This window comes from Mobiluncus porci (assembly GCF_009695935.1).
Taxonomy (GTDB): domain Bacteria; phylum Actinomycetota; class Actinomycetes; order Actinomycetales; family Actinomycetaceae; genus Mobiluncus; species Mobiluncus porci.
On record NZ_VUMY01000010.1, the window covers coordinates 1 to 57,671 of the forward strand.

Genomic DNA, 57,671 nt, shown 5'->3' on the forward strand with positions numbered 1-57,671 from the left:
CCAAAACCCCCCCACCTACTAAACCACCACCGTTGGGGGGTCTTTCTTTTTCCAATATTTTGTGTTTGCAAAACCCCAAAAACCCCACGTCCCCATGACTCATTTTTTGGCTCTCTGGACAATATTGCGACTGATTCCCGTCAGTCGTGAAATTTGGTTTACAGGTACATGTGCGGCTTTTATCTCTGAAAGTATCTTGTCTCGCTGAGATCTTGAGATGCCTTGAAGGCCGGTTGTGGATTCCACCTTCAATATTTGCGTGATTACTTCGGTTGCTTGAGCATCGGTGAATCTGTTGTTGATATTGAATTCCACGTGGTTTTTAGTCCGGGACGGGTTTGCCACAGCTGCGGCTAGCTTTGCTGGTCCGCCATAGATCTTCAGCATGAAGTCCGTGTCAGTGACATCGCTTGGTGAGTCAGGAATGTGCGCTGAGGACACATATTCGCCGTAACTACTCCAGCGGTATTGGTCGTGCCTGGCGATATTGGCATCCTCTGGATTGCGCAGAATATAGGGGAAAACCTCGTATAAATACCCCTCGGTGTCAACCGGCTTGCTCTTGAAACGCCCCTGGAAAACATAACCAACACAATCATTCTTTTTGTTGAAATAGTGGGCAAAATTCTCTTCTATCTGCTTCATAAATTTGCTCACAAGAAACTTCTTGTCTCTAATCATCAGGTGAAAATGGTTGTCCATGAGGCAGTATGCCAAGACCTCCACCTCGTTTGTTGCCTTGCTCTCGCGTAAAAGTTTGAGGAAGTAGTATCTGTCCTTATCTTCAGTGAACAGGTATTGCTTGCCGTGACCACGCGCGTATACGTGGTAAATGCTCGATTCGCCACGTCTTCTTTTTCTACGTGCCATGTCTACCTCATAGATGTCGTTTGAACTATTTTAGATGAATTTATCAAACCACACTAAACTTGTCAAAAGCGTGCGGAATTAAAGAAATGTCTCAAACGCCTTCAAATAAGGGCAGATATTGTGTTCACAACCTTGCGGGGTACGTGGGAATCGAGTTGGCCGAAAACCGAGATTGTCACCCCGGCTTCTTGTTTAAAGAGTGCAATACGTGGTAAGCAAGACGCTAGAGGATTAGACTGAATTTTGGGTTACTTTGGAGAACTGCATGATTGAGTAGCTGCTCCGTTTAGTGGGGACGTGCTGTTGGCGGTCTTTCGTAGGCGAAAAATGAGTCAAAAAGCACGTCCCCATGACTCATTTTGATTAGCCAGTAGTGAACAAGGCGGGCGTTCTGGAGGAGGGTGGCTTAAAGTTATTAAAGAGTAGAAAAACAAGGAGTGTCCATGTTCGAAAGATTTACTGACCGAGCCCGTCGCGTCGTGGTGTTGGCGCAAGATGAGGCGCGCCGGCTAAACCAAAACTACATCGGAACCGAGCATCTCCTGCTCGGTCTCATTCACGAGGGAGACGGCATTGCGGCCCGCGCCCTAGAAACTATGGGGATTTCCCTCGAGGCAGTTCGCGCCCAAGTCATCGAGATTATTGGGGAAGGGGAACAGCCCACGACCGGACATATTCCTTTCACCCCGCGCGCCCGCAAGGTGCTGGAGTACTCGATGCGGGAAGCCCTGCAATTGGGTCACAACTACATCGGCACGGAACACATCTTGCTGGGTCTGCTTCGCGAGGGCGACGGTGTGGCGGCGCAGGTGCTGGTGAACCTGGGAGCGGATCTCAATACGGTGCGACAAACCGTGATTGAGCTTCTCTCCGGCTACCAAGGAGGCAACCCTCAGCAGGGCGGCCGTGAGGCCGTCGGGGTTGGCGGCGGTCGCCCCGATAATCCTCGTGGCGGCAACTCTGCGCTCTTGGACCAGTTCGGGCGCAACCTCACCCAGGCTGCCAGCGAAAACAAACTGGATCCGGTGATTGGGCGGACTAAAGAGATGGAGCGCGTCATGCAGATTCTCTCTCGCCGCACCAAGAACAATCCGGTTTTGGTAGGCGAACCCGGGGTTGGAAAGACGGCAGTTGTCGAGGGCTTGGCGCAAGCGATTGTCCGCGGGGATGTCCCGGAAACCCTGAAAGACAAACAACTGTATTCCCTAGATATGGGAGCGCTCGTCGCCGGTTCCCGCTACCGCGGTGACTTCGAGGAACGCTTGAAGAAAGTCTTGAAAGAAATCCGGACTCGCGGGGATATTATCCTGTTTATTGATGAAATCCACACCCTCGTTGGGGCCGGTGCGGCTGAGGGAGCGATTGATGCTGCCTCCATTCTGAAACCGATGCTGGCTCGCGGTGAGCTCCAGACGATTGGCGCGACGACCCTTGATGAATACCGTAAATACATCGAGAAAGACTCTGCGCTAGAACGCCGTTTCCAACCCGTGAAAGTGGAAGAACCGAGCGTGGAAGAAACCGTGGCTATCCTCAAAGGCCTGCGGGACCGCTACGAGGCTCACCACCGCGTCATGATTACCGACGCGGCGGTGGCGGCCGCGGCGCAACTCGCGGATCGCTATATTTCGGATCGGTTCCTCCCTGATAAGGCCATTGACCTCATTGACGAAGCGGGGGCGCGTTTGCGCATTAAGCGAATGACCGCGCCACCAGAGCTTAAAGAAGTGGACGACAAGATCGCGAAAACCCGTCGTGAGAAGGAAGCCGCGATTGACGCCCAGGACTTCGAAAAGGCTGCGAATCTTCGCGATGAGGAAAAGACCCTCACAGAAGAGCGCGCTGCGAAGGAATCCGAGTGGCGTCAGGGCGAGGACAAGTCCCAATCCGTAGTGGACTCCGAACAAATTGCTGAAGTCCTCGCGATGGCTACCGGAATTCCGGTCTTCAAACTGACCCAAGCGGAGTCCTCGAAGTTGCTCCGGATGGAAGAGGAGCTTCACAAGCGCATTATTGGTCAAGACGAGGCCGTCAACGCTGTGGCGCAGTCGATTCGCCGTACCCGAGCGGGCTTGAAAGATCCGAAGCGTCCCGGTGGCTCCTTCATCTTTGCTGGCCCGACCGGTGTGGGTAAGACTGAGCTCGCAAAGGCCCTGGCAGAGTTCCTCTTTGGGGATGAGGATGCGCTCATTCAGCTTGACATGTCTGAGTTCTCCGAGAAACACACCGCCTCGCGTTTGTTCGGTTCCCCTCCGGGATATGTCGGCTACGACGAGGGCGGGCAGTTGACCGAAAAGGTGCGCCGCAAGCCCTTCAGTGTCGTACTGTTTGATGAGGTTGAAAAGGCCCATCCGGATATCTTCAACAGCCTTCTGCAGGTGTTGGAGGAGGGCCACTTGACGGACTCACAGGGACGACTGGTCGACTTCAAGAACACCATCATCATCATGACGACGAACCTCGGGACTCGCGAAATCAACAAGGGTGTCTTGACTGGTTTCCAGGCTTCGGGCGAACTCGCCACGGACTACCAGCGGATGAAGGGCAAAGTCCAAGAGGAGCTGAAACAGCACTTCCGTCCCGAGTTCTTGAACCGTGTGGATGAAGTCGTGGTCTTCCCGCAGCTCCAGAAGGACGAGATTCTGAAGATTGTTGACCTCATGGTGGCGAAGCTCGATGACCGGATGCTCGAACAGGGCATGGCCATCAAGTTGACTCCGCAAGCGCGGGCTTTGCTGGCTCACAAGGGCTTTGACCAGACGCTGGGTGCGCGCCCCTTGCGCCGCGCGGTGCAGCGTGAGATTGAGGACGTGCTGTCGGAGAAGATTCTGTTTAGCGAGCTTCATGAAGGGCAAACTGTCACGGTGGACGTCGAACCGATTTACATCAAGCATGAGTCGGAAGATAAAGTCAACGGCACCGATTGGGAGTTTGATGAGGGCGCGGTCTTCAAGTTCACCGGAGAGGAAGGCCTCCCCGAGGGGCGCGCCTCGAAGCGGCATCGGCTGGAAGACGTGACCGCCGCGACAATTCGGGAGGCGGAACTCGCCGCCCAAGAGGAAGCGGAAAAAGCCGGGCAGTCCTCTGGCAGTTAACAAATGAGTCATGGGGACGTGCTTTTTGACTCATTTTATTGAGGAAAATGAGTCAAAAAGTACGTCCCCATGACTCATTTTTAAGAAGATATTTGCTCGCGGGGTATATTCTTAGAAGACACTTTTGACAACGAACGTCTAAAGGAGACTGCTAACATGTCCGCCGCTGCCCACGATGAACAGTGGTTTGAGCGGATTTTCGCTGCGCATGGGACGGCGATTGTCCGTTTCCTCCATCGTCGCGGCGCCTATGCGGAAGCCGAAGACTTGGCTGCGGAGACTTTCACAGTGATGTGGAGAAAGAAAGACGAGGTTCCTGACGGTGCGGAACTGCCCTGGCTCTATAAGACGGCCGGTTTGACTTTGGCAAACTGGTTCCGCAAGAAGAAATCTCTTCCCATGGGTGATTCTCAAGAAACTCTGGATTCTCTGGATTCCAACGATCCGGCAACGCTTGTAGTCAAAGATCACGGGATGCAAGCCGCGCTTGCGGAACTATCTGAACGCGACCGCGACATTATCCTCGCCGTGGCTTGGGAGGGACTTACCGGACAAAGCTTGGCCGATTACCTGGGGATTTCACGCAATGCAGCCGATGCGGCACTGTCTCGGACTCGAAAACGTTTGGAGGAAGCCATTGCGAAAAATACTTAGAAACCTCGCCTGTAAGAAATGCCCGACTCGTTACAGATAACTAGTGCAAGGTCGAAATCGCGCCGGGTCTGAGGACGGTTTCGACCTCCCAAAACTTAGTCAAAAATATTGGTAGCGCCTTCAAAGCGAGAGTTTTGAAAGCAGAAGAAAGGACAGGATCGTGGAAAACCGCGAGCGCAACGTGAACGGGCTAGATGCCCTGCGCGCGCTCGATCCTGCCCAGAATCTGGAAGTTGACCTCAGCGCGATGCGGGCCAAGGTGGCTGCCTTGATGAGCGCCGAAGGACTTGCCTTTGATGCGGAAGTGCCCGCCGTCGTGGAACCTCTTGATTCTCCAGAGATTCCAGCGGACGCCAAGTCGGACAACGTCATCTCTCTTGAGGCCCATCGTCAAGCAAATCCGCTACGCCGCAACTGGCTGATTGGTTTGAGCGCCGCCGCGGCCGCGGCAGTTGTCGGTTTCACCGGTTGGGCCACCTTGTTCCCCCAATCCGATGGCGAGGGACCGGTGACTCCCGGAACTACCGGCCCGGGAAGCTCCCAGCCGCGGTTACAAGCCTCAGGCGCGAGTTTGGCAGTCCCCGGAGCCGAGGAGCGCCTCTCCGAAGTCGGTGCAGTGGACTTTGTGGCCGCGAAAGAATTCTCTTCTCAAGCCACTAAGGCTCCGGCTTACCGCGTCACCAAGGGGAAGGCCGTTTCTTCCGGCGAGGTCCAAAAAGTAGCCCAATCATTGGGAATGAGGGGACCGGTTCAAAAGAGCGGCTCTGGATACACCGTGAAGGATTCTTCCGGTGCGACGTTGACTGTTACGGTTGGGGAGCTGACCTCCTTGTCGTTCAATAATCCCTCAGCCGTTCACATGGTGTGTGTGCCGGTGAATCCCGGTGACGGCAATGTGGCTTTGCCGAATCCGAACCAGACGAAGACCCCGTCTCCAGCGACGTCTTCTCCGAGCACCGCGCCAAGCGCCACTCCGAGCCCGGCCCCGTCTGAAGCACCGAGCCAAATCGAGCTCCCGCCTAGCGACCCGACTCCGACTACTAAGCCTCCGGTGGCGACCCCCACCGAGACTCCCACGGAATCGGTGCCTCCGGCGGTTCGTCCCGGGGTTCCTTCTCCCCGCACGACTCCTACCGAGACTGCCGGAGAAATGAGCGTGCCCAGCGAACCGCAGGTCTATAACTATTCTCCCGCGGAGTCTCAGTCTGGTTCGGTAGTGGAGATTGGCGAACTTCACGTCTGGGTGTATTCCGCAACGGTGAATTCGGATTCCACTTCTGGTTCAACGAATTCTGCCGGTGAAACTCCAGAGCCGACTGTGAGTGACAAAGTGGAAGTGCAATCCACCCAGTCTCCCTCTCCGAAACCGACGGACTGCGTCATGAAAGTGGCCGGAGAAGCACCTTCCACCGAGAAAGCGTTGGCAGAGGTCGCTAAGGTGGCGAGTTCTCTCGGAGCCACAGTGGTGAGTTCCCAGGCGGGGGTGTCTCAGAAAGACGGTCTGACAACCGTTGACGTTCCGGTGAAGATGCCAGGTCAAGCCCAGGCTCAAACCTGGAGAGCGGTGGTTTCTTCGCAAGGGCTGGCTTCGATTCGGGCCAATCTTGGAAAGGAAACCAAGCTTGGCGACTACCAGGTCATCTCCGAAAAGGAAGCCGTGAATCGCCTAAACAATCCGGCTTACGGTCCGTTGGATGTGTTCGATCCTTCCGGCAAGGCCACCGTGAAGATTACGGGGAAGATTGAGCTTGTTGATGCCAAACTGACCAATGCTCCGGTGAAACAGAAGGACGGCGCGATTGTTTCGATGCCCGTGTACCAACTGACAGACACACAAGGTAAAATCTGGACGGTGCTGGCGGTCGCGGATTCAAAGTAGCGTTCCTTTTGATATCGTGGCTGATGAGGGTTGGTTCATAACTCTCGCTCGATACGAGACTACAGATAATTCCGATAGTTCAATAGAATTTGACAACTTAGGTTAGCCTAACCTAAGTTAATTTCATGATAAAAAAGACTAGAAAAAAAGCTTTATCCGTCCTCGCCGTGTCCTTGGCGGTGCTAGCACTGGCGGCCTGCACCGGAGCAAACGGGGGTAACGAAAACAAGAGCACCTCTGCTGCATCCAAGGGAGAAAAGCCGGTGGTCCTCACCACCTTCACCGTGCTGCAGGACATGGCGCAAGAAGTCGCTGGTGATCACCTGGAAGTGCGTTCCATCACCAAAATTGGTGCAGAAATCCATGACTACCAGCCTACGCCGTCAGACATTAAATCCGCTCAAGGGGCGAAACTAATTCTCAATAATGGCCTGGGACTGGAGAGATGGTTTGAGAAATTCTCCGCGGAGCTGGATGCTAAACCGATTACGGTTTCCGCGGGAGTCGAACCTATAGATATCCAAGAGGGCGACTATCGGGGAAAGCCCAATCCTCACGCCTGGATGAGCCCTAAAAACGGTTCAATTTACGTCAAAAATATGGCAAAAGCCTTCTGTGAACTAGATGCGGAGAACTGTCAAGATTACAAGGCTAATGCGGATAGCTATGCCCAGAAAATCACCGAGATTGGCGATAAAATTTCCGAGGAACTCCGCACGCTCCCGGAAGCTAAGCGCACCTTGGTTACCTGCGAAGGAGCTTTTTCCTACTTAACTCGCGATTACGGACTCAATGAGCTCTATCTTTGGGCTGTGAATGCCGAAGGTGCGCTTACTCCGTCACGGATGGCGAAAGTCGAGCAATACGTTAGTGAAAACCAAGTCCCGGCTGTCTTCTGTGAATCCACAGTGGGAGATAAGATGCAGCCGGTAGTGGAGTCCACCGGGGTTAAATATGGTGGGGAGCTTTTTGTTGACTCCTTGTCCGAACCGGATGGCCCCGTGCCTAGCTATCTGGAACTGCTCCAATACGATGCCAATCTCATCACCACGGGTCTGACTGGGGAAGCTGCCAAATGAGCGGTGTTGAACCCCGGGAAACTGAACACAAAAATTCCGTAAAAGGACTGTCCTCGGACGACGAGTCTTCAGATAATTGCGAGAAATCAAAACCGGACCAGCGGCAAAGGCTCAGCTCGCAGTCAGAGGCAGAGAACGACCTTCCCGTTTTGAAGATTCATAATTTGAATGTCAGTTACGGAACCAACCGTGCCCTGCAAGATGCGAACCTGTGTGTCAAGGCATCGCGGATTTGCGGGCTGGTTGGTATGAACGGAGCGGGGAAATCCACTTTGTTCAAAGCCATTACTCGCGGTCTGCCGCAGCAATCTGGAACAATTGAGATTCTGGGAAAGCAAGCTGCTTTAGCCCGAAAGGCAGGCCTTATTGGTTATGTTCCGCAAAGCCAGGAAATAGATTGGGATTTCCCCATTAGTGTCCAAGACGTTGTCATGATGGGACGCTATGGTCATATGGGGTCGAGCAGACGAGTCGCGGCCGAGGATCGCGCAGCGGTTGAAACTGCGCTGGAACTCATGGAAATCACCGATTTGAAACAGCGTCAAATTGGGCAGCTGTCGGGAGGTCAGCGTAAACGTGTCTTTATTGCCCGTGCGCTGGCACAGGGAGCTCGGGTGCTGCTGCTGGACGAACCTTTTGCGGGAGTAGATAAGGTTTCGGAAAAAGCCATTATGAGTCTCTTGCGAGAGTTGGCGCATCCAACTGCGGGAACGTCTGACTACGGGTTCATCAAAACGAATACAATTGTTGTTTCTACTCACGATCTTTCCTCGCTGGAATATTTTTGCGATGAAGTGGCCTTGTTGAATCGGCGCGTGCTTTTCCACGGTGGAGTAAAGGAATCCCTGGAACCGCTGCGGCTGGCAGAAGCCTTTGGTGCCCGGGTGGAGATGGGAAGTGAAACGAAATGATAGAAATATACTCGCGTCCCGAATTGTTTTCCGGTTCTTGCTACGACATTTTTGTCGAAATGTGGACTCAAAGTTTTATGGTGCGAGGTATCCTGGTTACCGGTGTGGCTGCTATCGTCTGCGCGGTGCTGTCCTGTTGGATGATTCTCATCGGCTGGTCGCTGTTGGGAGATGCGCTTTCTCATGCGGTATTGCCCGGGATTGTCATAGCCTATCTCGTGGGAGCTCCGTTTTCGATTGGTGCATTAGTAGCAGCATTGACGATGGCCGGTTTGATCTGGTTCATGCGCGGGAAAGGGAAGATTAAAGAAGATACTGCCATCGGCGTGGCTTTCACGACCCTGTTCTCAATCGGTGTGGTTCTCATCAGCCTCTTTCCGAGTCAAATCGACTTGCACCACATCCTTTTTGGCGACATGCTGGGGATTACCCGCTTCGACATGATGCAAGTTTTCCTCATCAGTCCGGTTGCGTTGGGAATTCTGCTGTACAAACGTCGCGACCTGACGCTCTATGCTTTTGACAAGGTACACGCCTACACGATTGGCATAGATCCGCGCCGGCTCGGTTTAACGCTGATTGTGGCGCTTTCCCTGACGGTTGTGGTGGCGATGCAGGCAGTAGGTGCCATGTTGATTGTGGCGCTGGTGATTACACCGGGAGCCTTTGCGCGCCTCATTACTAATAGCTTCAGCAAGATGCTGTGTATTGCGCCACTATTCTCAGTGAGCTGTGTCATTTTAGGGAGCTATTTCTCCTACTGGTTCGATACAGCTTCGGGAGCAACGGTCGTGGCATTGCAGGGAACGGCTTTTCTGCTGCTGTGGACAATTCAGCTGGTGCGGTCGCGGATTGCTGCGAAAGGAACCATTCCCGGAACTCCGCTTGTGGCTCCGGCAGATTGATTTACGCAGACATCGCAGATATATTAATTAGGTAAGCCTAACCTACTAAATAATTCAGAGAGGGAACCGGAGGGATTCACCCATGAAAACCAAAGATTTCATCAACATTGGCGTGTTTGCAGCCATCTACTTCGTCCTGGTGTTTGCTACGGGGATGCTGGGTATTATCAACCCACCCATGATGTTTGTGGGCTACGCGCTTGGAATCATTGCAAACGGAGTTGTGATTTGCCTGTTCAAGTCACGCGTCCCGAAACTAGGCTCCCTCGCTATTCTGGGACTGATTGTGGGGGCAGCCATGATGCTGACCGGTCACCCCTGGGTAGTTGTCCTCTGCGCCGCGATATTGGGTCTGGCCGGAGATTTCCTTTTTTCCCAGGGCAGCAGGATCTGCAGGATTCTCGGTTATGCTATCTTCTCGCTGTGGTACGTGACACCGTGGTTCCCAGTATTCGTAGATGCCAAGGGGTATTACGACTACATCGTGCAGTCTATGGGAACCGCTTACGCTGATGCCATGAAATGGTTCCTGTCTCCGTGGATGATTGTGGGCTGGGGAGGATTAGTTTTCCTGATAGGTCTAATAGGCGGTGTTTTCGGTAACTCCATTTTGACTCGGCACTTTGAAAAATCTGGAGTAGCCAAATCATGACTACCCTTGCAACGCCAGTCAAAACCGATGACCGGGAAATCCTCGCTCTGGATACTCTTACTGGTGCTGAGGTTCTGGCGGCAAGCCGTAAACGATTGCGGCCCGATCCGCGAACAATACTGCTAGTGGTCTTGGTGCTTAATGCGCTGGTTATGTCCCGATGCGGAGTGAATGTGACATTGGTGGTTATGGCGCTGGCTTTGGTGTCGCTGGTGTTGAGTCGGGCATATGCCTGGGCACTCGCCTACTTGGGGTGGGGAATAGTTTTAGTACTGATGGTGGTGGTTATTCCTGTCCTGTGGGTGAACGGTTTCACCATTTTCCTTCTGACTGTCGGTTACTGGATGCTCAAATTACACGCGGCGGTGGGAATGGCCGCCTACGCAATCAAAAATATTGTGCCAGGAGAACTCACTGCCGGACTGCGTCAGCTGCGCGTCCCCATAGCTCTCACCGTTCCAATTACGGTGCTGCTGCGTTTTATTCCCGTCTCGCTGCGGGAATATCAGGCGGTGCATGAAGCTATGGCGCTGCGAGGTCTGCAAATGGGATGGAGAGCGCTGTGGCATCCACTGCGATATCTGGAATTTATTCTCGTTCCGCTGCTGTCATCCTGTGCTCGGATAGCTGACGAAATGACTGCCGCAGGGATGGTGCGAGGACTGGGATCGAAAATGCGTCCCCGCACCCTAAAGCGTTTGCGGTTTAACTATTTGGATCTATGCTGGTTTATTGCCGTATCCGGGATATTGGCCGCGGCTCCAGCGCTTAGCCAGATTACCTTCCTCACAGGCGGCTTCAAATGACCACCTCACTTAGAGACGTTTCTTTTAAGTACCTGCGAGAAACGGACGACAATATTCCGGCTGACACCGGTGTCAGTAATCTCACCATAGATTTTTCACCCGGTTCCTGTACTCTGATTACCGGATCGTCAGGTTCGGGGAAATCTACTGTGCTGAAACTCTTGAACGGGCTGATCCCTGAGCTTTATGAAGGAGACCTTTCCGGGAGAACCTTGCTGGGAGGTCTAGACACTGCCAGCACCGATATTCAACGTTTGGGTCAAACTGCCGGAATGGTTTTCCAAAACCCCCGCTCGCAGTTTTTCACCGCGAACGTTTTAGAAGAACTGGCTTTTGCGAGTGAAAACGCCGGTGAAGCTCCAGAAACTACGGCTCAATACGTGGCTGCCGCCATCAACACCTGGGGGATTAGACCGTTGATGAACCGCAGTTTGCAGGGGCTTTCCGGCGGAGAATCACAGCTGGTGGCTTGTGCTGCCGCGATGGTGGGGCCGCAAAAAATCCTGCTATTGGATGAGCCCACCTCCAACCTTTCCCCCGCTGCCATCGACCTATTTACCGCTGTGCTGCAAAGATTGAAAACCGCGGGGTGGACGTTGATTGTGGCCGAACACCGGGTCTACCCCTTGAATAAGATCACCGACTGGACCGTGATTATGCGAGAGGGGAGAATCACCTACCAGCTCCGCGGAGATGAGTTCTTCGCAATTCCGGAAATGAAGCGTCGCGAACTCGGACTGCGTACGCTGACTAAACCCCAGCCACAGCTTCGTCACGCTGCCTCCGAGATGGTCGCCCCCGCGGTAACGGCTCCTGGAGTGGAAGTGAGGAACCTGCGGTTTAGCTACGGAAAACGTCAGGTGTTGGGAATTGAGGAGTTATGTTTAGCTGCGGGGTCAGTAGTCGCCTTGACCGGGCCGAATGGAGCGGGAAAAACCACCCTGGCGAGAACCTTGGTGGGGCTGGCGAAACCGCAAAAGAACACGGAAATCAAGTTTCAAGGCAAAGTTTGTGACTGCGCGGAGCGGCAAAAACGCAGCGCGCTCGTGATGCAAGACGTGAATCGCCAGCTTTTCGCTGAAACTGTTGCGCAGGAGGTTAGTCTCGGCAATGGGGAGATGCCACGGGAGCAAATCGAGGCACTGCTGGAAGAACTCGGTCTAAAAGGTTTGGAGCAGCGCCACCCCATGACGCTCTCCGGAGGTCAAAAACAGCGTTTGGTGATTGCCAATGCGGTAGCCAGTGATGCTCAGCTGTATGTATTTGATGAACCCACCTCCGGAGTGGACTACGGGCATCTTATGTCCATCAGCTCCCTGATTCGCCGTTTGGCTGGCAGAGGAAAAAGTGTCTTGGTTATCAGCCATGATTTGGAGTTCATTAATGAGGTTGCTGACCGGCATTTACAGCTGGAACCATTCGACAAGGTCGGATATGACCAAATTCAGGATTTGAGTGTAAACCACCGAACACCAGGAGGAAAAACCCGTGACATCTAAAAACGTCCTAGATACAATTCCCACAGTCAAAGCACCAGACGCTGCTAACGCGGAAGAAAACCAGCCGGATCTGGCATCTGGTGGAGCCGCCTCTACCCGCAATGAAACAGACGCTAAGGCGGAAAGTAAAATAAACCAGGCGGCTTTGCACGACCTGCTCTCCCCGGTCAGCTCCGCTCTGTGGTTGGGGCGGGTGATGGCGGTCATTTCCGCAGCACTGAGAGTGTTTCCATACGTGGCCTTGGTTGGAATCGGCAATGAATTAATGGGGTCTTTGGCTGCCAACACCGACATAAACCGCGGTGCCATCCAAAACTGGATTTTCCTGTTAATCGGAACCTTCTGCGGGGGGCTGCTGGCATATCTCATCGGTCTGTTGGTGACGCATATTGCTGATATCCGCCTGGCAGCAAGTATTCAGCAGCGGATGATTGACCGTTTGGCAAAAGCCCTCTTGACTTGGTTTGGGGAAAACACCTCGGGACACGTGAGAAAAGTACTGCAAGATGACGTGAAAAGCCTCCATATGCTGGTCGCGCACCGGCCAGTTGATTCCCTGATGGCGGCGTTGCTGCCCCTGTTCTGCTCCATCTACGCATTTATTATCGACTGGCGCCTGGGAATCCTAGTGATTTTCCCGGTGGCGGTCTACATGGTTATCTATGGCATGATGATGCGGGGGATGGATACCAAAACTGTGGAGTTGGATAATAAACTCGACCAGGTTTCTGCGGCAATGATCGAGTTCATCAAAGGAATCCAAGTAGTAAAAACCTTTGGAATCACCGGGAAAGCGCACCAGAGATACGCTCAGTCTGCCTCCGAGGCCTGCGATTTTATGGAGGAATGGAACCGACCCATGGTGCGGGCGGCTTCTTTGACTGCTGCCTTGGTATCGACCCCGGTCATAGTGCTACTGGTGGGAGCCGTGGGCGGTTGGATGGTGCAAAACGGTTGGGTTACCCCCGTGGAGGTCATCGCCGCCGGACTCATTGCCATAGCGTTGCCGGATTCGATTAATCTCGTCGCGCAGATGATGTGGAATTATCAATTGGCTGGCTCCGCCGCGAAGCGTATTACTGACCTGATTGCGCTCTCCGAGCTTCCTGCACCGAATAAATCTGCAGCTCAACCAGTAGATGCCAGCGTCGAGTTCAAGGCAGTATCGGTTAGCTATGGAGAAACCAAAGCGTTACAAAACGTATCGTTACGATGTCCCCAAGGCACGACTACCGCTTTGATGGGACCTTCCGGCGCGGGGAAATCCACCCTAGCGAAGCTGGCCGCGAGGTTCCTCGACCCCGATGAGGGCAGCGTGACAATCGGCGGGGTTGACTTGAAGGATCTCAGTCGAAAAGACCTGTACAGCCGGGTGAGCTTCGTGCTGCAGGACGTGCAACTCTTGAAAGCCACCGTTCGCGAGAACATTGCTCTGGCCCGGCCGGAGGCCACCGAGGCTGAAATCGTGAAAGCCGCGCAGCAGGCGCAGATTCACGAGGAAATTATGGCATTACCGAAAGGCTATGACTCGGTGATTGGTGAAGGCATGAAGCCCTCTGGCGGACAGCAGCAGCGAATCTCCGTGGCACGGGCACTGGTGTTGGATGCCCCCATTCTGATTCTTGATGAGGCCGCCGCTATGGTTGACCCAGAATGTGAAGCACAGATTCAAGCGGCCATCAACCAGCTCACAATGGGGCGAACCGTGATTGTGATTGATCACAGACCGAGTTCGGTACAAAACGTAGACCAGATTGCCCTGTTGGATCGGGGCAAGCTGGTGGCAAGCGGTAGCCATCGAGAGCTGAAAGCTAATGAACTCTACCGCCGGCTGTGGGAAGCATCCGGTGCCAACGCTGAGGAGGCACAGCAGTGACTAGGAAAATGCGAGCTGTTGATATTATCCGTGAGAGTCGCAGAATCGACACGGATACGAATCTAGGCATGAAGGTGACCATGTGGTGTGGGCGAATCATCAGCGGCATAGCCCAGGGTTTGGGGTTGCTGGCGCTGATTCAATTAGCTACCGGTTGGTCTACCGGAAAGAGCGCGGGCGGGTTAGACACGACCGGTTGGCTGTGGGTGCTCCTGGGAGTAGCGGTGCTGGGAGCCGTGAGTATTTTCTTCCGCGACTTGTCCAGCTATCAAAGCGCCTTTGCTGTCATGCGAAGCGCGCACCGACTCATCGGGGATCAGTTAGCGAAACTGCCACTGGGATGGTTTGCGACTGGGGTAGTTGGTAAACTATCCCGTCTGGGGGCATCCACGGTTAACGAGTTAGGTAACTTGACCGCTCACATGACCACTTCTATCAGCGTCTCGGTGGTTACCCTGCTGACATTGCTGACTGGTTTCATTCTTTGGTACCCCCAACTGGGACTTCTTTTTGCGATTTGTCTGGTTGGCTATGCCGTTGTGATGTGGGCGCTGACCTTCCTGAATGCCGCCACCAGTGCGTATAAAGAACCGGCCGCAGTCGAGCTATCCAACAGAATTGTAGAATTTGCCTCCTGTCAGCCCGTCCTGCGTTCCTGCGACCGTATTAGCTATCCGCAGCTCGACGGCGCTATTGCTGCCAATCGCCAACGTTCGCTGCGAGCCCTGTGGCTGGATGTGGTCGCGAACCTGCTCGGGGGAATGGCCGCTCAAATCATCTGCGTGCTGATGATAGTTTTGGCAGCTGGGCAGGTGCTCAGTGGCCAGTTGAACCCCCTGGAGTTTATTGCGGTTATTGGGATAAGTCTGCAGTTGGTACAGTACTTAACGGCGGTGGCTGACGCGCGGGTCGGCTTACTGGAAACGGGTCCTACGATGGCCACTATTGGTGAAGTACTGGATTCTCAGCCATTGCCGGAGCCCGAGAAATCTCTCACGCTGTCCCAACCCCAACAGGTGGAACTACGGGATGTGAATTTCTCCTATCAGGATTCTCGTCAAATTCTTGATCGGGTATCGTTTAGCATTCCGCCGCGTACTATGACCGCACTGGTAGGACCGTCCGGGTCGGGGAAAACTACTATTGCGAGATTGATCTGCCGTTTCTGGGATGTAGACTCGGGCAGTGTGCGAGTAGGCGGCGTAGATGTGCGTCAGCTCACGACTGCTGATTTAATGAGTCAGATTTCCATGGTTTTCCAAGACGTGTACCTATTTAATGACACCTTAGCGGCGAATGTCAGCCTCGGTAACCCTCAAGCCAGCGCGGAGGAAGTCAAGCAAGCCGCCGAGCTGGCAGGAGTTAGCGAAATAGTCAACCGGTTGCCCGATGGCTGGGACACTCAGGTCGGAGAAGGAGGCACGGCACTCTCCGGCGGGGAAAGACAACGCGTCTCGGTGGCGCGAGCCATTCTCAAGAAAGCCCCGATTGTGCTATTCGACGAGGCGAGCTCAGCGCTGGATGCTGAAAATGAAGCCAATCTTATACCTGCCTTCAACGTCCTACGCCAACAGGCGACTGTACTGGTGATAGCGCACAAGCTGCACACGATTACCCAAGCTGATCAGATCGTAGTTTTAAACGAACACGGCCAGATAAGCCAAATTGGCAGCCATAAGGATCTCATCGGAACCGCGGGCGTATATCGCGATTTTTGGGAGAATCGAAATCTTGCGGTGGGATGGAAGATTTCCCCTAAACTGAATAAAGCAGTTCGCCCCAAGAGTTAAGATAGGAACGCTATGCCACATGATCATTCGCATACCACTAACGCCGGTGCCTCTCGACTCTGGTTCGCACTCGCCGTAACCGTCACGGTTTTTGTCGTGGAGATTGTTGGGGCAGTCCTGACTTCCAGCTTGGCTGTAGTAGTGGATTTGGGACACGTCTTTACGGATTTATGCGGATTAATCGCAGCACTAGTAGCGGCTAAACTAAGCACTCTGCCCGCGACCAGCCGGCGCACCTGGGGATGGGCTCGAGCGGAAGTACTCGCCGCGGCATTCCAAGCGCTGGTGCTGATTGGGGTCGGTGGCTATGCCGTGGTGGAAGCCATTAGACGCCTGATTAGTCCCGAGCAGGTTCAAGGCCAAGGGCTGTTGTTAGTGGGAATCATCGGGTTAATTGGCAACTGTCTGAGTCTGGCAGTTCTGTCCGGGTCCCGGGACAAGAATCTGAACCTCCGCGCAGCCTTTCTGGAGGTATTCAATGATGCGCTGGGCTCGCTAGCGGTCATAGTATCCGCCATAGTCATCAGCGCTACAGGTTGGTACCAGGCAGACGCGATTGCCAGTCTGGGGATAGCCGTTCTCATCGTGCCCAGGGCACTGGCCATCTTGAAGACGTCTACGCGAATTTTGATGGGATTCACCCCGAAAGGACTCGATTTGGAAGCCGTGCGGTCTCATCTGCAGACCACTCCACACATTATCGGCGTTCACGATGTACACGCTGCTACCGTTTCCAGTGGCATGCCGGTATTCAGCGCTCATCTCGTTCTACCAGAGGAATGTTTTTTTGATGGACACAGCGTGGAGGTCTTGCAGAATGTGGAGAACTGTCTGCGTGAACACCACGCCGTGGCGCTGATGCACACCACCATTCAATTGGAACCCCCGGGATTCGCCCACGCGCATGCTGATAACTTCCACGAGTAAGATTTTAATGACGGCGCCGCCGTATCCTGCGGGTGGGTTCCAAAGAGGATTTATTGTTAGGATGGATACGGCGCGTTTTGCGCATAAATCACGAGCAATTTTGGAGGCTTAATCTATGCCGAAGTATGTTTACCGCTTTGAGGAAGGCAACAAAGACCAGAAGGATCTTTTGGGTGGCAAGGGCGCAAACCTCGCCGAAATGAACAAACTCGGGCTGCCGGTTCCCCCCGGATTCACCATTACGACCGATGCCTGTCGGGCCTATTTGAAAGACAACAAAGTACCTGAAGAGATGACAGTCCAGGTCACCAAGGCTTTGCGTGAAGTCGAGGACGCGGTAGGGCGCCAACTCGGCGCGGCTGATGACCCGCTGTTGGTTTCCGTGCGTTCGGGCGCCAAATTCTCCATGCCGGGGATGATGGAAACCGTTTTGAACGTGGGTTTGAACGACAAATCCGTGGAAGGACTGGCAAAGATTGCCAACAACGATCGTTTCGCCTGGGACTCCTACCGTCGTCTCATCCAGATGTTCGGAAAGACCGTCCAGGATATTGATGGCGACCTCTTCTCCGACGCTTTGGACAATATGAAGAAGATTCGCGGCGTGAAGTTGGACACCGATTTGAACACTTCCGACTTGAAGGAACTTACCGCCCAGTTCAAGGAAATCGTCGCCACAGAAACCGGTAAGCCTTTCCCCCAAGAACCGCGGGTGCAGCTCGACATGGCGATTGAGGCCGTTTTCCGTTCCTGGAACTCCGAACGCGCCCAGATTTATCGCCGCCGCGAGCGGATTCCCCACAACCTCGGCACCGCAGTAAACATCGTGACGATGGTGTTCGGCAATATGGGTGACGACTCCGGAACCGGCGTTTCCTTTACCCGCGACCCCTCCACGGGACGTCCCGGTGTTTACGGCGACATCTTGATGAACGCCCAAGGCGAGGACGTCGTGGCCGGCATCCGCAACACGGAAACCCTGAAAGACCTCGAGCGCCACGACAAGAAGTCCTACGACGAACTCATCGAAATCATGCGTCGCCTCGAGACCCACTACCAGGACATGTGCGACCTGGAGTTCACGATTGAACGCGGGAAGCTCTGGATGCTCCAGGTTCGTGTCGGGAAACGTACCGCGGCGGCTGCCTTCCGGATCGCGACCCAGCTGGTTGATGAAGGTCTGATTACGACCGACGAGGCTTTGACCCGCGTCACTGGCGAACAGTTGCAAAACCTCATGTTCCCGATGTTTGATGATGCTTCTAAGCCCCAGCCCTTCACCAAGGGTATGCCGGCCTCGCCGGGCGCTGCGGTCGGCAAGATTGTCTTCGACAATGATGCGGCGGAAGCCTCGGCCAATGCGGGAGTACCTTGTATCTTGGTACGCCGAGAGACCAACCCCGACGACCTGCGCGGTATGGTGGCCGCTGCTGGCGTTCTGACCTCCCGCGGTGGGAAGACCTCCCATGCGGCCGTGGTGGCGCGTGGCATGGGTAAGACCGCCGTGGTGGGCGCGGAAACCATCGTGGTTGATCAGGCTGCCCGGACTATGACGGTGGGAGACCAGGTGCTCGAAGAAGGCACGGAAATCTCCATCGACGGCGGAACTGGCGAGATCTTCCTCGGGGCGGTTCCGGTGAAGGACTCTCCGGTGACGACTTACCTCGCACAGGGTCTGGACGCCGGACTCGCGGCCGCGGACAATGACGATGACAAGGATCTCATCCGTTCGGTGGATCGCATCATGACCCATGCGGATCGAGTCCGGAAGCTCTTGGTGCGCACCAACGCTGATACCCCGACCGACACTCAGCGGGCGCTGGAATTCGGGGCGGAAGGCATCGGCCTGTGCCGTACCGAACACATGTTCCTCGGCGATCGCCGCCCCTACGTGGAGCGTTTGATTCTCTCTCCGGAGGGCTCGAAGGAGCGACAGGATGCGCTGGATGCGCTGGAGCCGCTGCAAAAGGGCGACTTCAAAGAGATGCTCAAGATTATGGACGGAAAGCACATGACGGTGCGTCTCATCGACCCGCCGCTGCATGAGTTCCTTCCCGATTTGGTGACTTTGGAAGTGAAGGATGCGGTCACGCGCGCTAAGGGCGAGACTCCTTCGGAAGCCGACTTGCACATGCTGGCAGCCGTGCGTCGGATGCACGAGGCCAACCCGATGCTGGGCCTGCGCGGCGTGCGCTTGGGGATTTACCTTCCCGGCCTGTTCAAGATGCAGATGCGCGCCTTGGTTGAGGCCGCCTGCGAGTTGAAGGCCGATGGAATGGATCCGCAACCGGAGATTATGGTGCCGCTCATCGGTTCCATTCGTGAGCTCCAGATTGTGCGTGACGAAGCCGAGGACGTCATCAAGACGACTCAGGAAAAGTTCGGCGTGAAGTTCGACATTCCGGTGGGCTGCATGATTGAGCTGCCGCGCGCAGCGATGACGGCTGAAACCATCGCCAAGGAAGCCGACTTCTTCAGCTTCGGAACCAACGACTTGACCCAGACCACCTGGGGCTTTAGCCGTGACGATGTCGAAGGTGTGTTCTTCCCCCAGTACATCGAGGCCGGTATCTTCGGCGTTTCGCCTTTCGAGTCCATCGACACCCACGGTGTGGGGCGCGTGGTGGCCGAGGGCGTGAAGCGCGGTCGTTCCACCAAGCCGGAGATGCCCATGGGCGTCTGCGGGGAACACGGCGGCGATCCGATTTCGATTCACTTCTTCCACCGCGTGGGCTTGAACTACGTGTCCTGCTCGCCGTTCCGCGTGCCGGTGGCTCGCCTCGAAGCGGGTCGCGCCGCCGTGGAGGAGAAGGCGTGGGATGATTCTGCGACTGACGGTTTGGACAAGACCGCCTAAGATCACAGCGTCTACAACGCTTAGTCACTAAAGCGGTGGCATTAGTTTCGACCAGTGCCACCGCTTTTGCATGTACCGGACCGCAGCAGTGGGGGTCCTCACGAAACGGGTTTCCTTTGCGTGGGACTTAAGTCTTATATAGGAAAAAACGTAGCAGGAAATCAAGAAAGCCGGCAACGAGGCTATCGCGGTAAAGGTCGATGTGTCCGATTTCGAGTCGGTGCAGAACATGGTGAACGAAACCGTGAAAACCTACGGGCGCTTGGACTGTGCCTTCAACAACGCGGCGATGGCTCCCGACAATGCTCCCTTGGTGGATTTCGATGAGGACTACTGGGACCGCCTCATGTCCGTGGACCTCAAAGGCGTAGCACTTTGCATGAAATATGAAATCCGCCAGATGAAAGCACAGGGCAACGGCGGCTCGATTGTGAACACCTCCTCGGTTTCTGGCTTCCGTCCCCAGCCCAACAACCCGGCCTATGTCTCCGCTAAACACGGCGTGGTGGGGCTCACCAAGGCGGCTGCTTTGGAAAACGGGCAATTTGAGATTCGGATTAACACTGTAGCCCCGGGAACAATCGACACCCCGATGCTCCACGAGGCTTTGGAAAAGATGGGAGTCAAGCCGGAGGACTACGCTCCGCAGCTCTCCTTGTTGAACCGTTTCGGTCAGCCTCGCGAGATTGCCCACGCGGCATTGTGGCTGCTGTCTGATGCGGCTTCCTACATCACCTCTACGCCGGTTTACGCCGATGCCGGCTACATTGGGCGCTAGTATTTGGCGTTGAGAATCGGAAACAACCGCTTTTGAAAGCGGTTTTGTGCCTGACTTCCTGCCTAGTAACCCGGAGGGGAAACTAGGCAGGAAGTTTTTTCTGGAATTTGATTGACAAGGGGAGGTAAGTTAGGTTAGCCTAACTTTATGAGGTTAAGTGAATGCCCTGTTGGAGTACCCATGATCATGGTTGATATGGGTTGTGAGATTAAGCATCAAACGCGAGTAAAGGAGCTCGGCCTGAGGGTGGGGACGAGGTTCACTGTTACGCAAAAAGCCGCTTTCGGAGGGCGGGTCTTGTTTGTCCACGGCACCCGCTTGGCGGTTGACCGCGGTTTTGCACGCTCGGCCCAGGTGCGTCCCTGTATCCAGTACGCGCACAAACTGGGGCCGGAAGCGGAGAATCGTGCCAAGCAAATCGCGACTGACATGGGAGTTCTACCGAGCCGCTTTGAGAAAGCTTTTGCTGAACAGAACCCAAACTCTGAACGTATCGCCGCAAACGTGTAAGGAACTGCTATGAGTTGCCCCAAATGTAATCCGCAACCGAAATCCGGAAACGTTAAATTCACCGCCATCAAGAGAAAATCTCGCGCGATGCAGACCACTGCGCCGACGAATGTCGAGGGAAGGCTGTCGGAGACCTCGGTCCTTAATCGGGAACGTCTGCTACACGACACCACCAATGTTGTCCTGGTGGGTAACCCGAATGTTGGAAAATCCTCGCTGTTTAACGATTTGACGGGTTTGCACCAGTCGGTGATTAACGCTCCGGGAACAACCGTAGAAATCTTTTCGGGATTTAATCGGAACCTAGGCATCCGGCTGATTGACACCCCGGGAACCTATTCCTTGATTCCAAATTCTCCCGATGAGGCCGTGGCGGTCGAAACCCTCGCGGGGGTACCGGGCTCGCTCACAGACGCAGGATTGCAAGACGGAGGGGTTGACCTGGTTGTCGTAATTCTCGATGCCACCGCCTTGTCTCGCTCTCTTTATCTCTTGGCTCAAGTGGGGCAAACGGGTCTCCCCGTGGCAGTAGTTCTGAGCATGCAGGACGTGGCAGAAAAACGCGGCGAGGCCATCGACGTGGATCAACTGTCATGTTTGCTGGGGGTGCCGGTGACGTCAGCAAATGCCCGCACCGGACAGGGGTTGGATGCGGTAGAGCGCATGATCGAAAACAGTCTCGCGAATCCTTCCTACCTCGCTGGCCTGCCGTGGGATAAGACCGCTCCCGGGTTTAATCAAGCCGGATACGCGTTAGCCCAAGCCTCGCAGACTGCGGTTTTTGAGGCGGAGAGTGCTGAGAATGAGACGACGCATCCTTGCGGAGGTACCAATTGCCAGCCGAATTCTCCCTCGAATCGAACCCTACCGACCCTGGTGGAAGGCGAAGTAGACGAGGCGGATCGGGCGGCGATGATTTTCGACTGGATTGAGAAAATCGAAACCGGTCTCCAAGAGGAGAAAATCGAGGTGCCGGCGCTGTCGGCTTCCGATAAAGTCGACCGCATTTTATTGAATCCGCTGGCGGGAACGTTCGTCTTCATGTTGGCGATGTACCTGGTGTTTTGGCTGGCCAATACTTTCGCGGCAGTTTTTCAAGATCCCCTGGAAGGCTTGTTTGATGCGGTCGGAGGCTGGGATTTCACCGTGCCGGCCGCGTTATTGAAGATCCCCTTTACTGACATTGGAATTCCCGGTCAGGACGTGGTTCTGTTCCACGCGCCTTCCCTGGCAGACGGACTGGTGGCAGTGCTGACTGCGCTGGGCTGGGAAGGGGGAATCCTGCAAGGAATCCTCGTTGATGGTCTGCTCACAGGGGTCGGAGTGGTGGTCAGTTTCTCGCCCCTCATGATTGTGATGTTCGCGGCCATTGCGGTGATGGAGGACAGCGGTTATATGGCGCGGGTGGCCTTCCTGGGAGACCGATTGATGCGCACTATTGGCCTGGACGGACGGGTGATTATGCCGTTCATCGTGGGCTTTGGATGTAACTTGCCGACCTTGGCGGCGCTACGTACCGTGCCGGACTCGCGGTCCCGCATGATGGCCGTGGTCTTGACCCCCTACATCACCTGTTCGGCTCGCCTAATCGTCTACCTGTTCATTGCCCAAGTGTTTTTTGCTGAGCACGCGACAGAAGTCGTTTGGCTCATGTATTTCCTCTCAATCGTGATGGTCATTCTCGGGGGCCTTGCGCTGCGCCCCATCTTCATGAAAGGCCAGAAAGGCGCCCCGCTACTGCTGGTTCTACCCGCCTACCAGGCGCCGCGAGCCTGGGTCTTGGCTCGCTCCGCGGCTTCGCGGACCTGGGCGTTTTTGAAGGGCGCAGGGAAAGTGATTGTCGTAATGACTGTGGTCATCTGGGCTTTGATGGTGACTCCGGTAGCGGGAGAGGGCCGCTTTGGTGACTCACTTCCAGCAAATGAGTCCGCTTACGGGGTGGTGGCCTCCGCGATGGCGACGGTTTTTGTTCCCGCCGGCTTCGGCGATTGGCACCTGACCGGTTCCTTAGTGACCGGATTCGTCGCGAAAGAAACCATGCTGGGGGCCCTGGCAGCCACCTACACCAACGCTGACGTAACCGAGTCCGATGTCGAGGCGGCTGAGGGCTCGGGGGAAGCAACACCGACAATGCGGGAACTGGTGCAAACTACTTTTGAAAAGTCGGCTGGATCTGCAAGCGCGGCTCCAGTTGCTGCCTTCGCTTTTCTCCTGTTCGTGCTCACCTACACTCCGTGTCTCGCGACCGTGGCTGAACAGAAGCGCCAGCTTGGATGGCGTCGAACCTTGGCTGCAGTCGGAGGACAGCTCGCGGTGGCATGGGTGTTGGCAGTAACAGTTTTCCAGATTGGAAAGCTCTTCGTCTAGGGTTCACTGAAATGAAAATAAGGATATCTGTGCAGGTAATAGGCTTATGAGTGTAAAAGTGGGATCTAGATCGAGTGCGTTTATTGAGTCGCTTCGGCAGGGCGCGACATTTAGTCGGGCGCTGGCAGCAAGCGGACTCCAGATGGAACATGGCGAGCTCTTGCTGGAACACTTGCAGCGCTCGGGGCTTCTCGCAGGACCAGGTGGGACTGGAAACCAGGGAGATATCGCCAATTGCGCCAGTGGTGCTTGCTCTCCCGGGGTGAACCTGGCAGGGCTCAGTGAGGGGCAACGCCTACATTGCGTTGGCTGCCCCCTGTCGGGAATTTAAGGAATTCTTCTTGAATAAATAAGGATATAATCCCAGGTAATAAGGTTATTTGGGGATAATTTCAGAGTGGGCAAGCCAGTCGGAAATTTCCGCGAAAAATGCGGCGCGCTCGAGCGGTTGTGACAACGTCAAGTCATGGTAGCCCGACATCTGTCGCACTGTCAGATTGTCTCCGAAGAGTTCCTTAGCGCGTTGTTCAATCAACTCCCCGTTCAAGATGGTATCGGTATGGCGTGCAGCCTCGGTCCATCCCAGCAGGGCGGAACGATACCCCGCCTCTGGTTCGTCTGGCTGGTCGGCGTGAGTAAACTTATGAAGGCTCCGTTCTATACGCAGGCCATTCTGTTCCAGGCGCCGGTGCAGTGGAGTCCTCCCTTCCCGTTTCCACTGCTCCGCCAGGAGAGAGTCAACGCGCTCCACCTCCGGAAGATAGAAGGGATCCAGCTCGTGATTGCCCGTCAGACACAGCACCGGTTTGGCGGGGAAAGTCGCGGATTCACGCAGCCAGCGATGGTTTCGCAACACCGTAGAAACCCAGCCTAAAAGCGTGGGAAGACCGGTGAGAATTCGCCACTGGGGATTCTCTACCCATCCCACGACGGAGGGATCATTTTGGAAAGGAATCAGCCGCCGCGGCAGGGGAGAGCGGATAGCTCGGTATCCGGCCAAAGAATCCGCGTAGGTTGTGAGGTTTCCCTGGGGCATGGGAATCCGCAGATGCTGAGCTTTATTAGCGATAAACCAACGCACTGCCTTACCGGCGGGAATCATGCTGATATCTTGAACCAGCCACGGAGAGTTGAAGATGAGACCGTCGAATGAATCGTGGTGGCGCGCTGCCCAACCGGCTACGATGCCACCGCCGTTGGAGTGGCCCATCACCAGGACCGGAAGCCCGGGGTGTTCCTCTCGCGCGGTGGCCACTGCCCAATCAATCTCCGGATCATATTCCTCAAAGTTCTCCGTGTAACCATTCCAGACCTTTCCACCCTTCCAGTCTGGCAGGTTACGACCGTAACGGTGGAGGTCAAGGGCGTAGAAGGCGGCGCCGAGCTGGGTGAGAGAACGCGCCAAATGGGTTTGGTAGAAGTAATCATTCCAGCCGTGCAGATAAACTACGATGAACTTCGGGTTTTGCGGGGCGCTATCAGACCACGAGTCGGCAACACTAAGGTCTTGTCCTCGCAACTCCGCGCCAAGATAGTCTCGCAATGCCGTTACGTCGCTTTGCTGGGTTTCATCGAGAGGCTTTACCACCGGCTGTGGCGCCGTCGCGCGGCGAGCCGAGCCGAGCCTTGTGTAATAGCAGTCGAGCTCCGCGGCTTGTTGGGGGCTCGCTTGCGGGGGAAGCACTGTGAAAGAGCCAGTTTTGGGGGCACCACCGGTACGGAGGTTACCTGGAACCACCCGATCCGGCAGTGTCGCTTTGGGATCTTCGCTCGGAAGATAGCGAACCACGGTGGCGCTGCGCTCGGAAAATTCATCGGGTTCTCTTTGGAGACGAGTGGACTCAAAACCGGGGCCGAGGATATCAGGAATGTAGCGCATACTGTGATTTTATCGGCTTAAGCTCGAGGGGGACGCCAGGTTGGCGGAGGAATCTAGCTAGAATCCGGTTTTCATTTTGACCCTTGCCAAATAAGACTTTCTTTTGCCAGTTGCTGGCACTCGGGGAAAGAAAGCTCTTGGAGCTTCGCGGATACGTTTGCTAGTCGCCGTGGATTCATCGACAAGCTCGTCACCCCGAGCCCCACCAAGACGGGAGCCAGGTCAGGATTGCCGGCCGCCTCCCCGCACACTCCTAGAGGTTTGTCGGCGGCGATAGCGGCCGCGCCGATTTGGGCGATGAGCCGCAGCATCGCAGGGCTTGCCGGGTTTTGAAGGTGACCGAGCTCTGCGGATTCGCGGTCAGCGGCGAAAGTGTATTGGGCGAGGTCATTGGTTCCAATGGAGACGAAATCGACGACTTCGAAAATCTCTTTTGCGCAAAGCGCCGCCGAAGGAGTTTCAATCATGACCCCGACCTGCTTGAGGCCAGCGGCTCTCGTGAGTTCGGCAAAAGCGGCGGCTTCTTCGGGCAGGGCAATCATCGGAGCCATCATCCAAGCCTCGGGAGCGCCCGCGGCAATGGCGTCAAGCTGTCGTTTCAGCACGTCAGGGAAGAGTTTCGCGGTGCGGTAGCCCCGCACCCCGAGAGCCGGATTAGGCTCTTGTGGGAGCGGGAGAAATTTGAGGGGCTTATCGGATCCGGCGTCGAGAGTGCGGATGGTGACGTGCGGGGTCGGGTTTTTATCATTTGTGAAAGCCCTTATGACCTTCGCATAGGCCTCGGTTTGAGCGGCGACACTCGGCTCTTCGGTTTTGCCAAAATAAGCGAACTCGGTTCTGAACAGCCCGATTCCCTCCGCTCCCGCATCGGCCGCGGCCTGGGCCTCTTCCGGTTTACCGATATTGGCTAGTAACTCAATGTGAACGCCGTCCTTGGTGGCGCCTGGTTTCGTTAGCTTCACGAGGGTCGCCGGAGCCGTGAGGGCGCCGCGTGCTTGCTCCGCGCTCGGGTTAGCAATAACCTCGCCGGTTTTTCCATCAACAAGGACTTTTTTGCCTTCTTGCAAGGAATCAAGGGGCACGCCGATAACCGCAGGGATCCCCATTGCTCGCGCGAGCAGGGTCGTGTGCGAGGTGGGACCGCCCTCCTCGGTCACAATGGCGATGGCCTTGGTCTCCGGAAGGCGCGCCGTATCGGCGGGGGCAAGGTCCTTGGCGGCAAGAACGAAGGGCTCCTTGACCGCAAGGAGTTTGGCGGCGGCGTCCAGCGTTTTGCCTTGGAGGCGCGCCAAAACCCGAGCGCGGACGTCCTCAAGGTCGGTGGCGCGCTCGGCGATGAGTCCGCCCGCGTCGCGGAGTTCTTTAGTCAATGCGGTGGCGGCTTCCCACCACGCCGACTCGGCGTCACGACTTTTGGTTTGCACGAGGCTGGTTGCGCGAACGGCGAGCTCCGGATCGGCGGCAAGGCTCGCGGTAGCCTCGATAATGGCTTTGGCCTGTCCGGTTGCCTCAGCGGCTTGGGTTTCATAAGCGGCTGCTGTCGCCGCGAGCGCTTCGGTGAGACGGGCGGTTTCCGCTGGAACTTCGGTCTCGGGGATGTCACGGTGCTTTGGCGCCACGGGTGCTGCGGAGTCGAGTTTTACCAAGATGCCGAGGGCTCGTCCGGGGCTCACACCGGTTCGGGGACGCTTCCGGTCATCGGCGAGGGAACCCGGAGCGCTGACAGTAGCCGAGTCTGCCCTTGCTGAAGATGAACTCGCGGAACGGGCAGAAGACGCGACCGGAACCCCCAACTCTTCCCCAAACCCGCTGGCTATGAGCTCTTTTATCGCGGTAACCGCCGCGAGCGCATCTTCACCGCGACCCAGCACTCGAACAGTGTCGCCGCAGGTCGCAGCCAAAGTAGCGATACTAATCGGGCTTTTAGCGTTAACTTCGCGACCGTCTTTTTCGAGAGCAACCGCTGCCGAGAAAGTCGCCGCCAGACCGGCGATTTCCGCAGAGGGACGGGCATGGAGACCGACCTTGTTGACAACCTGAACCTCCGCGGCGGCATCGGGAGGCTGGGGGGCAGCTTGCTGGGATTCTCTTGTTTCAGAGGCGCTTGTAGGGCTCTCCTTTGTTGAACCAGAAGAAACTTCACCCGCCACAACCTCAGAACCAAGAAGCTCCAGCTTCGGCGCGAGACTCGACGTGGCCTCTGTGGCGATCGCGTCGAGATCCGCTCCGCCGGCCGCGAGAACCACCGCAGCGGTGAGACCCTCCACGAAAGGAGCCGCCAACACGCGCGTCTCTATTTCCTCACCCATGTCCTCAAGCATTTCGAGAGCCATATCTGTCGAGGTCAAGGCGGAACCGAGGTCGACGAAAATAGCCACGCCATCACCGGCGTTGGCGCTCATAATCGCCTCCATCACGGCCGCGGCGTCAGTCCCGAAACCGCCGTCATCAGTGCCGGCGGCAATCTCGATGGGAGGACGCTCGCCGTGAACCATAATCAAAGCGAGTTCGACCGCCGCCTCGGCTAGCGGGCGGGAATGGGAAACGACTACCAGGCCAACAGGCATTTTTACTCCTTTGTGGGACGATGGGGGCGTGCTTTACTGTCCCAAAAGTGGGACGATGAAGTACGCCCCCATTGTTTCAGGGCGTAACGTTTAAGCTAGGGAAGCGGCAAGCGACTCGAAGAGATATTCCGTCGAGGTCGCGCCGGGATCCTGGTGACCAATCGAACGCTCACCGAGATAGGATGCGCGACCCTTCTTGGCCAGCATCGGCGTGGTTGCCTCCGCCCCGGTTTTGGCCGCCTCGGCAGCCGCAGCCGAAGCCGCCGCCAAATCCGCGGCGCCGATCGCCTTATCGAAGGCGGCAAGCGCCGGAGTCATCGCATCGACCATCGTCTTATCCTCGAGTTCTGCTTTGCCGCGGTCAAGCACACCCTGGAGTCCGGCGTGAAGTGCCTTACTCAAAGCGGCTCCGTCGAGCGCTGTCGTCTCCCCGGCTTCTTTACCGGCTCGCATAAAGAACGTGCCGTAGAGCGGCCCGGAAGTCCCGCCCACCTTGGAAACCAGGGCGAGACCGACCTTCTTGAAGAGGCTACCGAGATCCGGCTGGTCGAGATTCGCGGGCTCAATCGCCGCCTTCATCCCGCGAGCCATGTTCGTGCCGTGGTCCGCGTCGCCAATCGGGGAATCCAACTCAGTCAAGTATTCCTTCTTTTCGTCGAGAACCCTGGCGTATTCGCTCATCCAAGCCTTGGCAGTTTCTAGGGTAAAGTCACTCATTACATCCCCCAACGCAATCCCGCCGTATCGACAGGCGCATCGAAGAGTTTCAGGAGCTCGTCATCGGCAGAAAGCAGCGTCACGGAGCAGCCCGCCATATCGAGGCTCGTGATGTAGTTGCCGACCATGACCCGCGCGACCTCCACGCCCGCCGCGTCCAAGATGCCCTTTACCTCGGCATACATTAGGTAGAGCTCTGAAAGTGGGGTACCGCCCATCCCGTTCATCATGACGATGACCGGGTCGCCCTTGAAGTCGCGATCCTCGAGAATGGGGTCGACCAGGCGCTTAGCAATCGACTTCGCATCCTCGAGCTTCACCCGTTCCCGACCGGGCTCGCCGTGGATGCCGATGCCGATTTCCATCTCGTCTTCGGGAAGGTCAAAGGTCGGGTGACCGACCGCCGGAACCGTGCAGCTTGTCAGCGCCATGCCCATTGAGCGGCCGCGGTCGCAGACCTTCTCAGCCAGAACCAAACAATCGTCGAGGTCACGGCCTTCTTCCGCGGCTGCACCGACAATCTTTTCGACCAAGACGGTGAGACCGACCCCGCGACGACCCGCGGTATAAAGGGAGTCTTGCACCGCGACGTCATCGGCGACCACAACGGCCTGTACCGGAATGTCCTCCGCATCAGCCATTTCGGCTGCCATCTCGAAGTTCATCACATCGCCGGTGTAGTTCTTCACAATATGTAGCACGCCCGCGCCTTGGTTCGCCTTCTGGGTCGCGAGGAGAACCTGTTCCGGAGTGGGGGAGGTAAAGACCTCGCCCGCGGCGGCGGCATCCAACATGCCGGTGCCGACATAACCGCCGTGAAGCGGTTCGTGACCCGAGCCGCCGCCGGAAACCAAGCCGACCTTGCCGGGTTTCATGTTTTTCCGGTAAACCACTTTCAGATCCGCATCCACTTCGACGCGAGGATCTGCTAACGCCACGCCGCGTAATGTGTCCGTGATGACATCGTCAACGCCGTTAATGAGTTTCTTCATCGTTCCCCCTCTTTGTGAGTGATTGGTTGTTAGTGTCCCCTGATGGAGGTCAACGTGGCCCCCGCTCTCAGGTTAGCAAGAGCGGGGGCGGTTTGTGACACGAACGCGTGCACGAATGTACGGCCTAGGCTCGGTGACGTGGTTTTTGCCATGTCAGGGTTTTGTAAACATGCAGTTGAAAGCGTTTTGAATATTTCCGAAAAACACTTGCCTGGATTACGCCGTACATTCGTGCACGCAAAACTTTCCTAGCCGCCCGCCCCGGCGCTTTGCATCCCGCGATTGGCGTGCCGTATTAGGGTTGCGACTGTATGGTGGATGCCGTAGGACTGAAGAGAACTGAGCAAGGTGGGAAACGTGAGGAAACACCAGGGTCTCGCGCTGGAAAGGGAATATCCGGATTTATTTGCTGGGCTTGACGACGCCGCGGTCGTGAAGGCTAACGGCCGCTGTTGAGCACCCCTTGGTCGCCTGGCGGCAGCGGAACCTGGGGCTTTCTGGAATTGAGCGAAGTAACGACGGGGCGATGCTTTACGCGATTCACGGTTGGCTGTTTGCTGACGTTTATGAGTGGGCTGGATGTCGTCGAATTGTGAACATGTCGAAGGGCAATTCTGATTTCGCGGTCATTCGGAACATTGACCGCTATCTTGCTGATGCGAGCGCTGGTGGCTCGAACCGACTGGTCTGGTTTGGAAGAAGGGGACTATTTAGAGGTGATGGCTGCGGTGTTTGCCCTGTTAAACCAGGCGCATCCTTTCCGGGAGGGCAACGGACGAGCTTCGAAGATGTGGTTGGACATGGTAAGTGAGCCCGCGGGATATTACCTCGATTACGCAGTGGTTTCGCCAGGCGAGTGGAACCGAACCTCGGGAGCTTCCGGACCTGACTATGGGGAATACGAACCCCACCCCGAGCCTTTGCGGGAGTTGTTTAGCCGCATTGTTCGGGAGAAGCCTTAGTCGGAGCGCGAAGCGACCCTGCCGACTGCGCAACTGGAGCGCCTCAGTTCGATTTAACGGAGAGGCCTGCTGCGGCCGCACGAGAAATAAAACTAGGAGTTCAAGAAAGCACCGATGACCTGGCCGACTTCGTCGTTTTCGATGAGGAAGCCGTCGTGGCCGGACTCGGAGTGGATAACGACGGCGTGGCCTTTCGGGGCTAGCTCGGCCAACTGGTGGGTTTGATTCGGGTAGAACAGCCGGTCAGAGTCCACTCCAAGGGCGAGTAGTTCGGCTTGGATGCGGCTCATGGCCACGACGATCCCTCCGCGCCCGCGCCCCACATCGTGGGTCAACATGGCGCGAGTGAGCGCCTTGTAAGAGCCGGCATCAAAACGTTTCGCGAGCTTGATGCCGTGGTAATCGAGGTAGGACTGCACCGCGAGACGCCCGCCGGAGAGCGGATCCTCGCGATAACCGGGGTCGCGCCCGAAGCGCTCTTGGAGTTCCTTGGGGGAGCGGTAAGTTGTGTGGGCAATCTCGCGCGCCAAAGCCAGCCCACGATAAGGTCCCTGACCGGGAGGATTGTCGTAGTAATCCCCGCCCTTGAAGTTCGAGTCAAGTTCTAGAATGTGAAGCTGGGCGTGGCACCAGGCGGCCTGCTCGGCGGTCGTGGAGGCGCCGGTGGCGACCGCAATCACCTTGTCCATGTCCTCCGGGTAAGTTACCGCCCATTCAAGCGTGCGCTGCCCGCCGAGGGACGCCCCGACAACCGCGAACCAGTGTGGAATCCCGAGCTGAGTCATGAGCCGCTTCTCGGCCTCCACCTGGTCACGGATGGTCAGCAAGGGGAATCTAGAACCCCAGGCGCGACCATTCGGGGCGAGAGATGCAGGACCTGTCGAACCTTGGCAGCCGCCTAAGACATTCGGGCAAACCACAAACCATTTGTCCGTGTCGATGGCAAGGCCTGGACCAACCACTTCGTTCCACCAGCCCGCGGTGATGTGACCGGGACCAGCCTTGCCGACGACATGGGAGTCGCCGGTCAAGGCGTGGTCTATCAGAATCGCATTCGATTTGTCGGCGTTGAGCTCTCCCCAGGTCTCAAAGGCAAGCCTCACCACCGGCAAACGCCCCCCCGCCTCGAGGTCCATAGACCCGAGCGCGGCAAACTGGCGGTGACCGGCTGGGTCGGTCGGTTGCCAGGCTCCCGTGACCGGGAGGATTTCGGGGGGGTGTTCCATGGATTTCTTTTCTTGTTGTGTGGTTCAGAATCGCTATGCCGTTTGGGTCAGACCCTTTTGGCTGCGTTCGCTTTGCTCACTACGCCACAGAGGTCTGACCCGCCGGCGACGCTCCAACCGCCGACAACGCCGGCTACGGTTATGCCTCGATTTCCTGGCGGACTTCCTTGGCGGCCTCGACGAGGTTCTTCAAGGTCGCGACCGTTTCGGGGTAAGCGCGGGTCTTCAGGCCACAGTCGGGGTTAACCCAGACCTGGCGCGGATTGAGAGCCCCGACTGCCTTCTCGAGGAGATCCTTCTCCTCGTCGAGTTTCGGCACCCGTGGGGAGTGGATATCCCAAATCCCGGGCCCGAGCCCGCGTTCGAAGCCGTGCTCGTGTACGGCTGGGAGAATGTCCATCTTGGAACGGCTGGCCTCAATCGAGGTCACGTCCGCATCCAAGTGGTCAATCGCATCCACGACCACATTGAACTCGGAGTAACACAGGTGGGTGTGAATCTGGGTTTCGGTCTTCGCCCCGCCGGTTGCGAGCCGGAAAGAACCTACCGACCAGTCGAGGTATTCCTCACGACCGGCCTCCCGCAAGGGGAGAAGCTCCCGGATCGCCGGCTCATCAACCTGGATGACCTTGATGCCAGCCGCCTCGAGGTCGGCAATCTCGGCGCGAAGCGCCAGACCAAGCTGGTCAGCGACCTCCTTCTTCGGCTCATCGTCACGGACAAAAGACCAGGCCATGATGGTCACCGGACCGGTCAACATGCCTTTCATCGGCTTGGAAGTGAGTGACTGGGCATAAGTCGACCATTCGACCGTCATCGGACGTGGGCGCGACACGTCACCCCAGAGGATGGAGGGACGTGTGCAACGCGAACCGTAAGACTGCACCCAGCCGTTTTCGGTGGTGGCAAAGCCGTCGAGCTGCTCGGCAAAGAACTGCACCATGTCGTTGCGTTCCGCTTCGCCGTGAACCAACACGTCCAAGCCAAGATCCTCTTGGAGCTTCACGACACGGGCAATCTCTGCCTTGATTTCCTCATCGTATTGTGCCTCGTTGATTTCGCCCTTGCGGAAGGCCGCGCGCGCCTTGCGAATCTCAGTGGTCTGCGGGAAAGACCCGATTGTTGTGGTCGGCAACAGAGGAAGGTTCAGCAAAGCCTCTTGAGCCGCCACGCGCTCGGCATAAGGAGCACGATTGCGGTCAGCAGCTGTCACGGCCGCGGTCGCAGCGCGAACCTCCGCGCGCTTCACCTCCGGGTGATTGGCGCGAGTGGCCAAAATCCGCGCATTTTCAGTCAATTCGGCGTTGACAGAGCTGGGGTTGGAGAGTCCCTTTGCGAGAACCTGTACTTCTTCAATCTTCTGGTCGGCAAATGCGAGCCAGGAACGCACTACGGGATCAATCGAGGTCTCGATAGTGGCATCATGCGGAACGTGCTGCAAAGAAGTCGAGGTCGAAACGGAAATTTTCGGGCAGACCTCCTGAATCTTTCGCAAAGTTTGGAGCGCGCCGTCCAAATCCGTGCGCCAGATGTTCCGTCCGGAAACCACTCCGGCCACGACTGTTTTTTCTGACAAGGGAGCGAGGTCCTCCGAGCTTGGAACTGCCCCGGACACCAAGTCCAGCCCGATAGCCTCGATGGAGGTATCCGCCAAAACTTTGCGCCCGTCAATCCCCAAATCCCCGTAGGGGGCGTTCACGAACAGGGCGGGACGGTTCGGGAGTTTACCCAAGAAATCGTAAGCCTTCTTGGCTGCCGCCAGCACCTCTGCCCGCGGGGCTGACCAGGTGTCTCGCACCAAACCGGGTTCATCCAACTGAACCCAAGCCACACCGGCCTTAGCGAACTGGCTCAAGAAAGCTTCGAAAGCGGCCAGGACATCATCGAGTCGTTGCAATGGATTGTAGTGGGCGGGAGAATCAGGTGTCGGCTTCGCTCCTAGAAGATAGGTCACTGGTCCCACCAAGACGGGACGAGCCGCTTCTCCGGCGACTTTCACCTGTTCGAGCCAAGGATTCGCGACAGCAGAAATCGGAACGTAGGGTCCGATTTCGGGGACGAGATAGTGGTAGTTCGTGTCAAACCACTTCGTCATCTCCAAAGCGGCTTTATCGTCAATCCCGCGAGCCAGGGTGAATTCGCCGTCCACATCGAGGGAGCCATCGGGACGAACCAGATTCCCGAAGCGCTGCGGGACTGCCCCGAGAGCGCAGGTCAAGGTCAAGACCTGGTCATAGAGAAAGAAATCCGCAGGCTGAGAAGCGGGGGAATCCAGATCGAGTTCCTTGAGGTGATTAATCCGCTTGGCAATCTGGTCAGACACCTCTTTATCGAACTCGCTGCGGTCGATTTTTCCGGACCAGTAATGCTCCAACGTGCGTTTCAACTCGCGGTTTGCCCCGATGCGGGGGTAGCCGGCGATGGTAGCTGCGGGGAAGGGGGTAGTTTCAGACATGTTTTCTCCTTGTTAGTCTTCCGTTAGTTTTATCCGTTATTTCTAGTTATTCGTCAAATTGAGGGGAGCGCAGTTTGCTAGTCTCCAATCACGCTAAGGCGAGAAACGGTGCATCGCCGCGCTCATGAGCCCGAGCAAGTCGCTGGAGTCGGCCTTATCCACGTGCGAAAAACCGCGAGAACGCAAGTGTTCCACGAGATCTAGCACGGGACGAGGACGATTGAAGGTGTAGAAGTGAATCCCCGGGGCGCCGACCGCGATGAGGTCATTGACAAAATCGAGGGTAGCGCCGAGGCTTTCCAAAATCCTTTCTGCCGGATCTGGAATCTCGCCAATCTCCCGCAGGCGCTTCGGGACCGGCACGCCAGTCAGTCCCTCGAGGCGGTTCAAGCGGGACACATCTGTGAAAGGAATAATCCCCGGCACAATCGGCATCGTCACTCCTTGATAGGAAGCCGAATGCACCAGATCCGCATAATCCTTGGCCTCGTAGAATACCTGCGTAATCGCGAAGTCGGCCCCCGCAGCTTGTTTCTCCACCAAAGCGGCTACCGCATCGGTACGGGTTTGAACCGTTCCGGCGGGATAAGCCGCCACGGAGATGGAAACCGCCTGGGGGTCTCCGAGATAGTCGGCAGCCACCTCCCGAATCAGACCCACAAGTTGGAACGCACGGGAAAACTCGCCCGTTTCCGGCTCCCAATGCGCTACGCCTTTGGGGGGATCCCCGCGTAAAGCCAGGAAATCCCGCACCCCCAAGTCCATCATGTCGCGCACCAAACCCGCCAGTTGGCTCTGGTTGCGCCCGACACAAGTCAGGTGAGCCAAAGCCGGGCGACCCGAGCGTTTCATGGCGTGCACCAGCACCGACTGGGAAGACGTCGAGGTCATGCCGCTGGTACCAAAAGTGACCGAAACGTAGTCGGGACGCGCGTCCAAGAGACGATCGATTCCCGCCCAGGCTTGGCTAGCCGGATCCGGATTCCGCGGCGGATAAAGCTCGAATGATACCCGTAGCTTTTGCGCAGGCACACCCGTTATCGCCGTCGGAAGGTAGAGATTCTTTATCGTCACTGGTCCGCCCTCGACTGCACCGCTGCTTGTGCCGCCGCCAGGCCGCGGTCAATGTCAGCAATGATGTCTTCCTCATCCTCTATTCCGATGGAGAGCCTCACGGTTCCGGAGGTGATTCCCTGTAACTTCAAGCCGGCTTCATCAAGCTGGGCGTGGGTCGTGGAGGCCGGGTGGATTGCCAGGGAACGCACGTCGCCAATGTTGGCCACATTGGCCAGTAGTTCCAAGGAATCAATAAAAGCTTTCCCGGCCTCGAGCCCGCCAACCAAGTCAAAATTCAGGATTGCTCCCGCTCCCTTCGGAGTGTACTTTTGGGCAAGCCCGTAGAACGGGGAAGACGGCAAGGAGGACCAGCGCACGGTTTCCACCACGCCCCGACCAACAAGCGCCTCCAGGTGTTCGGCCACTGCGCGAGTGTTAGAGATGTGACGCTCCAAGCGCAGGCTCAAGGTGTCTACCCCGAGACCGGCAATCCACACTGCGAAGGGGGAGGCCACTAGCCCGAGGTCGCGCAGGCCTTCAGCACGAGCCTTCAAAGCAAAAGCCAGATTCGCGCCGAGTGCCCCACCGACCCCGAAGTCGCGAGCGTAGACAACCCCGTGATAGGACTCATCGGGCTCATTGAAACCGGGGAACCTCGCGGCCACGCGCGGGTCGGCGAAATCAAAGTTGCCGGAATCCACGATCGCGCCGAGCATCACCGATCCGTGCCCACCGAGATATTTCGTGGCGGAATGCACGACGATATCAGCACCCCATTCAATCGGGCGGCACAGGTACGGGGTTGGAACCGTGTTGTCCACAATCAAGGGCACGCCCGCCTCGTGCGCGGCCGCGGCGAGTGGCTCAATATCCAGGACATCGCCTTGCGGGTTCGGAACCACCTCGCCGTAGTAAGCGATGGTGTTTTCATCTGTTTGGGATTTCCACTGGGAGATGTCGCGCGGGTCGGTCACGAAACGTGGCTCGATTCCACTTCGGGCGAGAGTCCGGGCAATCAGGTTGAAAGTCCCGCCATAAACCGAAGGGGAGGCGACGACATTTTTTCCGGAGCTCGCTAAGGTCAGCAGGGTCAAAGTGATGGCAGCCTGTCCTGAGCCGGTCAACAGTGCGCCAGCCCCGCCTTCCAGGGAGGCAATCCGTGCCTCTAGGGCATCATTGGTGGGGTTGGTGAGGCGCGAATAGATTTGGCCAAGTTCTTTTAGGGCAAAGCGGTTCGCGGCCGACTCGACGCTCGGGAAGTGGAAAGCGTTGGTGGCGTAAATCGGGACGGTCTGCGCGCCAGTTACCGGGTCGCCGGTGAAGCCGGCGTGGATTTGGCGGGTGGAGAAGCCCCACTCGGGGTGGTCTTGCCAGTTGGGTCCAATGGTGGTCTTAGTCATGATTCATTCCTTACGTTTGTGATTTCAGAGGTGGAGAGTGTTCCAAAGATTTTGACTCTGACGGGCACGCAGGAACTTGAAAATACGAATGCTGGCGAGCAGGAGCGCTCGGCTTACGTGTGGCTGACGTGCACGTCAGCGGGGCATTCGCTTTGTCATGTTTTTGATTGTAACAAGATTTTTGTTGAGAGGTTAAATCGAGGGGTTGTCGGAGCCGCTTGGGGGACGACCGCTCGGCTGCTTGGTGCTTGCAATGCTTCGCATTGCGCGCCGCTTCCTTGGTCTCGGCAATGCTCGGGCAAGCTCGGCATTGCTCTCGACCTGCGTTGCGGTGGGGTCCCGCTCTGTTTTTCTAAGCAGCAAGCTGCTAAGAAAAACTACGAGCACCCGAAGGGAGTGAGGTCGAGCCAAGCTTGCTTGAGCTCGAACCGAAAGACCGAGGGTATGCAATCTCGAAGAGATTGCTAATACCCGAAGGGAGTGAGGTCGAGCCAAGCTTGCTTGAGCTCGAACCGAAAGACCGAGGGTATGCAATCTCGAAGAGATTGCTAATACCCACAGGCAGCCTACGCGAACGTCCTTTCCGAGCGGCTCCCATCAGACTCGGAGTGGTGTCCCAAAACATGACAAGACGCGGATGCGGGGTCGGGAGGGGAGAGGGGGACTAGGAGGATGAGGAGGGGGAGGGCGTGGTAGTGGCGGCGGGGTTGGTGGGGGAGAAGTCGGTTTTTCCGCCGAGGAGACCGGCGAAAAACAACTGCTTGGCTGGGATTGTTTGGCCGGAGTTCCCCTCGGTATAGCCGGAAATGACAAGGGCGTATGCCAACACCTGGTTATGGTAGACGAGCGTTCCGGCTAGGGAATTAGACACCGAGAGAGTGCCGGTTTTCCCCCGCAGGTTCCCCGCAGCGGCAGTGTTCCCATAAGAATCTTTCAAGGTGCCATCAGCGCCAGCTACCGGAAGATTGGCTAGAACCGGACGAAGTTCGGGGTGATCAGGGGAAGCAGCAGTGCGAACCACATCCGCTAAGACCCGCGCGGGGATGCGAGTGCCATGCGCTAAACCCGAGCACCCCGCGAGCTTCGTCTCTCCGAGTTTAACCCCGAGTTCTTCCACTGCTTTCATGACTTCTTGACCGGCGGCGGCAAAAGTTGGCTTAGCCCCGCGATGCAGAGCCACGAGACGTCCGAAGTTTTCCGCCAGGGTATTGTCCGAAACCTTGAGCATATCCCGAGCCACTTGTGAAAATGGAGCCCCTTCACTAAGCGCCACCACGACCGGCTGGCCCTTTGCTGAACTTACCTCCTTGCCTTTGACTAGCTCCGGCAGAGGCTGCGCCGGATCAAGAAACTCCGTCGTAGCCAGACCGGAATTCCCCGCCTCCACCTTCGCCGGAGCCGCCCCTGCTTCGCCGAGGCGAGCCGCAAAAATTTCCCCCACGCGTCCTGCGGCATCATCAAGATAGCCAGCCTTTCCGCGTTCAATCAGACCAGTATCAATCCCGAGCCCCTGTATCGGACCGACCCACTGCACATCTTGGGGGCGCCAGGCATTGGAAATAATCTCTTCACCGAACCAAGAAGTATCCACCACCAGGGTGAAAGGGGCGTCAGCAAGGGCATTCTTGGAATCAGCCGTCAAAGCCTTCACGGTGTCTGCGGCAAGAGTCCCCAAGCCGGCGTAGCCGAAAACATCCTTTGAAGAATCGGCTCCGGTACCGAGCAAAATATCCCCGCCGCCAATGAGGAAGAGCCTGCGGGTTTTCTCATCCCACGCGACCAGGGTTCGCGCCCGCGCCTCAGAACCGAAGTCATGCAAAGCCGCGGCGGCAGTTAGAAGTTTCGTGGTGGAAGCAGAGCTCAGCGCCAGCTCGGGATTGGCTGAAGCCAACTCGATTCCTTTCAAATCCCCGATCCACCAAGAGACTTTCGCGTCCTTCATGCGGTAGTCGCTCGTGAAACTTTTAGTGAGTTTCTTGAAAAAATCCGGATCGAGGTCACTGACGGATTCAAACTGGGGGGCCTCATTGGGGGCGGGAGAAACTGCCTTTGGTGTCGGAAAGGGCTGCACCCGCGGGAGGGGTTTATCGAAAGTGAAGAATCCCGGAACAATATCTGCCCCATCAGCCCCGATATACCCCCCACCAAGGACGAGAGCGCCGATTAGTGCGCTGATTCCGGCCTGGGAGCGTCTCTTCATAGAAATCCTTTCGATGCGGGAAAACCCCAAATCAATTATAGAAGATTACGCGCAAAGTTATCCTTAGTGGCATGATAGGAGGACGAGCCCGGCGAGGTCGCTGGGGCAAACCCGAACCAACAAGAAGGTAGAGATGTCAGAGGATTTTTTGAAGTTCAACGTCACCATTGAGATTCCGAAAGGGAACCGCAACAAGTATGAGGTTGACCACGAGACTGGTCGGATTAAGCTCGACCGGATGCTTTTCACCTCGACACGATACCCGGATGATTACGGGTTTATTGATGACTCCCTGGGGCTGGATGGCGATCCTCTGGATGCTCTGGTTCTTCTGGAAGAGCCGACTTTCCCCGGCTGTGTCATCAACTGTCGCGCGCTGGGGATGTTCCGCATGACCGATGAGCATGGTGGCGACGACAAAGTGTTGTGTGTGCCGGCGAGTGACCAACGGGCCTCTTGGCGTACTGAGCTCGAAGACGTTTCGGAGTTCCACCGTCTCGAAATCCAACACTTCTTCGAGGTTTACAAGGATTTGGAGCCCGGGAAGTCCGTGGAAGGCGCTGACTGGGTGGGTCGCAAAGAGGCCGAAGCAGAAATTCTGGCCTCATTGGCGCGATTCCGCGAAAAGGAAGGTCCCGACGCTCACACCTATATCCACAGGTGAGGCAGTGAGGTTTTGCCCGGTCCTTGTCTTTGGGGAATAAGGTTTTGCTTGCCCTCAAAACTCATTTTGGGCTTTTAAGACACTTTCTTCGGTGGGTCTACCAAGGTGAGATGTCCGTGGCGAGTGCCTGCGGCTTCATTCGGCTTAAAATCGCGGCTGTGCGGCGTTTCGCGATCGATGGGGCCGGTGTAGGAGGCGGGACGGATGTCGCGACGAGGTCCATCAGAATGACTGGCGGCGCGGACCGCGTTCGCTAAAGCCATCAACTCGTCATCATTGGGTTCCGGGATGGTAAAGGAATCCGCGAGCCGCACGACCTGCCAGCCGCGCGGGGCACTCAAACGCTCGGAATGCTTTTGGCACAGGTCGTAGCCGACCGGATCGGGCTGGGTGGAGAGCGGGCCGAGGATAGCGGTGGACTCGCCGTAATCGAAAGTCATCGTCGCTACTGCCGGATTGTTGCAACCGGGTTTGGAACAGACACGCGCATAACTCACCCCTACAGGGTAGCGCTAAAACGGCGAAAAGAGCGTTTGGCTCGCCCAAGAAGCGTTTTGTTGACTATGCTGAAAGCGTGGCTAGAGATTTTCACGAGGTGCGCGTGCTCGATTTGGGCGGAGAGTTGAAATGGAAGGTTTCAACCGGTCCGCGGACGCGTCGCGTGGACGTGCGCCGCGACCGTCACGGGCGGGGATCTCGGGGGGTTTTGGTCCCCGCGATTTTGCCCCGTTACCGGACTCGCCGCCAGTCTTTTGACGACCTCGTTATCCAAGAAGTGCGAGCTTTGGTGGCGGTCTGCGCCGATTTTGCCAATATCCAGTTCGGGGTGGAGGACGTGCCGCCTTCCGATCCGGCGCCCTGGGAGCGAGATTCCGTGGTTTTGGGTCGCGGCTTTGGCGCGGATCCGGCTCACGGTTTGCCCGCCCAAGTTGTCGTGTATCGTCGGCCTTTGGAGCAGCGCACGCGTTCAGTAATGGAACTCCGCGAGATGATTCACGCGGTGGTTCTCGAGGAATCCTCCCAACTAATCGGCAAGCATCCCGAAGATATTGACCCCAATTGGTGAGTTTCAGGTCGCCAGGAGTGCAGCCAATCGTCGGAGTTGAGCTAGATACCCGCAGGTAAGTCCGCATTTACTTGTTGAATGGGAAAATGACCCAAATCACCTCAAAAGCCACTTGGCGAGGTCCCAAATTTGCACCCCTTCGTGGTCGGTGGTCTCGTGCTTGGTGCGAGCCGCGACAATTTTCGGGTAGGTATAGACAACCAACAAGAGAAAATCCACTTCAGACAATGTCAACTGAAGTCAAACCCGAGAGGATCAAATCTGGCCGCGGCGTTTCAAGGAAATGTAGGTGTCGGCGAGAAGCGGGGGGAGCTCGTCTGGGCCGGTGTTCAAAACTCGCGCTCCGAGCATCCCGAGCAGGTCACTGGCTTTGCGGCGCTCCTCCGAGTCAGCCATTGCGGCAGCGGCCAAAAAAGCCTCCTCGGGGGTGTCCATCTCGGTAGTGAGGGAACGCACCTCCGGATCCATAGCGCTCGCTAGCAAAACCTGGTGGCGGCTAGCGAGCGCTTCCACCGTGGGCATCAAGGGGGAGCGATCCAGACCCGCTTCCAGGCCGGTCAACAGGACAATCAGGGAACGCTGGCGAATAGAGGACAGCAAGGTTTGCCCCAGGCCACGCCAGTTAGCCTCGGTCAAAGAAGAATCCAGGTTCGCCATTGTAGAAGCCATTTCCCCGACCAAACCGGCGCCGCGAGAGGGCTGGATGTGGGCGCGGATCTGGTTATCGAAAGCAATCAGGTGAATCCGGTCTCCCGCGCTCGAAGCCAAAGCACCGAGAAGTAAAGCCGCCTCCATATTCGCGTCCAAACGCGGAAACTCCCCGAGTCGAACCGCGGAAGTGCGGGAGGAATCAATGCAGATAATCACGTTGCGGTCGCGTTCGGGACGCCAAGTTTTCACCACCGGAACGCGGTTTCTCGCCGATACGTGCCACTCAATATCCCGCACATCATCGCCCGGAACGTATTCGCGCAGGGAATCGAATTCGGAGCCTTGCCCGCGGTGAGTCAAGAGCGTGTTGCCCTCGAGGCGGCGCAGAGTTTGCAGCCGAGAGGGGAGAAATTTTGCGGAACGAAACTCGGGCAAAACCTTTACTGTTTGGACAATTGGGGCCGAAAACTGTCTCGCCCCCAAGCCCAGAGGCCCAAAAGAACGCACCGTGACGGCATCGCTCGACAAGGTGCCTTTCCGTTCCGGAGTGAAAGAGGCCTCCAAATCTTGGGTGGTTTTCGGGTTCAAAACGAGGCGTTCCCCGTTGGCGCTGGCGTGCAAAGAAGGCTGCCAAGCGTCCCGAAGCCAGATGCGGTATTTCCGTTTGGTGGGATTCGCTACCGTAATGGTGTAGGGGGTTTTCGTGTGCATCCGCAAAGAGATTGGCAGAGAACGGGTGATGACGAGGAATCGCGGACTCGGGGCGAGAAGGGAATCTAGGAGCCACAATACGAGGCAAAACAGCAACCAAAAAACCCAGGCTCCTGACCAATTGGTCAAGAACATGAGGGGGATTCCCAAGGCGACGAGAATCGCCAGGCGGGAGGTCATGGCCACGGTTGGGGTCCTTTCTTGATTAGCGGGGCACGGGGGTGGCGGAGAGAACCGTGTCGAGAATCGATTGGGCTGTTACTCCTTCCATTTCGGCTTCGGCGCGAAGGCGCAACCGGTGACGGAAAGTCGGCAAAACCAGGGATTTAACGTCATCGGGGGTGACGAAGTTTCGCCCGCACAGCCACGCCCACACCCTTGAAGTCGCGAGCAAAGCCGTCGCTCCGCGGGGAGAAACCCCGAGCTCAACTTGGGGTAGATGGCGAGTGGCGCGAACTAGATCCACGATATAACCGAGAACCTCCGCGCCGGCTTCAACCTGTTTCACGGCCTCCTTCGCGGCAGCAATATCTTCGGCAGAAGCCACCGCATGGACCCCGGCACCGGCCAAATCATGGGGATTGAAACCTTGCAGGTGCAGGTTCACGACCTCCAGCTCGGCCTCGCGGGTGGGTAGAGGAACTTCCAACTTCAACAAGAAGCGATCCAACTGCGCCTCGGGAAGAGGATAGGTACCTTCATACTCGACAGGGTTTTGGGTGGCGATAACCATGAAGGGATCCGGCAACTCGCGGCTCACCCCATCGATGCTGACTTGGTGTTCCTCCATGGCTTCGAGGAGGGCCGACTGGGTTTTCGGGGGAGTACGGTTAATCTCATCAGCCAGCAAGAGATTGGTGAAAACCGGTCCTTCCCGGAAAGTGAAAGTGGAAGACTGGGAGTTAAAGATTAGCGAACCAGTCAAGTCCCCCGGCATCAGATCGGGAGTGAACTGGACACGGGTGTTTTTGAGGCTCAAACCCGCAGACAGGGCGCGAACCGTCAGGGTTTTGGCCACGCCCGGCACACCTTCCAAGAGGACGTGTCCCCCGGCGATGAGTCCAATGACGAGTCCCGTGATGACGGCATCTTGACCTTTCACGACCTTATTTATCTCTCCTCGTAGCGCCGAGAGTCTTTCCAGGGCGGAATCTTGCGTCTCCATTATTTTTGTTCCTTCCGTTTGGTTTTTTGGACCAGACTGTTTAAATCTTTGAGCAGCCCCATCAACTCCGTGGCATTTCGAGGGGCACGTCCCAACAGAATCTCCTCCACTCTCGGGACAGGTAGGTCGATGTAGTTTGCCACCTCCCAGCAAAGAGCCTGCGCGGTAAGCGGTGTGGGGAGGTGAAGATTCTCCCCTAGTTTTCGCGCGGTATAGGAGCGGGCATGTTTGGCAGTGGTCTCGAAAGCCGCCATGTTGCGATACATTCTCGCCCTTCCCTGGATGGTCTCAGATCCGTGAACCACCACGGGGAGTTCTTCTTTGACGATGCGTCCGAGACGGCGCCCCTTTGCTAGCCCCAACACTAATAGGGCCGCGAAAAATAGGAGCAGCGCTTGGGTGAAAGCCGGCGGGACCATGTCCGGACTCGCCCCCGCTCCGGAGGGGGAAGAAAGCTGGAACGTCCGACCAACGACCCAGCCCACGCGGTCCGCGGGCTGCATAAGATTGAGCAGGAAAGCCGCGTTGGAGCCCTTGGTGATTTCCTGGTTTTGCGCCGATTTCCCTTCCGACAAGAAACTGACCGTGAGCCCACCTGGCCGGACAAACTTCAGGTAGGCGAATTTTCCGGGCGCGACCTCGTAACAAGCCGCGGCGGGTTCACGCAAAGGCTCCAAGGATCCCCGCGAGCCGTGCAACGGTCCGGCCTCGAAAGCAGCCGGTAACTTACAGCGCGGCGCCAAACCATCAGGATTACTCTCGCCCACGGCGGAAACATAGGGCTCCAACCGGTTACTTTGGGCGAAAGTCCCCAGGAAAAGCACATTCGTAGTGGGGGATTCCATCAAAGTCTGTAAGTGTTTTTCGGATAGATCACGAACGCCGGTAATGACCAGCAGGTCGTTCTCGCCCAGTTGGCTGGCGTCTCGCGGGGTATAGACATCGTGAACCTTCACCCCGCGATCTTTCAGGACTTCCGCCAAAGCCATCGCACCGTTGGGCCGCGGGTTGTGGATTGAAAGCTGATTGTCATCCGTGGGATTCGAAATCAACCCGAAAACTACCGCCGAGACCAGCAGGAGGAGAAAACCTCCAATGATCCAGCGCGCTTGGTGGAGCGCTTCCCCGACGCGGGGAGTAGCGGTGGGAGCGGTATTGAAACTCACGGCGCCACCTCCGCGGGTGCGGCAGCGGCGGCAGCGGAACAGGCGGGGGTAGCGTCACTGTCAGCAAGTGGAGTCGCGGGCACGGTGTTAGCGGCGGGATGCGCCTGGGGAGAATGGCTTTTAATCTGACGGTCCAAAGTATCGTTGACACTTCTCAACCGCTCATAATCTTCAGGCCTGGCTTCATGATGGCCGAATCTGAAAGCATTAAACTGGTCAGCGGCCCAGGTGAGTTCCGCCGCCATTTCCTTGGCCACCCGAGTTAGCTTTTGGCTCGCTTCCCAAGCGGTTAGTCCCGGATTCACCGTCAGAACACCTTCACCCTCACAGTTTTTCAGCATGTGGCGGAAAAGCTCCAAGAAAGCAGTAGCGAAATCTTCGCGACTGACCGCCGCCTTGGCCGCAGCCAAATACTGCACCGCAGTCCGGTCGTCTTCAAAAACGACAGAATCAGCGCGTTTCCTCTTCGAGGGAAGGGAATGAACCCGCCAGGACTCGTTGGTGAGAATCAGGGTGATGACAATCACCAACAGGGCCACCAAAAAAGCCACGATAACCCAGTTAATTGAGGGCAAATTGGGGTTGAGATTCGCGCCGGAGAGAAGGTCAAAGAGCTTATTGAGGAGAGCCTCGAGGAAAGAAGTTCTTTCGCGGTATTGAGGTTTTTCCAATTCTCTTTGCAGGAGCTCTCGACCGACCTCGCCATCCAGAGGCGCCGAATCGGAGCCGTCTGGGGGCGGGGGAGTCGAAGCAAGAAGAATCGGAAAAATCACTGGCTATGTCCTCTAGTCTTGCTGGGCGGCGCGAAGCAAACTCAGAGCCAGACCTTCGCGTCGCATCCGCACGTCGATATAGAGCAGCGACTGGATACCCGAGAAGAAGGGGATGAACACCCCCGCGATGAGCGAGGACAGAGCCATGGTGATTCCCATAATGAGACCGTAGTTAGAGGTTCCAGTTGCTAGCGTTGCCGCAGTCACCCCGCCGGTAATGAGCTGCACGACAAATGACAGACCCGTCAGAATCACGTTCTGAAGCACCAGCGCCAGGAGCATGATGCCGAAAAGACGCCAGAAAGAACCTTTAGCGAGTTTCCAAGAACGAGCCATGGCTTTCTTCAGACCCAGGTTTTCCATGACCATCGCCGGATAGACAAACAGCAGGCGCACATAGATGAAAGCCCAGATGAACAGGGCGCCGAACATGGTCAACAGGGTCAATCCCATGCTGGCAAAAACCATCCCAAAATCCTCGTTAGTGACTCCCGGAATCAGCATCAACAGGGGCGAGAAGGCAAAAGCATAAATCGCCAGGGAAATGAAACTATAGAGGAACGCGTAACCAATCATCAACGGCAAGTGGGGTTTAGTTTCCTGCCAAGTCTCCGTCACTGACAGGCGTCTTCCCAACACCATCGGGGCGATAGCAGTAACCGCAATCCCCGTCGTCACTCCAGAGGCAATGAGCTGAATGAAAGCGGAAGGAATCATGGAAATGATGCTGCCTTGCATGATTTCACTAAACAGCTTGAGGAAAACTGTACCGTCGGTGGTGTTATTGAGCTGTTGCTCCGTGACAGTGAGATCGGGGAAAGCGAGGGCAGTGAGGATACCGGAAAAAACCGCGAAAACAGCCCAGATAGAAAGAATCAAACCGAACATCACGGCAGGCGCTTGGCGCATCGCGGAGAAAGTGCCGTTGAAAATTTCTCCCAGGTTTAGCGGGCGCAATGGAATAATGCCCGGCTGTACCTGCTGGAAATTCAGCGCGTACTGGTCGAAATAGGGATTCGGCTGGGCGGCACCAAATTGGGCGCCACCAGGCTGGGGCGCGCCGTTAGGGTTTGGGTAGCCGGTTGGTGAAGCGGAAGCTGGCTGAGGCGGAACCGGAGCGGGGGAAGGAAATGTGGCGCCACCGGCGGGGTCTCCAGTTTGAGGGGTACCTGCCGGATTCTGCCAAGAACCGGTGTTGAACTGGCCGTATCCACCCGTGGGGGCTTCGGAGTTTCCCCAGTTCCAAGCCGAACTTCCGGACGTTAGAGATTCATTTGAGTCGCTCATAAGTTCCTTCCCCTGTAATCTTCTGCTAACTCTATGTTGCCACGATTCAACTATTTTTCGCGCGCCCAAAAATCCTACTCTCCCTCAAAGCAGTTCCCCAGAATTCGAAAACCGTGACAAAATAGGGCTATGAGCGCAAAAATCCTGGTGGTAGACGATGACACGGCACTGTCCGAAATGATTGGCATCATTTTGGAATCTTCGGGTTATACCCCCAGTTTCTGTGGGGACGGGGCCGAGGCCTTGGACACCTTCCACAAGGTAGACCCGGATTTGGTGCTTTTGGATGTGATGCTCCCCGGGATGGACGGAATCGAAATCTGTAAAAAAATCCGCGAAACTTCCGTAGTTCCCATCATCATGTTGACCGCCAAGTCTGACACCACCGACGTGGTGGCCGGTCTGGAGGCCGGAGCAGATGACTATGTCCCAAAGCCCTTCAAACCGAAGGAATTGTTGGCTCGCGTGGCAGCGCGACTGCGCCACGTAGAACCTGATGAGGGCGAAATCATCAAAGTCGCTGATATTGAAATCAACCTGTCTTCCCACCAGGTCACTCGGAATGGAGAGGACTTGGGAGTGACCCCGCTGGAGTATGACCTCTTAGTGGCTCTCGCCAGTAAACCGGGGCGGGTTTTCACTCGTGAAGAGCTCCTGGAACAGGTCTGGGGCTTGCGTCACGCGGCCGATACCCGTTTGGTGAATGTGCATGTGCAGCGGTTGCGCGCCAAGGTTGAGGTCGATCCGGATAATCCGCAAGTGGTGCTGACAGTGCGTGGGGTGGGATACCGAATCGGGAGCGCACGCTAGTGAGCGGAGCCAACCCCGCGGTTTTCCGGCGCTCGCGACGTCAACGTCGCGTGAGCCAGTTCCTTAACACCACGATGCGGCACCTGCTGGATTTCATGCAGGCCTCCTGGGTGCCCCTCCGCTTGCGAAAATCCTTGACCCTGCGGATGGGACTGACCATGCTGATTTCTACCCTGGTCATCCTCAGCGGGGTGGGGCTCTATACCGCAAATTCCATTCGTGATGGCATCTTTCAAGAACGCTTGAACCAGCTCCTGGTGGAATCGGCTTCTCGCGCGAAAACGGCGCAAAGTCGCCTCGACCAGGCGCCGGTTTCTACCGTCGAACAGGTGCAGTCTCTGGCGCAAGAGGTGGTTACCTCGATTACGACCATGACCTCGGGAGGAAACGCTCCCTCAGTCCTGATTCTACGGAACCCGAACGAGACTTCTGCCATTGTTATCAACGAAATAGTTACCGGCAACTCCCGTGAAACTATCAGCCCTGAGCTACGTCAATCGGTGGAAAAAAAGACCGGCCAATATTGGCAATCGGTGAAACTGACCGACGCAGAGGGCCGCACTTTCCCGGGAATCGCTGTCGGTACGGCTTTGAACCTGCCTTTGGCGGGGGCCCACGAACTGTATTTTGTGTATTCCTTGGCTGATGAACAGGCCAATCTCAATTTGGTGATGCAAGTGCTGGCCGGCGGCGGGTTGGCGCTGTTGCTCCTGGTGGGAGCCATGACTTGGGTGGTGGTTTACTCGGTTCTGGTTCCGGTGCGCCGCACGGTGCGGACGGCAGAGCGCCTAGCTGCGGGAGACTTGAATGCGCGGGTACTGTCCCAAGGGCAAGACGAAATGGCCCAGCTAGCTGATTCTTTCAACAAGATGGCCGGTTCCTTGCAGTCTAAAATCGACACTCTCGGTCAGCTCTCAAGACTGCAGCAACGCTTTGTCTCCGATGTTTCCCATGAACTTCGCACGCCGCTGACGACGATGCGGATTGCGGACGACGTCATTTTTGATGCCCGCGCCGAGCTCGATCCGGCAGCCTTGCGCAGCGCGGAACTACTGCATGACCAGATTGATCGTTTCGACGCGATGCTGGCAGATTTGCTTGAAATCTCGAGAATCGATTCCGGTTCTGCCCGACTGTCTTTTGAGACGGTGGATATCAACAGTTTGGTGAGAAAAGTCATCGCTGACAACGACAGTTTGGCGCAGCAAGTGGGCTGTGAAGTCGTGTTTAATCCGCCGCCCTACCCCTGCACCGCGGAGGTAGATACCAGGCGCGTGACCCGAATTGTGCGCAACCTCTTGGTGAATGCAATTGAACATTCCGAAGGCAACCCCGTCACCATCACCACCGACACCAGCGAAACCGCAGTCGCCTTGCGGGTTTCGGATCACGGCGTGGGAATGACTCCCGAAGTGACTTCCCGCGTGTTTGACCGGTTCTATCGTGCGGATCCGGCCCGAACCCGCACGACCGGTGGAACCGGTTTGGGGCTGGCAATCTCCTTGGAAGACGCCCGCCTTTCCGGTGGCACCCTGGAGGCCTGGGGCAAATCCGGCTACGGTTCTTCTTTCCGGTTGACGCTACCGCGGCAAAATGGCACGGAGATGGGACCCTCCCCGCTGGAATTAACGGACTATGTGGAGCCGAAATTGGAGGAGTATCAAGCCCAAACCGGAGGTGAAGATGCGTAGCAAAACGAAGGTCTTGGTTTCTTTGTTGGGGACTGGGGCGGTGTTTTCCTTGAGTGCCTGCGTGGCTCTTCCCACCTCCGGGCAGGTACAGGCTTCGGAAATCGAGGTTGGTTCCAACCAGCCCCTACTGGGCTTGAGTGCGCCCGGACCAGTAGCGGACGGAAGTCCGGAGGAAATCGTGACCGGATTCATTCGCGCCTGTTCCGCCGGCTTCTCTGATGATTTTACGGTGGCACGCTCTTTCTTGGCACCCAAAGCGGCCGTGGACTGGAAACCCGATACCCAGGTGAAAATTTTTGACACCAATGACGGCATCGACATCACTGTCGCTAATGACGGCGCTGTCGAGGCTAGCGCGAAAGCCGTGGGGAGTGTGGACGAGAATGGGAAATACTCCGTTACCGACTCTACCGCCCTAGTCCAGGAGCGATTCTCCCTCGTGAAAGGAGCCGATAACCAGTGGCGGATTTCTAGTCTCGAGGACGGGGTCATTTTGTCGCAATCCGCTTTCAGCTCCATCTATGCTTCTTCCCCGGTCTATTTCTTGGCACCAGACCACAAAGACTTAGTGCCGGATTTGCGGTGGTATCCGCGCCGGAGACTCTCCTCTTACCTGGTGAACGCCCTGTTGGCAGGCCCGCTTGAGCCGCTGCAGACCGCGGCGACCTCGGTATTCTTGCCCGGGACGACCTTGCGCGGGGGGACGGTGGTAGTTTTTGACCGGGTCGCTAATGTGCCGCTGGACACCCCGCAGGCTTTTACTGATCCTCACGCGATTGCCCTCGCTTATTGGCAAATTGGTGCCACACTACGTGATGTTTCGGGAATATCAGCGGTCAGTTTGAGCCTCGGCAACGTGCCCTTGGAAAACACCGAACCCATTAATGACCCCTCGGGGACGCAAAACCCCGTCATGGTTCAAGACGGGAACCTGATTCGATTGGTCAGTGAGAAGATTGAGGTGTTAATTCCCGCTACCGCCTTGGGAAACCTCACGATTTCGCATCCCGCTGTGTCCGCTGACGGCAAGACCATCGTGTTTACTGATACTTCCGGCCAGCGTCTCTATCTGTGGAGTCGGCAAACTGCGGTGAAACTGTTGGAGGGACGCGAACTTCTGGCTCCCTCAGTGGATCGGGTGGGCTGGATTTGGTCTGCAAACCGCGCGAAAGCCGGACAGGTGATGGCGTTGAAACCGGATGGTACCCGAGTGGATTTGGATTTACCCTGGCAAGATTCCAGCGAATTGGAGACTGTGACTGTGAGCCCCGACGGTACGCGGCTCGCGGCAATGCGGCGAGTCAACGGTAAAGATCAGGTGACCCTGGCGCTTATTGTCCGCGATCAAAACGGGAGCCCGCTGTCACTTCTGGGGGCCCAGGACGTAGAACTGGGAAGCGAACCGGTAGTGTCACTCGCGTGGGTGCAGGGCTACTCTCTCGTGGCTCTAACCGGAACAGACGATAAGACGACCGTGCGGATAATCCCGCTTTTCGGGCCGGTCAGTTCCCTCCCGGGGGTGAAAAATGCCAGCGGGTTAGCTGCGGGAAAAACCGAGAATCAGATTTATCTGGTTACCGCTGCCGGGGAGTTGTATCAGCGCTCGGGGCGAAACTGGCAACATGCCCTCAGTGGCGTCCATGACCCGACCTACCCGGGATGACACCGTGGAATACTCGGATTTTTCAGCGCAAACATTTCTCCCTGAAGCGGCCCGGGCACTTAGCCGAGCGGTGCGCGAGTTGGGGGAAGTCGTGCTGCCCACCGAATGCGTGGGCTGTGGAGCGTGGGACGAGGTGGTTTGTGAACAATGTTTGGAAAAGTTGTTGGCTAAACCGCGGCACTTTGATCCGCTCGCTGAAAGTTCCACCGCACCAGGAGAGGGATTTCCAGGTTTTGCTGTGGCCACCTATGAGGGTCCCATGCGGCGCCTAGTTTTGGCGGGAAAACATGACAAGCGACGGAATCTGCGGCCCTATTTTTCGGCAGCGGGGCTCCAAGCGGCGGTGGCGGTGGCGCCGGAATTTTGCCCCGCCGCGCCGTACGGGGAAGTATTTGTGGTTCCAGCGCCTTCGACCACTCCTGGTTCGCCGTCCTTGGCCGCTAGCGCCTTCGCGGAGGGAATCAGGTCTGGGATGGTGAAAAGCAGGGCGGCTCGCAGCTGCGGGATTTTGGAAATTTTGCGGATGAAACCCGGGGCGAAAAAACAGGCAGGACTCGGATACGCGGAACGAATCTCGAACCGCCATCATCAAATGGAACTCGCGGGCCCAGACGTCCACGGCGAGCTACGGGGTGCCAAGTTGGTTTTGGTAGACGATGTCACCACCACCGGTTCGACCTTGCTCGAGATGGCTCGGGTTCTGCAAGGTGCCGGCGCGAAAATTTTGGCCTCTTTTGTTTTCGCTTCTACGCATTTCAGCGAATAGAAATTTTTTGCGGGCTTTTATTTCTTCAGAAGTCCTGCAGGAAAGACAACCTTGAACTAAAATCAAATTACTGTAAAAACAGCAGGTGGTACACCGGAGTGCTACTTGCGCTGGCAGGAGGTGAGACTCGAAAAATCCGTCCCAACGAATGGTGTTGGAACCCAACTAGAACTCTCAAGGAGGCCCAAAATGGAAATCACAGTAAAAGCCCGCAATGCCGAAATTCACCCGAATTTCCGCGACTACGTGGAGGAGAAAATTTCCAAGGTGGAGCAATTGGCTCCCCGAACCCAAAGTGTTGACGTGGAGTTAACCCACGAAAAGAATCCTCGGCAAGCCGACACCGCCGAGCGAATCGAAATAACTGTTCATGGCAAGGGGCCGGTGGTGCGCGCCGAAGCCTCATCTTCTGACCGCTATGCCGCGGTTGACATCGCCGCTGGCAAACTCTACGAACGTTTGCGCAGAGCCAGAGATCGCATGAAAAACCATCGTCGCTATGAGATTCCGCCGGATGTGGAACTGGATGTGGAATTGCCTAAGGCGGAAGAGGCTCCCGCGCAAAAGGCTCCTTTGAAGCCCGGGGAGGTTCGTGAAGACCAGCTCGGTGATTCTCCGGTGATTGTGCGGGAGAAACTCCACGCCACCAGGGCGATGAGCGTTGAAGAGGCCCTTGACGAGATGGAGCTGGTCGGACACCCCTTCTATCTCTTCATTGATTCGGAAACGATGCAACCCGCGGTGGTCTACCACCGGCAAGGATGGACGTACGGCGTGATTCGTTTGAACGCCACCTGCACCATCAACGAAGAGTAGTGTTTGCCTTCGTCGCCGGCTCTGGGTTTCCTTTCCCCAGAGCCGGCGATTTTTACCCATACTCAAAAACTTATTTTGTTTTTTGGGGTGTCTGGAATCCGTGAGGCCAACTTTCGCTAAATAGGAGACTTTCACCTAAAATAGGGAAGGTTATGATAAGTCATGGTTCTATGCTGTGAAGTAGTCGTTAAAAAGCCCCGAAGGAAAGGGAAAACGTGTCAATCATCGATAAGTTCCTGCGTCTTGGTGAAGGCAAAGTCCTCAAAAAACTAGCGAAAATCGCCGATGCGGTTGACCTGCTCGAAGACGAATACAAGGCGTTGTCTGAAAAAGACTTGAAGGCGAAAACTGAGCAGTTCAAAAAACGCCTGGATGACGGAGAGAAACTTGATGACGTCATGGTAGAGGCCTTTGCTACGGTTCGTGAGGCTTCTGACCGAGTGCTCGGGTTGCGCCACTTCCGCGAACAAATTATGGGTGGCGCCGCGCTGCACTGGGGCAACATTGCGGAAATGAAAACCGGTGAAGGCAAGACCCTGGTGGCGACCCTGCCGTGCTACTTGAGAGCGCTCACCGGCAAGGGTGTCCACGTCGTCACCGTCAACGACTATTTGGCGTCATACCAAGGCGAACTCATGGGGCGTGTCTATCGTTACCTGGGGTTGACTACCGGCATTATCATGGCGCAAATGGATCCCGCCGAGCGTCGCAAGCAATACAACTGCGACATCACTTACGGCACGAACAACGAGTTCGGCTTCGATTACCTGCGCGACAACATGGCCCAGCGCGTCGAGGATCTGGTCCAGCGTGGACACAACTACATTATCGTCGACGAGGTGGACTCGATTTTGATTGATGAAGCCCGTACCCCGTTGATTATTTCCGGCCCGGCTCAAGGCGACGTAAACCACTGGTACAAAGACTTCGCACGCATTGTTTTGGACTTGCATCCCGGTGAGGACTATGAGGTTGACGAAAAGAAACGCACCGTGGGTGTCCTCGAACCCGGGATTGACAAAGTGGAGGACTATCTCGGCATCGATAACCTCTACGAAGTGGCAAACACCCCGCTCATTGGCTTCTTGAACAACGCCATTAAGGCCAAGGAACTGTTCAAACTCGATAAAGACTACATTGTGTCCCCCGAAGGTGAGGTGCTCATCGTTGATGAGCACACGGGACGTGTCCTGCCGGGGCGCCGCTACAACGAGGGCATGCACCAAGCGATTGAAGCCAAAGAAGGCGTCGAAATCAAGGCCGAAAACCAGACTTTGGCGACAATTACGCTGCAGAACTATGTGCGGCTTTATCCCCAAGGATCTCGCGCCGGCATGACCGGTACCGCTGAAACCGAGGCCGCCGAATTCCAGGAAACCTACAAGATGGGCGTGGTGCCGATTCCGACCCACAAGCCGATGATTCGCGAGGACATGGAAGACGTCGTCTATAAGACGGTGGAAGCCAAGTTTAATGCGGTGGTGGAAGACATCGAGGAAAACTACCACCGCGGCCAACCCGTTTTGGTTGGTACGACTTCCGTGGAGAAATCAGAGTATTTATCCCGCCTATTGAATGCGCGCCACATTCCCCACCAGGTCTTGAACGCGAAACAACACGAGCGAGAAGCCGCGGTGGTCGCGATGGCCGGTCGGAAAGGACAGGTCACGGTCGCGACCAATATGGCCGGTCGTGGTACCGACATTATGCTCGGCGGAAACGCCGAGTTCATGGCAGTGCAGGCCCTGAAAGACCAGGGGCTCGACCCGGAAGAAGATTCCGAGGCCTATGAAGCGGCCTGGCCGGGCGCGCTGGAAAAAGCGAAGGAGCGGGTCAAAGCGGAACACGACGAAGTCGTGGAGCTGGGCGGGCTCTATGTTCTGGGCACGGAACGCCACGAGTCACGCCGCATCGACAACCAGTTGCGCGGTCGTTCGGGGCGTCAAGGCGACCCCGGCAAGTCACGCTTCTATCTTTCGATGGAAGATGATTTGATGCGACTGTTCAACACGGGAGCGGCGGCGCGTTTCATGCAGTCAGGCATGCCCGATGATATTCCTCTCGAGTTCAAGATGGTGTCCTCCGCGATCAAGTCAGCCCAGGCGCAAGTTGAGGGCCGCAACGCGGAAATCCGTAAAAACGTTTTGAAATACGACGACGTGATGACCGAACAGCGCGAGACGATTTACGGCGAGCGTTCTCGGGTTTTGCGCGGGGAGGACGTGGAGCCCACGATTCAATCCTTTATCGAAGCCACCGTGGCCGGAGCGGTCACCCAGGCAACTGAAGCTCAAGATTCCAGCGATTGGGATTTGAAGACCCTGTGGGCGGGGCTCAAGAACATTTACCCGATTTCGCTGACGGTTGAAGACCTCGAAAACGCCGTCGGCGGGAAATCTGCTTTGACGACGGAGTTTATTGCCGAACAGTTGGTGGATGACGCGAAACTCCAATACGACTTGTCCGCGAAGTCTTTGGCAGAAAACCCCATCGCTACCGCCCAGCTTGGGGAGGAACCTATGCGGGAAATGGAACGTCGCGTTCTCTTGTCAGTGGTCGATCGCCTGTGGCGCGAACACCTTTACGAAATGGATTATTTGAAAGAGGGCATTGGTCTACGCGCGATGGGCCAGCGAAATCCCTTGGTCGAATACAAAACCGAAGGCTACCTCATGTTCAAGGGCATGATGGAGCGCATCAAGGAGGAAACCGTTCAAAACGTCTTCGGCTATGTCAAGGCCTTCATGGAGGCATTCGACCGAGCGCAACAGGCGCAAGCCGAAGCTTCCGAGGCTCCTGAAGCATCCGCGGTTGCTGGTGCGACTCCTGCGACGGAAGCCCCTGAGGCTAACTCCGCTCCGGCGGCTCACGACAATAAGAAATCCAAGCGAGGCCAGGGGCGTCGCGCGGGAGCCAAGTCGGTGAGTGCTAACCGGACGGTAATGGGCGATACGGGGCGCGCTGCCATGAGCGCCCAGATCACCTATTCCGGAGATGGGACAGTGGAGGCGCCCGCGGGCAACCGGGCCCAGCGCCGCGCTGCTAAGAAACGCCGGTAGGCGCGACTCACGCAGCCCATTGGCCTATATTGGCTTGTTGGCTCAGTGTGGCCGGGCCAGAATCGGCTGTGGCTCCGCCTAGAGTCACCCCAGGCGGAGGTAAGTCACTACCCAGCGGCCTTCCTGGCTTTCCAGCCGCATCGATGTGGCCCGTCCACGATGCCCATCGTGGAGAACCACTATCGCTTCTTGGGCGCCATCCGCGGTGGCGCGACAGCGGGCAGACAAAATCGCTATCGGCTTCATCTTCCCCTCCTCACGGCGGGTCCGCAACACCCGCGGAGGCCGCCCTTTAGCAAACCAGTCACGGCGTTTTTCCAGGAGCTGGTATTGGCGAGGAGACATCCACCGATTGAGCTGGGTTAGCGGGCGCTCGCCCTCAACAGCTTCCAAAGAACAGCGGGCAATCTGGGCGGCCCACCGCCTTGGATCGGGGAGTGGCGATTCCCCCAGCGGGACTGGCCGGAGCATTTCACTCACCGTTCCCGCCGGACGGTGTCGTCTGGCCTGGCCCTGGGGACGATTGTCTTTGGGGCGCAGGGATACTTTTTCTCGCGGCGGCAGAGAGCCGGTTCGATAGCGGAAACTCTCCTCTGGTGAAGTGCGAGTTTTCACGTAGTTTGGCTGGTAGATCAACGTATCTGCGCTCATAAGACTTCTCCCCTGAATCTTAGTATTTGGCAACATTGGCGTGTCGTTACGTCAATGGAATGGTTTAGTAGTTATAATACAACACCAAGTTTCGTTATTTGTCAAATAGCGTTGTTTAGTTATGTTAGAGGTATTTTTGAAGTGAGGAGTGGGGGCTTAGACTGGGGTGGTGGAAGAAAAATCTCTGTTAGATGACTTGACTTCTCAATTTGAGTCAGAGCTCCGGTGGCAACGTCAGTTAGAGTCAACGGATTTGGCCGCCGCGGAGGCTACGGAAATCTTTCTAGCGGGGAGGCTTCTAGGTAGTGTAGGGCTGACTTTGGAACTGCGTCTGAAAAATGGCGAGTCGCTACGGGGGAGAGTGTCTCGGGCTGCCAATACGTGGTTGATGCTCGAGATGACCCGGGAAAATATCTTGGTGTGGTACCGGTCAATCGAGGTTGTGGTCGGCCTGGGGGTTGCTCCGCAGTGGCCCTCGGAAGTAGAGCGACGCGTTTCCGCCACCAAAGTGTTGCGCGAGTTCGCCGAGGCGCGAAATGAGGTTAGACTTACGACTCAGAACACGACCTTGAAAGGGTACATCCAGCGTGTCGGACAAGACTTCGTGGACGTAGCTGATCACGGGCGACAGGTGGCAATATCAGTAGAGGCGCTACTGTATGCCACCTGCCCCCGTTAGCGAAGGCGAAACTAGTCGTTGACGAGAGCTTCGCCCGACTTGACCTTTTCTTCGCTTTGCTGGTACTGCTCTTTGATGTAGTTCTCGAGGGCGGTTTCCTCGATTCTCCACAGTCCGCGTCCACCAATCTGGATTGCCTTGATTTCCCCATTGTTAATGAGGTTGCGCACGGCTCCATGGGAGACCTTCAACATGTCTGCAACATCAGCAATTGTGTAAAAACTTCGTTCCATGTTTGAATCATATATCAAAAGATACCACTGTGCAACAAAACTCATTTAGGGGTTTGCTGGTAATTGTGGTATAAAAAACATGCGAGGAGGTGGCCCGGATGCCTATTGGTGCTGAAATTTCTAGAAAAAACCGGTTTTTCAACCGACGTCGGGTTATAGGATTGTTTTTTATCATTTTAGCCGGAATCTTGACATTTTTCGCGATTCGCACCGCTGGACATATGGATCGGTATTGGGCTGCGAAAGACACCATCTTGGCGGGACAGGCAATCACCTCCGAGCAAGTTGTGGCGGTGGAAGCGAATCCTGGAAAATCTGCGAACCTTTATCTCCCGGCCGACAAAGCCCCCAATCTGCGAGCGACCCAAACCATCGGAGCCGGCGAATTGCTGGCTCGCAGTTCGGTCACAGACAGCCCTGCGGAAGTAAAGCGGCTCGTCATCAAACTCTCCTCTCCGCTCCCCGGTGGGGTGGAGAAAGGGGACTATCTGGAAATCTGGAAACTTCCGGAAAGCGCTTCCGGCGGGTTATCCACCCCAGACCTCCCGCCAGCAGCCGGTAAAATCGCTTCCCAAGCAGTTTTCATTACACAGAAGAAAACTACTTCCGTGACCCCCTCCGAAGAAACCTCGATAGAAGTATTGGTCAATGAGGCCGACATCGAAGCCCTGCTCGGCGCGGTGGGACAGAAGCTCCCCCTAGTAGCAATACCGGTGGCATCATGAGTTCTATCGGGATTGCTACCTGCCTGGATCCGGATTTGGAGGCGGAAATCATTCGGGAAATTCCCGCTCGGGATTTGCCTTTGAAGGTGGTTCGACGCTGTCGCGATCTCACCGAGATACTGGCAACCGCGCAGGCTAAATTGGTTGAGCTCGTAGTTCTCGATACCGAAATGATTGAACTCGATG

At 56.5% G+C, this 57,671-nt stretch carries 47 protein-coding genes (1 of these 47 running past the window's edge); 29 read left to right on the top strand and 18 right to left on the bottom strand.

Annotation, left to right across the window (positions count from 1 at the left end; translation table 11 throughout):
• Positions 1-99 precede the first annotated feature (99 nt).
• On the bottom strand, positions 100-870 hold the full coding sequence (locus FYJ63_RS06375; RefSeq protein ID WP_154544930.1) for a transposase: 771 nt from the start codon (positions 868-870) through the stop codon (positions 100-102).
• Positions 871-1,313: 443 nt separating this feature from the next.
• On the opposite strand from FYJ63_RS06375, the gene FYJ63_RS06380 reads away from it, so the two are divergent.
• From FYJ63_RS06380 to FYJ63_RS06460, 17 genes are all read left to right on the top strand, one after another.
• Positions 1,314-3,965: an ATP-dependent Clp protease ATP-binding subunit gene (locus FYJ63_RS06380; RefSeq protein WP_154544932.1), complete on the top strand. Its 2,652-nt coding sequence runs from the start codon at positions 1,314-1,316 to the stop codon at positions 3,963-3,965.
• Positions 3,966-4,121: 156 nt separating this feature from the next.
• Positions 4,122-4,619 (top strand): RNA polymerase sigma factor, encoded by a 498-nt coding sequence (locus tag FYJ63_RS06385; RefSeq protein WP_154544934.1) that lies wholly within the window; start codon positions 4,122-4,124, stop codon positions 4,617-4,619.
• A 160-nt stretch (positions 4,620-4,779) separates the two neighbouring features.
• A complete protein-coding gene (locus FYJ63_RS06390; protein ID WP_277028138.1) occupies positions 4,780-6,498 on the top strand; it encodes a hypothetical protein in 1,719 nt (572 codons plus the stop codon).
• Positions 6,499-6,623: 125 nt separating this feature from the next.
• A complete protein-coding gene (locus FYJ63_RS06395) occupies positions 6,624-7,577 on the top strand; it encodes a metal ABC transporter substrate-binding protein (RefSeq protein ID WP_154544936.1) in 954 nt (317 codons plus the stop codon).
• On the top strand, positions 7,574-8,488 hold the full coding sequence (locus FYJ63_RS06400) for a metal ABC transporter ATP-binding protein (protein WP_154544938.1): 915 nt from the start codon (positions 7,574-7,576) through the stop codon (positions 8,486-8,488). Before FYJ63_RS06395 ends, FYJ63_RS06400 begins: the two co-directional genes overlap by 4 nt.
• Positions 8,485-9,393 (top strand): metal ABC transporter permease, encoded by a 909-nt coding sequence (locus FYJ63_RS06405; RefSeq protein ID WP_154544940.1) that lies wholly within the window; start codon positions 8,485-8,487, stop codon positions 9,391-9,393. Before FYJ63_RS06400 ends, FYJ63_RS06405 begins: the two co-directional genes overlap by 4 nt.
• Before the next feature lie 82 nt (positions 9,394-9,475).
• Positions 9,476-10,045 (top strand): MptD family putative ECF transporter S component, encoded by a 570-nt coding sequence (locus tag FYJ63_RS06410; protein ID WP_154544942.1) that lies wholly within the window; start codon positions 9,476-9,478, stop codon positions 10,043-10,045.
• On the top strand, positions 10,042-10,851 hold the full coding sequence (locus FYJ63_RS06415; protein ID WP_154544944.1) for an energy-coupling factor transporter transmembrane component T: 810 nt from the start codon (positions 10,042-10,044) through the stop codon (positions 10,849-10,851). The genes FYJ63_RS06410 and FYJ63_RS06415 overlap by 4 nt, the downstream gene beginning before the upstream one ends.
• Entirely contained in the window at positions 10,848-12,350 is a 1,503-nt protein-coding gene (locus tag FYJ63_RS06420; RefSeq protein WP_154544946.1) for an ABC transporter ATP-binding protein, read from the top strand. The genes FYJ63_RS06415 and FYJ63_RS06420 overlap by 4 nt, the downstream gene beginning before the upstream one ends.
• Positions 12,340-14,226, top strand: a complete 1,887-nt coding sequence (locus tag FYJ63_RS06425; protein WP_338106857.1) for an ABC transporter ATP-binding protein — start codon at positions 12,340-12,342, stop codon at positions 14,224-14,226. The genes FYJ63_RS06420 and FYJ63_RS06425 overlap by 11 nt, the downstream gene beginning before the upstream one ends.
• Complete coding sequence (locus FYJ63_RS06430; protein ID WP_321066554.1) at positions 14,223-16,016, top strand: ABC transporter ATP-binding protein; 1,794 nt, start codon at positions 14,223-14,225, stop codon at positions 16,014-16,016. Before FYJ63_RS06425 ends, FYJ63_RS06430 begins: the two co-directional genes overlap by 4 nt.
• Before the next feature lie 12 nt (positions 16,017-16,028).
• Positions 16,029-16,943: a cation diffusion facilitator family transporter gene (locus FYJ63_RS06435; protein ID WP_154544948.1), complete on the top strand. Its 915-nt coding sequence runs from the start codon at positions 16,029-16,031 to the stop codon at positions 16,941-16,943.
• Positions 16,944-17,058: 115 nt separating this feature from the next.
• Positions 17,059-19,800 (top strand): pyruvate, phosphate dikinase, encoded by a 2,742-nt coding sequence (gene ppdK / locus FYJ63_RS06440; protein ID WP_154544950.1) that lies wholly within the window; start codon positions 17,059-17,061, stop codon positions 19,798-19,800.
• A 160-nt stretch (positions 19,801-19,960) separates the two neighbouring features.
• Complete coding sequence (locus tag FYJ63_RS06445; protein ID WP_338106864.1) at positions 19,961-20,578, top strand: SDR family NAD(P)-dependent oxidoreductase; 618 nt, start codon at positions 19,961-19,963, stop codon at positions 20,576-20,578.
• A 147-nt stretch (positions 20,579-20,725) separates the two neighbouring features.
• Positions 20,726-21,088, top strand: coding sequence for a FeoA family protein (locus FYJ63_RS06450; RefSeq protein ID WP_154544952.1), 363 nt, complete (start codon positions 20,726-20,728; stop codon positions 21,086-21,088).
• A gap of 9 nt (positions 21,089-21,097) precedes the next feature.
• Complete coding sequence (gene feoB / locus FYJ63_RS06455; protein ID WP_229770026.1) at positions 21,098-23,455, top strand: ferrous iron transport protein B; 2,358 nt, start codon at positions 21,098-21,100, stop codon at positions 23,453-23,455.
• 46 nt (positions 23,456-23,501) lie between these two features.
• Entirely contained in the window at positions 23,502-23,786 is a 285-nt protein-coding gene (locus FYJ63_RS06460; RefSeq protein WP_154544954.1) for a hypothetical protein, read from the top strand.
• A 45-nt stretch (positions 23,787-23,831) separates the two neighbouring features.
• Here FYJ63_RS06460 and FYJ63_RS06465 read toward each other — a convergent pair whose 3' ends face one another.
• The 4 genes from FYJ63_RS06465 to dhaK all read right to left on the bottom strand — a co-directional run bounded on the left by FYJ63_RS06465 (position 23,832) and on the right by dhaK (position 29,610).
• Positions 23,832-25,334, bottom strand: coding sequence for an alpha/beta hydrolase (locus tag FYJ63_RS06465; RefSeq protein WP_154544956.1), 1,503 nt, complete (start codon positions 25,332-25,334; stop codon positions 23,832-23,834).
• Positions 25,335-25,405: 71 nt separating this feature from the next.
• Positions 25,406-27,901: a phosphoenolpyruvate--protein phosphotransferase gene (gene ptsP, locus FYJ63_RS06470; protein WP_154544958.1), complete on the bottom strand. Its 2,496-nt coding sequence runs from the start codon at positions 27,899-27,901 to the stop codon at positions 25,406-25,408.
• Positions 27,902-27,991: 90 nt separating this feature from the next.
• Entirely contained in the window at positions 27,992-28,618 is a 627-nt protein-coding gene (gene dhaL / locus FYJ63_RS06475; protein WP_154544960.1) for a dihydroxyacetone kinase subunit DhaL, read from the bottom strand.
• Positions 28,618-29,610 (bottom strand): dihydroxyacetone kinase subunit DhaK, encoded by a 993-nt coding sequence (dhaK, locus tag FYJ63_RS06480; protein WP_154544962.1) that lies wholly within the window; start codon positions 29,608-29,610, stop codon positions 28,618-28,620. The genes dhaL and dhaK overlap by 1 nt, the downstream gene beginning before the upstream one ends.
• A 638-nt stretch (positions 29,611-30,248) precedes the next feature.
• On the opposite strand from dhaK, the gene FYJ63_RS06485 reads away from it, so the two are divergent.
• Positions 30,249-30,572, top strand: a complete 324-nt coding sequence (locus FYJ63_RS06485; RefSeq protein ID WP_154544964.1) for a Fic family protein — start codon at positions 30,249-30,251, stop codon at positions 30,570-30,572.
• Positions 30,573-30,664: 92 nt separating this feature from the next.
• Here the strand turns inward: FYJ63_RS06485 and metX are convergent, their stop codons facing one another.
• From metX to FYJ63_RS06510, 5 genes are all read right to left on the bottom strand, one after another.
• Entirely contained in the window at positions 30,665-31,798 is a 1,134-nt protein-coding gene (metX, locus tag FYJ63_RS06490) for a homoserine O-acetyltransferase MetX (RefSeq protein WP_154544966.1), read from the bottom strand.
• A 139-nt stretch (positions 31,799-31,937) separates the two neighbouring features.
• A complete protein-coding gene (gene metE, locus FYJ63_RS06495; RefSeq protein ID WP_154544968.1) occupies positions 31,938-34,253 on the bottom strand; it encodes a 5-methyltetrahydropteroyltriglutamate--homocysteine S-methyltransferase in 2,316 nt (771 codons plus the stop codon).
• Positions 34,254-34,346: 93 nt separating this feature from the next.
• On the bottom strand, positions 34,347-35,327 hold the full coding sequence (locus tag FYJ63_RS06500) for a methylenetetrahydrofolate reductase (RefSeq protein ID WP_277028127.1): 981 nt from the start codon (positions 35,325-35,327) through the stop codon (positions 34,347-34,349).
• A complete protein-coding gene (locus tag FYJ63_RS06505) occupies positions 35,324-36,709 on the bottom strand; it encodes an O-acetylhomoserine aminocarboxypropyltransferase/cysteine synthase family protein (RefSeq protein ID WP_154544970.1) in 1,386 nt (461 codons plus the stop codon). The genes FYJ63_RS06500 and FYJ63_RS06505 overlap by 4 nt, the downstream gene beginning before the upstream one ends.
• 664 nt (positions 36,710-37,373) lie before the next feature.
• On the bottom strand, positions 37,374-38,909 hold the full coding sequence (locus FYJ63_RS06510) for a D-alanyl-D-alanine carboxypeptidase (protein WP_154544972.1): 1,536 nt from the start codon (positions 38,907-38,909) through the stop codon (positions 37,374-37,376).
• Between the two features lie 133 nt (positions 38,910-39,042).
• On the opposite strand from FYJ63_RS06510, the gene FYJ63_RS06515 reads away from it, so the two are divergent.
• Positions 39,043-39,573 carry an inorganic diphosphatase gene (locus FYJ63_RS06515; protein ID WP_407717185.1) on the top strand — a complete coding sequence of 177 codons (531 nt, stop codon included), beginning with the start codon at positions 39,043-39,045 and terminating at the stop codon, positions 39,571-39,573.
• Between the two features lie 74 nt (positions 39,574-39,647).
• On the opposite strand, the gene FYJ63_RS06520 is transcribed toward FYJ63_RS06515, so the two are convergent.
• Positions 39,648-40,070 (bottom strand): DUF3499 domain-containing protein, encoded by a 423-nt coding sequence (locus FYJ63_RS06520; protein ID WP_277028124.1) that lies wholly within the window; start codon positions 40,068-40,070, stop codon positions 39,648-39,650.
• Positions 40,071-40,147: 77 nt separating this feature from the next.
• Between FYJ63_RS06520 and FYJ63_RS06525 the strand changes: the two genes are divergently transcribed.
• Positions 40,148-40,639 (top strand): metallopeptidase family protein, encoded by a 492-nt coding sequence (locus FYJ63_RS06525; protein WP_277028123.1) that lies wholly within the window; start codon positions 40,148-40,150, stop codon positions 40,637-40,639.
• 255 nt (positions 40,640-40,894) lie between these two features.
• Here the strand turns inward: FYJ63_RS06525 and FYJ63_RS06530 are convergent, their stop codons facing one another.
• The 5 genes from FYJ63_RS06530 to FYJ63_RS06550 are packed head-to-tail and all read right to left on the bottom strand — an operon-like array spanning position 40,895 to position 46,392.
• Positions 40,895-42,181 (bottom strand): DUF58 domain-containing protein, encoded by a 1,287-nt coding sequence (locus tag FYJ63_RS06530; protein ID WP_154545066.1) that lies wholly within the window; start codon positions 42,179-42,181, stop codon positions 40,895-40,897.
• Between the two features lie 25 nt (positions 42,182-42,206).
• Positions 42,207-43,166, bottom strand: coding sequence for an AAA family ATPase (locus FYJ63_RS06535; RefSeq protein WP_154544974.1), 960 nt, complete (start codon positions 43,164-43,166; stop codon positions 42,207-42,209).
• Complete coding sequence (locus FYJ63_RS06540; RefSeq protein WP_338106858.1) at positions 43,166-44,332, bottom strand: DUF4350 domain-containing protein; 1,167 nt, start codon at positions 44,330-44,332, stop codon at positions 43,166-43,168. The genes FYJ63_RS06535 and FYJ63_RS06540 overlap by 1 nt, the downstream gene beginning before the upstream one ends.
• Positions 44,329-45,105: a DUF4129 domain-containing protein gene (locus FYJ63_RS11440; protein ID WP_338106859.1), complete on the bottom strand. Its 777-nt coding sequence runs from the start codon at positions 45,103-45,105 to the stop codon at positions 44,329-44,331. The genes FYJ63_RS06540 and FYJ63_RS11440 overlap by 4 nt, the downstream gene beginning before the upstream one ends.
• A gap of 12 nt (positions 45,106-45,117) precedes the next feature.
• Positions 45,118-46,392, bottom strand: a complete 1,275-nt coding sequence (locus tag FYJ63_RS06550; protein WP_154544978.1) for a glycerophosphoryl diester phosphodiesterase membrane domain-containing protein — start codon at positions 46,390-46,392, stop codon at positions 45,118-45,120.
• 129 nt (positions 46,393-46,521) lie between these two features.
• On the opposite strand from FYJ63_RS06550, the gene mtrA reads away from it, so the two are divergent.
• From mtrA to secA, 6 genes are all read left to right on the top strand, one after another.
• Positions 46,522-47,202: an MtrAB system response regulator MtrA gene (gene mtrA / locus FYJ63_RS06555; protein ID WP_154544980.1), complete on the top strand. Its 681-nt coding sequence runs from the start codon at positions 46,522-46,524 to the stop codon at positions 47,200-47,202.
• Positions 47,202-48,893 (top strand): MtrAB system histidine kinase MtrB, encoded by a 1,692-nt coding sequence (mtrB, locus tag FYJ63_RS06560; RefSeq protein WP_338106860.1) that lies wholly within the window; start codon positions 47,202-47,204, stop codon positions 48,891-48,893. The genes mtrA and mtrB overlap by 1 nt, the downstream gene beginning before the upstream one ends.
• Positions 48,886-50,556 carry an LpqB family beta-propeller domain-containing protein gene (locus FYJ63_RS06565; RefSeq protein WP_154544982.1) on the top strand — a complete coding sequence of 557 codons (1,671 nt, stop codon included), beginning with the start codon at positions 48,886-48,888 and terminating at the stop codon, positions 50,554-50,556. Before mtrB ends, FYJ63_RS06565 begins: the two co-directional genes overlap by 8 nt.
• Positions 50,534-51,322, top strand: a complete 789-nt coding sequence (locus tag FYJ63_RS06570) for a ComF family protein (RefSeq protein ID WP_154545072.1) — start codon at positions 50,534-50,536, stop codon at positions 51,320-51,322. Before FYJ63_RS06565 ends, FYJ63_RS06570 begins: the two co-directional genes overlap by 23 nt.
• 189 nt (positions 51,323-51,511) lie before the next feature.
• Positions 51,512-52,138: a ribosome hibernation-promoting factor, HPF/YfiA family gene (gene hpf / locus FYJ63_RS06575; protein WP_154544984.1), complete on the top strand. Its 627-nt coding sequence runs from the start codon at positions 51,512-51,514 to the stop codon at positions 52,136-52,138.
• 215 nt (positions 52,139-52,353) lie between these two features.
• Complete coding sequence (gene secA, locus FYJ63_RS06580) at positions 52,354-55,197, top strand: preprotein translocase subunit SecA (RefSeq protein ID WP_338106861.1); 2,844 nt, start codon at positions 52,354-52,356, stop codon at positions 55,195-55,197.
• Positions 55,198-55,281: 84 nt separating this feature from the next.
• Here the strand turns inward: secA and FYJ63_RS06585 are convergent, their stop codons facing one another.
• Entirely contained in the window at positions 55,282-55,848 is a 567-nt protein-coding gene (locus FYJ63_RS06585; RefSeq protein WP_154544986.1) for an Rv3235 family protein, read from the bottom strand.
• Between the two features lie 169 nt (positions 55,849-56,017).
• On the opposite strand from FYJ63_RS06585, the gene FYJ63_RS06590 reads away from it, so the two are divergent.
• Positions 56,018-56,527, top strand: a complete 510-nt coding sequence (locus FYJ63_RS06590) for a hypothetical protein (RefSeq protein ID WP_277028113.1) — start codon at positions 56,018-56,020, stop codon at positions 56,525-56,527.
• 11 nt (positions 56,528-56,538) lie between these two features.
• Here FYJ63_RS06590 and FYJ63_RS06595 read toward each other — a convergent pair whose 3' ends face one another.
• Positions 56,539-56,760: a helix-turn-helix domain-containing protein gene (locus FYJ63_RS06595; protein ID WP_154544988.1), complete on the bottom strand. Its 222-nt coding sequence runs from the start codon at positions 56,758-56,760 to the stop codon at positions 56,539-56,541.
• Positions 56,761-56,921: 161 nt separating this feature from the next.
• Here FYJ63_RS06595 and FYJ63_RS06600 point away from each other — a divergent pair, with 161 nt between their 5' ends.
• On the top strand, positions 56,922-57,485 hold the full coding sequence (locus tag FYJ63_RS06600) for an SAF domain-containing protein (protein WP_229770027.1): 564 nt from the start codon (positions 56,922-56,924) through the stop codon (positions 57,483-57,485).
• Positions 57,482-57,671 carry the 5' portion of a CpaE/TadZ family protein gene (locus tag FYJ63_RS06605; RefSeq protein WP_154544992.1) on the top strand. Its footprint extends 1,187 nt past the window's final position, so only the first 190 of its 1,377 coding nucleotides appear in the window; it begins with the start codon at positions 57,482-57,484; its stop codon lies beyond the right edge, outside the window. The genes FYJ63_RS06600 and FYJ63_RS06605 overlap by 4 nt, the downstream gene beginning before the upstream one ends.

Excerpts from the sequence above, each read along its gene's own strand:
- FYJ63_RS06530 (WP_154545066.1), bottom strand. The coding sequence starts at position 42,181 with ATGACCTCCCGCCTGGCGATTCTCGTCGCCTTGGGAATCCCCCTCATG.
- dhaK (WP_154544962.1), bottom strand. The coding sequence starts at position 29,610 with ATGAAGAAACTCATTAACGGCGTTGACGATGTCATCACGGACACATTA.
- FYJ63_RS06550 (WP_154544978.1), bottom strand. The coding sequence starts at position 46,392 with ATGAGCGACTCAAATGAATCTCTAACGTCCGGAAGTTCGGCTTGGAAC.
- mtrA (WP_154544980.1), top strand. The coding sequence starts at position 46,522 with ATGAGCGCAAAAATCCTGGTGGTAGACGATGACACGGCACTGTCCGAA.
- metX (WP_154544966.1), bottom strand. The coding sequence starts at position 31,798 with ATGGAACACCCCCCCGAAATCCTCCCGGTCACGGGAGCCTGGCAACCG.
- FYJ63_RS06460 (WP_154544954.1), top strand. The coding sequence starts at position 23,502 with ATGAGTGTAAAAGTGGGATCTAGATCGAGTGCGTTTATTGAGTCGCTT.
- FYJ63_RS06415 (WP_154544944.1), top strand. The coding sequence starts at position 10,042 with ATGACTACCCTTGCAACGCCAGTCAAAACCGATGACCGGGAAATCCTC.
- FYJ63_RS06450 (WP_154544952.1), top strand. The coding sequence starts at position 20,726 with ATGAGGTTAAGTGAATGCCCTGTTGGAGTACCCATGATCATGGTTGAT.
- FYJ63_RS06505 (WP_154544970.1), bottom strand. The coding sequence starts at position 36,709 with ATGACTAAGACCACCATTGGACCCAACTGGCAAGACCACCCCGAGTGG.
- FYJ63_RS06420 (WP_154544946.1), top strand. The coding sequence starts at position 10,848 with ATGACCACCTCACTTAGAGACGTTTCTTTTAAGTACCTGCGAGAAACG.
- FYJ63_RS06515 (WP_407717185.1), top strand. The coding sequence starts at position 39,043 with ATGTCAGAGGATTTTTTGAAGTTCAACGTCACCATTGAGATTCCGAAA.
- FYJ63_RS06410 (WP_154544942.1), top strand. The coding sequence starts at position 9,476 with ATGAAAACCAAAGATTTCATCAACATTGGCGTGTTTGCAGCCATCTAC.
- FYJ63_RS06395 (WP_154544936.1), top strand. The coding sequence starts at position 6,624 with ATGATAAAAAAGACTAGAAAAAAAGCTTTATCCGTCCTCGCCGTGTCC.
- FYJ63_RS06595 (WP_154544988.1), bottom strand. The coding sequence starts at position 56,760 with ATGGAACGAAGTTTTTACACAATTGCTGATGTTGCAGACATGTTGAAG.
- dhaL (WP_154544960.1), bottom strand. The coding sequence starts at position 28,618 with ATGAGTGACTTTACCCTAGAAACTGCCAAGGCTTGGATGAGCGAATAC.
- hpf (WP_154544984.1), top strand. The coding sequence starts at position 51,512 with ATGGAAATCACAGTAAAAGCCCGCAATGCCGAAATTCACCCGAATTTC.
- FYJ63_RS06585 (WP_154544986.1), bottom strand. The coding sequence starts at position 55,848 with ATGAGCGCAGATACGTTGATCTACCAGCCAAACTACGTGAAAACTCGC.
- FYJ63_RS06510 (WP_154544972.1), bottom strand. The coding sequence starts at position 38,909 with ATGAAGAGACGCTCCCAGGCCGGAATCAGCGCACTAATCGGCGCTCTC.
- metE (WP_154544968.1), bottom strand. The coding sequence starts at position 34,253 with ATGTCTGAAACTACCCCCTTCCCCGCAGCTACCATCGCCGGCTACCCC.
- FYJ63_RS06375 (WP_154544930.1), bottom strand. The coding sequence starts at position 870 with ATGGCACGTAGAAAAAGAAGACGTGGCGAATCGAGCATTTACCACGTA.
- FYJ63_RS06380 (WP_154544932.1), top strand. The coding sequence starts at position 1,314 with ATGTTCGAAAGATTTACTGACCGAGCCCGTCGCGTCGTGGTGTTGGCG.
- FYJ63_RS06465 (WP_154544956.1), bottom strand. The coding sequence starts at position 25,334 with ATGCGCTACATTCCTGATATCCTCGGCCCCGGTTTTGAGTCCACTCGT.
- FYJ63_RS06435 (WP_154544948.1), top strand. The coding sequence starts at position 16,029 with ATGCCACATGATCATTCGCATACCACTAACGCCGGTGCCTCTCGACTC.
- FYJ63_RS06570 (WP_154545072.1), top strand. The coding sequence starts at position 50,534 with ATGACCCGACCTACCCGGGATGACACCGTGGAATACTCGGATTTTTCA.
- FYJ63_RS06400 (WP_154544938.1), top strand. The coding sequence starts at position 7,574 with ATGAGCGGTGTTGAACCCCGGGAAACTGAACACAAAAATTCCGTAAAA.
- FYJ63_RS06385 (WP_154544934.1), top strand. The coding sequence starts at position 4,122 with ATGTCCGCCGCTGCCCACGATGAACAGTGGTTTGAGCGGATTTTCGCT.
- FYJ63_RS06565 (WP_154544982.1), top strand. The coding sequence starts at position 48,886 with ATGCGTAGCAAAACGAAGGTCTTGGTTTCTTTGTTGGGGACTGGGGCG.
- FYJ63_RS06405 (WP_154544940.1), top strand. The coding sequence starts at position 8,485 with ATGATAGAAATATACTCGCGTCCCGAATTGTTTTCCGGTTCTTGCTAC.
- FYJ63_RS06535 (WP_154544974.1), bottom strand. The coding sequence starts at position 43,166 with ATGGAGACGCAAGATTCCGCCCTGGAAAGACTCTCGGCGCTACGAGGA.
- ptsP (WP_154544958.1), bottom strand. The coding sequence starts at position 27,901 with ATGCCTGTTGGCCTGGTAGTCGTTTCCCATTCCCGCCCGCTAGCCGAG.
- ppdK (WP_154544950.1), top strand. The coding sequence starts at position 17,059 with ATGCCGAAGTATGTTTACCGCTTTGAGGAAGGCAACAAAGACCAGAAG.
- feoB (WP_229770026.1), top strand. The coding sequence starts at position 21,098 with ATGAGTTGCCCCAAATGTAATCCGCAACCGAAATCCGGAAACGTTAAA.